Source organism: Actinomadura rupiterrae, from assembly GCF_024172125.1.
Lineage (GTDB): Bacteria > Actinomycetota > Actinomycetes > Streptosporangiales > Streptosporangiaceae > Spirillospora > Spirillospora rupiterrae.
In genome coordinates this window covers 56,727-114,397 of the sequence record NZ_JAMZEA010000016.1, presented here as the reverse complement: position 1 = coordinate 114,397, position 57,671 = coordinate 56,727, and the positions used below count along the sequence as shown (strand labels likewise).

46 protein-coding genes and 2 tRNA genes (2 of these 48 cut by a window edge) are annotated in these 57,671 nt (G+C 71.7%); 28 read left to right on the top strand and 20 right to left on the bottom strand.

Going from position 1 to position 57,671, the window contains the following annotated elements; genetic code table 11:
• The 7 genes from FHU30_RS40990 to FHU30_RS40960 all read right to left on the bottom strand — a co-directional run.
• A protein-coding gene (locus FHU30_RS40990; RefSeq protein ID WP_253883114.1) for a replication-relaxation family protein crosses the window boundary here: on the bottom strand, positions 1–613 show its 5' portion. Its footprint begins 353 nt before the window's first position; only the first 613 of its 966 coding nucleotides appear in the window; the start codon lies at positions 611–613; its stop codon lies beyond the left edge, outside the window.
• Positions 606–3,269, bottom strand: a complete 2,664-nt coding sequence (locus tag FHU30_RS40985; RefSeq protein ID WP_253883113.1) for a type IV secretion system DNA-binding domain-containing protein — start codon at positions 3,267–3,269, stop codon at positions 606–608. Before FHU30_RS40985 ends, FHU30_RS40990 begins: the two co-directional genes overlap by 8 nt.
• Complete coding sequence (locus tag FHU30_RS40980) at positions 3,269–5,116, bottom strand: VirB4 family type IV secretion system protein (protein ID WP_253883112.1); 1,848 nt, start codon at positions 5,114–5,116, stop codon at positions 3,269–3,271. Before FHU30_RS40980 ends, FHU30_RS40985 begins: the two co-directional genes overlap by 1 nt.
• Positions 5,117–5,148: 32 nt before the next feature.
• Positions 5,149–6,126: a PrgI family protein gene (locus tag FHU30_RS40975; RefSeq protein WP_253883111.1), complete on the bottom strand. Its 978-nt coding sequence runs from the start codon at positions 6,124–6,126 to the stop codon at positions 5,149–5,151.
• Between the two features lie 14 nt (positions 6,127–6,140).
• A complete protein-coding gene (locus FHU30_RS40970; RefSeq protein WP_253883110.1) occupies positions 6,141–8,033 on the bottom strand; it encodes a hypothetical protein in 1,893 nt (630 codons plus the stop codon).
• Complete coding sequence (locus tag FHU30_RS40965) at positions 8,030–8,566, bottom strand: pilin (protein ID WP_253883109.1); 537 nt, start codon at positions 8,564–8,566, stop codon at positions 8,030–8,032. Before FHU30_RS40965 ends, FHU30_RS40970 begins: the two co-directional genes overlap by 4 nt.
• A 202-nt stretch (positions 8,567–8,768) precedes the next feature.
• Entirely contained in the window at positions 8,769–9,587 is an 819-nt protein-coding gene (locus tag FHU30_RS40960; RefSeq protein WP_253883108.1) for a sigma-70 family RNA polymerase sigma factor, read from the bottom strand.
• A gap of 676 nt (positions 9,588–10,263) precedes the next feature.
• On the opposite strand from FHU30_RS40960, the gene FHU30_RS40955 reads away from it, so the two are divergent.
• The 7 genes from FHU30_RS40955 (at position 10,264) to FHU30_RS40925 (ending at position 17,189) form a co-directional block, all read left to right on the top strand.
• A complete protein-coding gene (locus FHU30_RS40955) occupies positions 10,264–11,127 on the top strand; it encodes a hypothetical protein (RefSeq protein WP_253883107.1) in 864 nt (287 codons plus the stop codon).
• Entirely contained in the window at positions 11,124–12,059 is a 936-nt protein-coding gene (locus FHU30_RS40950) for a TRM11 family SAM-dependent methyltransferase (protein WP_253883106.1), read from the top strand. Before FHU30_RS40955 ends, FHU30_RS40950 begins: the two co-directional genes overlap by 4 nt.
• A 669-nt stretch (positions 12,060–12,728) precedes the next feature.
• Positions 12,729–13,262 carry a recombinase family protein gene (locus tag FHU30_RS40945; protein ID WP_253883105.1) on the top strand — a complete coding sequence of 178 codons (534 nt, stop codon included), beginning with the start codon at positions 12,729–12,731 and terminating at the stop codon, positions 13,260–13,262.
• Positions 13,263–13,393: 131 nt separating this feature from the next.
• The gene (locus tag FHU30_RS40940) at positions 13,394–14,026 is read left to right on the top strand and encodes a serine integrase family protein (RefSeq protein ID WP_253883104.1); all 633 of its coding nucleotides are present in this window, start codon (positions 13,394–13,396) and stop codon (positions 14,024–14,026) included.
• Between the two features lie 88 nt (positions 14,027–14,114).
• Positions 14,115–14,642 carry a hypothetical protein gene (locus FHU30_RS40935; RefSeq protein ID WP_253883103.1) on the top strand — a complete coding sequence of 176 codons (528 nt, stop codon included), beginning with the start codon at positions 14,115–14,117 and terminating at the stop codon, positions 14,640–14,642.
• Positions 14,639–15,436, top strand: a complete 798-nt coding sequence (locus FHU30_RS40930) for a hypothetical protein (protein WP_253883102.1) — start codon at positions 14,639–14,641, stop codon at positions 15,434–15,436. The genes FHU30_RS40935 and FHU30_RS40930 overlap by 4 nt, the downstream gene beginning before the upstream one ends.
• Positions 15,437–15,530: 94 nt before the next feature.
• Positions 15,531–17,189: a recombinase family protein gene (locus tag FHU30_RS40925; protein ID WP_253883101.1), complete on the top strand. Its 1,659-nt coding sequence runs from the start codon at positions 15,531–15,533 to the stop codon at positions 17,187–17,189.
• Here FHU30_RS40925 and FHU30_RS40920 read toward each other — a convergent pair.
• A tRNA-Leu gene (locus FHU30_RS40920) sits at positions 17,171–17,256 on the bottom strand. The genes FHU30_RS40925 and FHU30_RS40920 overlap by 19 nt on opposite strands.
• A gap of 112 nt (positions 17,257–17,368) precedes the next feature.
• On the opposite strand from FHU30_RS40920, the gene FHU30_RS40915 reads away from it, so the two are divergent.
• The 3 genes from FHU30_RS40915 to FHU30_RS40905 all read left to right on the top strand — a co-directional run bounded on the left by FHU30_RS40915 (position 17,369) and on the right by FHU30_RS40905 (position 22,753).
• A complete protein-coding gene (locus FHU30_RS40915) occupies positions 17,369–18,691 on the top strand; it encodes a M20/M25/M40 family metallo-hydrolase (protein WP_253883100.1) in 1,323 nt (440 codons plus the stop codon).
• 142 nt (positions 18,692–18,833) lie between these two features.
• Positions 18,834–19,664 (top strand): hypothetical protein, encoded by an 831-nt coding sequence (locus FHU30_RS40910; protein WP_253883099.1) that lies wholly within the window; start codon positions 18,834–18,836, stop codon positions 19,662–19,664.
• Positions 19,665–20,263: 599 nt separating this feature from the next.
• Entirely contained in the window at positions 20,264–22,753 is a 2,490-nt protein-coding gene (locus tag FHU30_RS40905) for a chaplin family protein (RefSeq protein WP_253883098.1), read from the top strand.
• A 702-nt stretch (positions 22,754–23,455) separates the two neighbouring features.
• Here FHU30_RS40905 and FHU30_RS40900 read toward each other — a convergent pair.
• Positions 23,456–23,641: a DUF5703 family protein gene (locus FHU30_RS40900; protein WP_026414121.1), complete on the bottom strand. Its 186-nt coding sequence runs from the start codon at positions 23,639–23,641 to the stop codon at positions 23,456–23,458.
• Positions 23,642–23,853: 212 nt separating this feature from the next.
• Here FHU30_RS40900 and topA point away from each other — a divergent pair, with 212 nt between their 5' ends.
• From topA to FHU30_RS40885, 3 genes are all read left to right on the top strand, one after another.
• Entirely contained in the window at positions 23,854–26,646 is a 2,793-nt protein-coding gene (gene topA, locus FHU30_RS40895) for a type I DNA topoisomerase (RefSeq protein WP_504928394.1), read from the top strand.
• Between the two features lie 28 nt (positions 26,647–26,674).
• On the top strand, positions 26,675–28,960 hold the full coding sequence (gene tmk, locus FHU30_RS40890) for a dTMP kinase (protein ID WP_253883096.1): 2,286 nt from the start codon (positions 26,675–26,677) through the stop codon (positions 28,958–28,960).
• Between the two features lie 208 nt (positions 28,961–29,168).
• Positions 29,169–30,353, top strand: a complete 1,185-nt coding sequence (locus tag FHU30_RS40885) for a DNA polymerase III subunit delta' (protein WP_253883095.1) — start codon at positions 29,169–29,171, stop codon at positions 30,351–30,353.
• Positions 30,354–30,654: 301 nt separating this feature from the next.
• Here the strand turns inward: FHU30_RS40885 and FHU30_RS40880 are convergent, their stop codons facing one another.
• On the bottom strand, positions 30,655–31,206 hold the full coding sequence (locus FHU30_RS40880) for a YciI family protein (RefSeq protein ID WP_253883094.1): 552 nt from the start codon (positions 31,204–31,206) through the stop codon (positions 30,655–30,657).
• A 159-nt stretch (positions 31,207–31,365) separates the two neighbouring features.
• Here FHU30_RS40880 and FHU30_RS40875 point away from each other — a divergent pair, with 159 nt between their 5' ends.
• From FHU30_RS40875 to FHU30_RS40855, 5 genes are all read left to right on the top strand, one after another.
• Positions 31,366–31,860, top strand: coding sequence for a low molecular weight protein-tyrosine-phosphatase (locus FHU30_RS40875; protein ID WP_253883093.1), 495 nt, complete (start codon positions 31,366–31,368; stop codon positions 31,858–31,860).
• Complete coding sequence (locus tag FHU30_RS40870) at positions 31,844–32,695, top strand: fructosamine kinase family protein (protein WP_253883092.1); 852 nt, start codon at positions 31,844–31,846, stop codon at positions 32,693–32,695. Before FHU30_RS40875 ends, FHU30_RS40870 begins: the two co-directional genes overlap by 17 nt.
• 378 nt (positions 32,696–33,073) lie before the next feature.
• A complete protein-coding gene (locus FHU30_RS40865) occupies positions 33,074–34,081 on the top strand; it encodes a hypothetical protein (protein WP_253883091.1) in 1,008 nt (335 codons plus the stop codon).
• A 114-nt stretch (positions 34,082–34,195) separates the two neighbouring features.
• Positions 34,196–35,149, top strand: coding sequence for a PSP1 domain-containing protein (locus FHU30_RS40860; protein WP_253883245.1), 954 nt, complete (start codon positions 34,196–34,198; stop codon positions 35,147–35,149).
• A gap of 10 nt (positions 35,150–35,159) precedes the next feature.
• Complete coding sequence (locus FHU30_RS40855; protein WP_253883090.1) at positions 35,160–35,648, top strand: cupin domain-containing protein; 489 nt, start codon at positions 35,160–35,162, stop codon at positions 35,646–35,648.
• 76 nt (positions 35,649–35,724) lie between these two features.
• Here the strand turns inward: FHU30_RS40855 and FHU30_RS40850 are convergent, their stop codons facing one another.
• The 3 genes from FHU30_RS40850 to FHU30_RS40840 all read right to left on the bottom strand — a co-directional run bounded on the left by FHU30_RS40850 (position 35,725) and on the right by FHU30_RS40840 (position 38,870).
• On the bottom strand, positions 35,725–36,837 hold the full coding sequence (locus FHU30_RS40850) for a fatty acid desaturase family protein (RefSeq protein WP_253883089.1): 1,113 nt from the start codon (positions 36,835–36,837) through the stop codon (positions 35,725–35,727).
• Positions 36,838–36,854: 17 nt separating this feature from the next.
• A complete protein-coding gene (locus tag FHU30_RS40845) occupies positions 36,855–37,925 on the bottom strand; it encodes a ferredoxin reductase (RefSeq protein WP_253883088.1) in 1,071 nt (356 codons plus the stop codon).
• 231 nt (positions 37,926–38,156) lie between these two features.
• On the bottom strand, positions 38,157–38,870 hold the full coding sequence (locus tag FHU30_RS40840; protein WP_253883087.1) for a DUF427 domain-containing protein: 714 nt from the start codon (positions 38,868–38,870) through the stop codon (positions 38,157–38,159).
• A gap of 147 nt (positions 38,871–39,017) precedes the next feature.
• Between FHU30_RS40840 and FHU30_RS40835 the strand changes: the two genes are divergently transcribed.
• Positions 39,018–40,535 carry an alpha/beta hydrolase gene (locus tag FHU30_RS40835; RefSeq protein WP_253883086.1) on the top strand — a complete coding sequence of 506 codons (1,518 nt, stop codon included), beginning with the start codon at positions 39,018–39,020 and terminating at the stop codon, positions 40,533–40,535.
• A 43-nt stretch (positions 40,536–40,578) separates the two neighbouring features.
• Positions 40,579–40,654 (top strand) — tRNA-Thr (locus FHU30_RS40830).
• 49 nt (positions 40,655–40,703) lie between these two features.
• On the opposite strand, the gene FHU30_RS40825 is transcribed toward FHU30_RS40830, so the two are convergent.
• Together FHU30_RS40825 and FHU30_RS40820 are read right to left on the bottom strand one after the other, a co-directional pair.
• Positions 40,704–41,846, bottom strand: a complete 1,143-nt coding sequence (locus FHU30_RS40825; protein ID WP_253883085.1) for a tetratricopeptide repeat protein — start codon at positions 41,844–41,846, stop codon at positions 40,704–40,706.
• 65 nt (positions 41,847–41,911) lie between these two features.
• Positions 41,912–42,751 (bottom strand): LysR family transcriptional regulator, encoded by an 840-nt coding sequence (locus FHU30_RS40820; RefSeq protein WP_253883084.1) that lies wholly within the window; start codon positions 42,749–42,751, stop codon positions 41,912–41,914.
• Between the two features lie 87 nt (positions 42,752–42,838).
• On the opposite strand from FHU30_RS40820, the gene FHU30_RS40815 reads away from it, so the two are divergent.
• The 3 genes from FHU30_RS40815 to FHU30_RS40805 all read left to right on the top strand — a co-directional run bounded on the left by FHU30_RS40815 (position 42,839) and on the right by FHU30_RS40805 (position 45,212).
• On the top strand, positions 42,839–43,555 hold the full coding sequence (locus FHU30_RS40815) for an SDR family oxidoreductase (protein ID WP_372504050.1): 717 nt from the start codon (positions 42,839–42,841) through the stop codon (positions 43,553–43,555).
• A gap of 245 nt (positions 43,556–43,800) precedes the next feature.
• Complete coding sequence (locus FHU30_RS40810) at positions 43,801–44,958, top strand: hypothetical protein (RefSeq protein WP_253883082.1); 1,158 nt, start codon at positions 43,801–43,803, stop codon at positions 44,956–44,958.
• Entirely contained in the window at positions 44,955–45,212 is a 258-nt protein-coding gene (locus tag FHU30_RS40805; RefSeq protein WP_253883081.1) for a hypothetical protein, read from the top strand. Before FHU30_RS40810 ends, FHU30_RS40805 begins: the two co-directional genes overlap by 4 nt.
• 596 nt (positions 45,213–45,808) lie before the next feature.
• Here the strand turns inward: FHU30_RS40805 and FHU30_RS40800 are convergent.
• Positions 45,809–46,336, bottom strand: coding sequence for a hypothetical protein (locus tag FHU30_RS40800; RefSeq protein ID WP_253883080.1), 528 nt, complete (start codon positions 46,334–46,336; stop codon positions 45,809–45,811).
• Positions 46,337–46,409: 73 nt separating this feature from the next.
• Positions 46,410–46,907 (bottom strand): MarR family winged helix-turn-helix transcriptional regulator, encoded by a 498-nt coding sequence (locus FHU30_RS40795; protein ID WP_253883079.1) that lies wholly within the window; start codon positions 46,905–46,907, stop codon positions 46,410–46,412.
• A 101-nt stretch (positions 46,908–47,008) separates the two neighbouring features.
• Between FHU30_RS40795 and FHU30_RS40790 the strand changes: the two genes are divergently transcribed.
• Positions 47,009–48,478 carry an MFS transporter gene (locus FHU30_RS40790; RefSeq protein WP_253883078.1) on the top strand — a complete coding sequence of 490 codons (1,470 nt, stop codon included), beginning with the start codon at positions 47,009–47,011 and terminating at the stop codon, positions 48,476–48,478.
• A gap of 294 nt (positions 48,479–48,772) precedes the next feature.
• Here the strand turns inward: FHU30_RS40790 and FHU30_RS40785 are convergent, their stop codons facing one another.
• Positions 48,773–51,652, bottom strand: a complete 2,880-nt coding sequence (locus FHU30_RS40785) for a VIT domain-containing protein (protein ID WP_253883077.1) — start codon at positions 51,650–51,652, stop codon at positions 48,773–48,775.
• Complete coding sequence (locus FHU30_RS40780; protein WP_253883076.1) at positions 51,649–52,557, bottom strand: helix-turn-helix domain-containing protein; 909 nt, start codon at positions 52,555–52,557, stop codon at positions 51,649–51,651. The genes FHU30_RS40785 and FHU30_RS40780 overlap by 4 nt, the downstream gene beginning before the upstream one ends.
• Positions 52,558–52,763: 206 nt before the next feature.
• Here FHU30_RS40780 and FHU30_RS40775 point away from each other — a divergent pair, with 206 nt between their 5' ends.
• Positions 52,764–53,540 carry a nuclease-related domain-containing protein gene (locus FHU30_RS40775; RefSeq protein ID WP_253883075.1) on the top strand — a complete coding sequence of 259 codons (777 nt, stop codon included), beginning with the start codon at positions 52,764–52,766 and terminating at the stop codon, positions 53,538–53,540.
• On the opposite strand, the gene FHU30_RS40770 is transcribed toward FHU30_RS40775, so the two are convergent.
• Positions 53,533–54,372, bottom strand: coding sequence for a hypothetical protein (locus FHU30_RS40770; protein ID WP_253883074.1), 840 nt, complete (start codon positions 54,370–54,372; stop codon positions 53,533–53,535). The genes FHU30_RS40775 and FHU30_RS40770 overlap by 8 nt on opposite strands.
• A 932-nt stretch (positions 54,373–55,304) precedes the next feature.
• On the opposite strand from FHU30_RS40770, the gene FHU30_RS40765 reads away from it, so the two are divergent.
• The 3 genes from FHU30_RS40765 to FHU30_RS40755 form a co-directional block, all read left to right on the top strand.
• The gene (locus FHU30_RS40765) at positions 55,305–55,574 is read left to right on the top strand and encodes a hypothetical protein (protein WP_253883073.1); all 270 of its coding nucleotides are present in this window, start codon (positions 55,305–55,307) and stop codon (positions 55,572–55,574) included.
• A 96-nt stretch (positions 55,575–55,670) separates the two neighbouring features.
• Positions 55,671–56,432, top strand: a complete 762-nt coding sequence (locus FHU30_RS40760; protein WP_253883072.1) for a hypothetical protein — start codon at positions 55,671–55,673, stop codon at positions 56,430–56,432.
• Positions 56,433–56,818: 386 nt separating this feature from the next.
• A protein-coding gene (locus FHU30_RS40755; RefSeq protein WP_253883071.1) for a C40 family peptidase crosses the window boundary here: on the top strand, positions 56,819–57,671 show its 5' portion. It continues 212 nt past the right edge of the window; 853 of the gene's 1,065 nt are visible here — the first part of the coding sequence; the start codon lies at positions 56,819–56,821; its stop codon lies beyond the right edge, outside the window.

The window sequence follows — 57,671 nt, the reverse complement described above, 5'->3', positions numbered from 1 at the left end:
TGCTCAAGGGTTCGGTGCCGGTGTCGTGTTCGAGGAAGAACTCCACCGCCAAGGGCGGCTGGCCGGGTAGATGTTCGCTCCATCGGCCGAAGGCGTCCGGGCGGGCGTGCAGGCCCCAGGCGCGGTGGCAGCGATGTTCGGACCACCACTGCTCCAGCGCGGCGCGGGCTTCCGGATGTTGGGCATGCGCGTGCAGGCGGGTGAAGAACTCGTTCACGCCGAGTTGGTGCGGGACCGTCTGACACAGCAAGTAGGCGACGGTCTTGTCCTCCCGGTAGCCGAGTTCCTTAAGGGTGACCCCTCGCCGGGCGGCCAGCGCTGTGGCCCCGACGGGACCCAGGCCCCAGCGGAACTGGATGGGGCCCGTGCCGGGCGCGGGCCGCTGCCGGAGAATCGCCTTGAACCGGTGCAAGCGCAGCAGGCGACGGCGGGCCACCACCAGGCTGGAGAAGTGCAGGGCGGCGAGTTGCCCGGTGGTGAACACGCGGTGCTCCCACAGGTGCTCCAGGATGTCCAGGTCCCGCTCGGTGAGGCGTTCCAGCAGCGCACCGGCGGCGCGGAGACGGCGGCGGCGACGGCTCGGATTGGGCTTGGATGCGCGGAGTTCACTCATGGTCGTGGTCCTCCTGGCGGCGGGTGAGGTGTCCTTGGGAGCCTCGGCGGACGTCGCGTGCCGGGTTGGGCCGGTGTGGACGGGGAGGGTGGGCGTCGCAGTGGCCGGGGCAGGTGCAGGCGTCGCTTGATAGGGGGCTGTAGGCGGCTTGGGATGCGGCGCGGACCGCGTCGGCGCGGCCGGGGATCGGCTCGGGCAACGGACGCGAGCGGAAGGTGAAGGTCGCGACTGGAGCGGAGCCGTCCATGATGCGGGCGGCGGCTTGGTAGGCGCCCAGATGGATCAGGTCATGCTCGCCGAGCAGCGGAGCGGTGTGCCGGGTGAGGGCGTGGGCGTCTTCGGGTGAGACGGCGAAGTAGACCTTGTTGCGGGCGTCGGCCGACACCGCCTCGCGCAGGTCCTTGGGGAACTGCGATAGGTGCTGGTGGGCGATCACCAGGGAGAGGCGGTAGGCGCGGGCTTCGGCGAGGATGTCGGAGACCGAGCCGGGCAGGTTGAGGAAATTGTGGGCCTCGTCGATGTAGGCGGTGGCGTCCCGGCGGGCGTGTTCGGGCAGCGCCGCGCGAGGGGTGATGGCCTGCCAGGTGTGCGCGAGGACCAGGGAGCCGAGCAGGCGGGCGGCGTCCTCCCCGAGCACCCCCTTGGCGGCGCGGACCAGGATCAGCCCACCGTGGTCGAGGGTCTTGGCCAGGTCCACCGTGGAGCGTGCGCCTGACAGGGCTGCGCGGACGAACGGGCGCAGCAGCACCGCACGTAGCTTGTTCATCACCGGGCTGATCAGTTGCGCGCGGGCACCGGGCGTGAGCTCGTCATAGCCCTTCCAGAACTGGTCGAGCAACCCGGGCTGGAGTTGACCGGTGACACTCACCCGCAGCGCGTCTTGTTCAAGCAGGCGCGGCAGGTCGGCCAGGGTCGCCTTGGACTTGTTCACCTGGGTCAGGGTGAGGCATGCCGCGCGCATCAGGTCGTCCATGCGCGCCCCCCAGGAGGAGGCGAAGCAGCGACGGAAGGTGGTGACGATCGCCTCGGCGGCGAACGCCGGGTCAGGCCCGGCCAGCACATTCAGGCAGGGCGGCGGCCCGTCCTGGGCAGGGTCGAACACCACGGCCTTGCCGATGGCACGCTCGGGCAGCCGATGCAGGATGTCTTCGATCAGGTCGCCTTTGGGGTCGATGACCAGCGCACCGCGTCCCGCGTTTGCGTCGGCGAGGATCTGACCGGCCAGGAAGGTGGACTTGCCCACGCCGGTCTGCCCGACCACATGGACATGCTGCCGGGCCCCTGCGACGGTGAGCCCGACCGGGCGCGCTGGTCCGGCGTCGGCGTCACCCAGGATCCGCATCGATGTGCCTGAAGAGGCTCGGACACGGCCCGGGACGCGGGGTGACGGTGCGACGGGGCGGGCACCGGCGCGGGAGATGCCGGGCGCGTCGGCGGCGTACGGCAGGTGTGCCAGTGCGGCCAGCTCGTCGGCGCCCAGCAGCATGCCGCGCTGAAGCGTGCGGGCGGCCAGGTGGTAGGCGGGCCGCCAGAGCCGGCGACGACGCAGATGCTGGAACGGCGAGGCGTACTGGGCGAACGCGGCGGCGAGCTGGTGGGCGTGGCTCCGTAGCCAGCCCCGCATCCACTCCGGCCGCGCCCGAAGGTTCGCCTGTGGCCTTGCGGTGGATGAGGAGCCGGGCTCCTCGTCTCCGGTCGCGGCGGTCGTGGCGGGGATGTGGGCGGCGGCGTAGGTGATCTGGACGGCGAAGCGGGGCTGAGCGGCTTTGGTCAGGATCGCGCGTACCTGGGCGGCGCGTTCGGGATACATCTGCGTCAGTTCCCAGGAACGCATCGGCTGGTCCTGGCCGGGCGTGGCCAGGTCGAACAGGGCTGCTTGCGGTGCGCGGGAGCGGGCACCGCGTAGGTGCGCGGCTGCGCGGTAGGCGCACCGCAGGCGGCGGCCGGTGATGGGACGGGCCAGGATCTGCACGGCCAGGTGTTGGCCCGGGCCGAGTCCGGACATGGCCTCCAGCAGTCCGCGGATCGGATCGGTCTCGGCGTCGTGTTCGACGGCGAGGGGGAAGTGGTCGCGGTTGCCCAGCACGATCCGCCCTCCGCGCGCGATGGCGTCCGGCGGTACAAGCGGTTCGGCGGGACGGGTGGTGAGGGTGGCGCCGGGCCACGCGGCGCGGGTGATCTTCTCCACGGTCCCGGGCGGGATGGTCCCGGGGACCCAGATCTGGAAATGCACGCCGTCGGTGTCGGCGCGGTACTCAAACCCCAGGTGCGGCTGTCCGAACAGCAGCCGCCGGTAGGGGGAGGTGTGCAGTCCGGCCAGGTGCCGCCACCATGCGGTCGCGCTCTCGGCCGCTACGTGCGGCGGGACGGCGACCTCGATCAGGTAGGCGCCGCGGGCGTGGCGGCTGCAGCGCCAGCGCCACACCACCGCCTGCCCGGCGGTCTGGGCCGCCAGCAGGCAGAAGACGGCGGCCGCGAGGATCGGGCCGAGGTCGGCGAAAGCGTGAAGTAGCAGGCCGGGCAGCCGGGGCAGCAGGCCGAGGTGTTGTTGAAGCCAGTGCAGCAGCGGCATCGACGGCGGACGCAGCGACGGCAACGGCGAGAGCGGGGCGGGCGTGGACGGTGACGGAGTGGGCGGGTGGGTGTGGGCGATCATTACGGCACCTCCGGAGCATCGTCGGGTGTGGCGGTGGTCAGGGGGTGCGCGGTCACGCGTGGCTCTGTGGCCTCCAGTTGGGCGAGTTCAGCGGGGCTTGTGGTGGCCAGGGTGTGCTCGGCCGGGCTGGCGATGGCGCAGAAGGCGGCGCGGTCGCTGCCGCCGCCGGCCCCGAGCAGAAGTCCCTGGCCTTGCTCGGCGGACAGCAGGAACGCCTGCTCGCCGTCGGTGAGGTCGAACGCGTCGGCGACCTGCTCGATGACCTGGGGTGCTTGGCGGAGCAGGATCTGGGTGGCGGCGTTGGCGATGACTGCCTTGCCCAGGTCGCAAGACAGCAGGTCGGCGGCGTCCTGGGTGACGACCGCCAGCCCGGCCCAGTGCTTGCGGGAGGACTTGGCCAGCCGGTACAGGAACCGTGCGCCCGCGTCGGTCTGCATGAGCGTCCATGCCTCGTCGACCACGACCAGGCGGCGGCGCCGGTCGCCGGGGTCGGTGACGCGTCGCCAGATCGCGTCCAGGGCGAGCAGCATCGCCACCGGCCGGACCTCGTCAGGCAGATCCCGCAACGAGAACACCACGAGATGCCCGTCGGGTGGGGTGGTCGTCGGGCCGCACAGCAGACCGGAGTAGGAGCCGGAGGCATACGGTTCCAGGTGGGTGGCCAGGTCGGCGGCATGGGTGTTGCCGGTGTCGGCGGCCACCGACAGCTGCGCGACCAGGTCGGGCAGCAGCGGCGCGGGGCGTCTCCAGGTGCGCGGGTCGGCGGTGATCCCGGCGGCGGCGTAGGTGGCGATCACGGCGCGGTCCAGCGCGGCCCGCGCGGCGGGAGCCAGCGGCTGGGCGAGGATCGTCTCGACCAGCGTCTGAAGGAACAGGGCGCGGCGGGTGAGGGTGTCGGGTTCGCCGGTGTCGGGCAGGTCGAAGGGGTTGAGCCGCACCCCGGCGGCGCCGAGCGCCAGATGGGTGCCGCCGACCGCGCGTGCTAGGCGACGGTATTCGTCTTCGGGGTCGATGACCGCGACCTGCACCCCGCTGTACAGCAGCCGCAGCGCCTCCAGTTTGGTGAAGTAGGACTTCCCGGCGCCGGAGCGGGCGATGGTGACCGAGTTGTGGTTGTCGGCGGCGAACCGGTCCCAGGTCACCACACCGCAGGAGTGGGCGTTCAGCCCGTACAGCACCGGGGTGTCACCGAGGACGGCCTGGATGTCGGGCGAGGAGAACGGAAACGCCGCAGCGAGCGCGGCGGTGTCGAACGCCCGGCGAACGCCGATGTCGTCGGCGCCCAGCGGCAGTGTCGTCGTCCAGCCCTGCAGGGCGCGGAAGGTGGTGGGCTGGGCGTCCAGCAGCATCGAGGCGCACAGCGCCCGCACCCGCTGGAGGTGTTCGGCCAGCTCGTCCCGGTCGTTTGCGTGGACGGTCACATATAGCCCGACCTGAAACAGCCGCCCCTGCCCGCGGGCCAGGCACGCGGCCAGTTCCGCGGCGTCGTCGGCGGCGGTCTCGACACCGAAGTCGGCCAGTCGCCCGGCCGCCGCACCCGCGCGGGAGGAGGACTCCAGGCGGGCGAGCTGGCGGCGCAGCCGTTGCGCGGCGATCAGCGGCGGGACCGGTTCGATATGCAGCGCGACCTCCACCCGGCCGGGGTAGGTCAGCAGCGGCTCCAGCCAGCCCGCCTGGACCTGCCGCGGATATCCGGCGATCGCGAACGACGAGCACACCCCACCGGGCAACTCCACGATCCGGGCCTGCACCCGCAGCGCCGACGGCCCGAAACCGCCCTCGGCAGTGTCAGTGACCTGCGCCGTGCCAGCGTGAGTGGCGTCTCCGGTCAGGGGGAGGGAACCCAAGCGTCCGAGACGGTGGACAGCGAACGGGAACCTCATCGCGACTCCTCCAGACCGGTGATGACTTCGTCGGGACGGGCGAGGCCGGCGAGTGGGACCTGACCGGGCGACAGGGCCTCGGCGAGCATCTGGGCGCAGCCGTCGGCGTCCAGCACCCGCGCGGTGATCCCCAGCGCGCCCAGGGCGCGGACGGTCTCCTCGGCGCGACGCAGCACGACCGCCGCCCCGCGCTGCCGTGCCAGGTGCTGCTTTCTGTCGAGGACACGGGGAAGGCCGCCCGTGGCGGCGCCGGTGCCGTCGCGGATCACGATCAGTACTTGGCGGGCCAGCAGGTCGGCCGAGGCGTTCACCTGGTGCAGGTAGGCCGCGTGATCCAGCGCGGCTTCCTCCAATGCGGGATCCGGCAGACCCGGGGCGCCGTGGGTGATGTGCTCGGCCAGGCCCGACAGGTCCACAGGGCGGGTGTGCAGCAGGATCTGCACGGGCACCTCCAGCGAGTTCAGCCATCGCCCGAACGCGGTGACCAGCGCGGCCTGCTCGCTGGTGGTGCGTAGCCCGAACGAGACCGTTCCGGCCTGCACTACGGCCGCCACCCCGCCGCTTGCGGCCAACTCCAGGACGCCGTCCTGCCGGACGGCACGGACCGGCAGCCGTAGGGGCGCCGGGAGCTGCGCCCGCATCCGGCACCATCCAGGAGGCGCCAGGGCCGGGCCTTCGGCGCGGATGAGCTGCTTGGCGCCGCGGGCGTGCAGCAATGCAGCCAGGGCGAAGCGGTCCAGGCTCATCCCGTCCCGGCGCGCGAGCGTCAGCACGGCCCCGAACGCCAGCACTGGGAACAGCGCCGCGACCAGAACCGGCAAGGGGACCAGAGCGTGCAGCAGCGAGTACCCCAGAGCGCAGCCCATCCCTGTGCCCGCCAGGATCACCACCTGCCGAGCCGTCAGACCGTAAATGATCTTGTCGGGTTGGTTGACGTCGGCCGGGATCTGCGCGGTCAGCGGCTCGGCGTCCATTAGATGACGCGGCATCATGACCTCCTGCTGTTACGTCGGTATTCGACCCAGACCGGGAAGGGCCGCGGTGGCACCGGACGGGTCCGGGCTTGGGGCATCGGAAGCGGCCGGTATGGGCGCGCAGGCCTCGTTGTCGAGGTCGGGCGTGGGCCGGATCGGATGTTGACCGGCCGCGCAGGCTGCTGCGGCAGCGGGAACGACACGGGGTACGGGCGTCGCGGAAGCGGGTCCTGCGCCCCCTTGGCCGACCCTCCGGGCGGAGGTGTCTGCCCTGGCCCGGGCCGGGTCTGCGTCGACCCGGGCCGGGTCTGCGTCGCGGGTCGTGCTTGCGGCCCGGCTCCGGGGTTGTTCGGCGGCGGAGGTTGTCCGGGGACGGGCACCTGCTTGGGCTGAGCCGTCCAGTTCTGCTGTCGACGCCGCTTGGGTTTGGAGTTCGACTGAGGTTGTCCCGAGCCTCCGCCCGGGGATGACGGCGGCTGAGACGACGCCCGGCGGTGCTGGCCGCCGCGCGCCGAGGGGACGAAGTAGCGGGCAGCCCGGTACAGCACGAACGTCTTGAGGAAACCGTTGAGGCCGCGGGGCTGGGCCTGGTTCCAGATGGTCCGCGCCACCCAGAACGGGATCCGCAGCAGCACCCACATCAACGCGATGATCAGCAGCAGGTCGATGAAGTCCTGCCCGTTGGTGGGGATGGTGAAGAAGGTGTCGTTGCGCGGCCGTGCGGGGTCGAACGACAGCAGCACCTCCACCGCGGTGACGAACACCAGCGACTGGCAGACCTGGATCGCGAGCATCCCGGTGATCCCGCGCCACCACAGCACCGCCAGCCCTTGGGTGAAGGGCAGGGCGTGGAACATCAACGCGACCGGCGCGGCGGCGATCAAGGTGACCGTGATGGCCAGGCGGGTGACGTAGGTGAACGCCACGCATCCGGCGAGGATCACCGCGACCAGCGCGATGATGGTGACGAAACTGGAGGTGGACCTGGCGGCCGACTCCATCGTGCGGGCCAGCACCTCGGCGGCCTGGTGCACCTCGATGTGCCGGCCCCCAGCCTGCAGGAACGCATTGGCCAGTCCGTTGGCGAAGTCGATGCCGTAGCCGATCGCGGTCAGCGACAGGTTCGCCGCCAGGAAGCCCCACACGACGCGCGGCAGGACATCGCGGACACCGATCTCGTGCGGCAGCGACGTGCCGCTGATCAGCAGCACCCCGGCCGTGGTGATCAGAAGGACGAAGCAGGTGTTGGCGATCCACTGCGAGGTGTTCCACACCTGCCGGGCGCGGTCCATGGACGGCGCGTTCATGCTCGGGGTGGCGAACACCGTGGCCCCAAGGAAGGTGAAGGTCGGACCGATCGCCGACGACACCAGCCCGCCGAACCAGGCGGTCACCGCCCCGCGTACCTGACAGGGCAGATCGAACATCCCGCAGTGGTCCTGCTTGGAGTGATCGACATCCCAGTGGTCGGGGGCCGAGTCGTCGGGGTTGTCGATCTCGGTCTGGGTGACCGGCACCCACTTGCCCGGCGCGATCTCGCACAGGAACGGCTTAGATGCTCCCCACGGCGCGGTCTTGACCTTGCCCTCGCAGGTCCCCGGGCCGGGCACCGTTCCGGGGGCCGGGATCGGCTGCTCGGGCGTGACCGGCGCTCCCGGCTTCCCACCCGGAGCCTGAATCCAGGGCGGATGCGAAGGCATCGGGACCGGCGGCTTCGGCGAACTCGCCACGGTCAGGGCGTGCATCGGCGTCGATGCCACCGCGTCCTGCGGGGCGGCCCGCAGGCTGGTGCTCGCGACCGCGGGACCGGCTGAGATCGCGAGTGCGCCGAGTGCAGCGGCAACGGCCAGAAGCAGCCGGTGCCCCAACCCCGGGCGAGACCCGTAGCGCCGGGTAGGGCGGCTCACGCGCCCACCACCTGCTGGAGCAACTGCACCAGCAGCGGTGCGAGCACGGCAATGCAGTAGCCGATGGCGGCGTAGCGCAGGCAGCGCTTGGCGGCCTCGACCTCGCCGGGCTCGCCGGCGGCCAAGATGTAGCGGACTCCGCCGATGGTGGCGAACAGCGTCGCCAACCCCACCAGCAGCCCGACGATGACGGTCCGCAGGTTGCTGATGACCTGCCCCAGCGACGCCGCCTCGGCCAGGCTGGTGGCGGCATCGGCCACCCCGGGGACCATCAGGGCCGCGCCCAGGCATCCGGCCGTCCACAGCGCGGAGGCGGCCAACCGGCGCGCCAGGCTGGGCACCGCACGGTCTCCCCGACGGCCGAAGGCCTGGCGCGGGCTCCGGGACGATACGGACGCGCCGCTGCAACGGGCGGCGGTGTCGCGCGCCTGGTCGTCCTCGTCAGAAGCCGGGCGGGGGCCGGGGCGGGTATTGAGGTAGTCGGAACGGTTCGAGCAATGGCTGGTTCGGCGGTGTGGGTGGTGCTCGGACATATGGGATCTCCCGTGGCGGGACGCGGCTGGAGCTGACGGGTCGTGCGGGAGAGCGCGGCACGGGCCGGGGCCGGGGCTGCGGGTGTCCTCCTTCGAGGGACCGGCGTGACGGTGAAGTGCGGTGGGGACCGGGTGACCGTCCGCCCCTTGCGGTGGCCGTGTCCGGCCCGCGCATCGGCGCTCTCACCCTGTAGAAGGGGTCTCAGGACCCCTGATTCGCCACGCGGGCACCATCCGTTGCCGGAATTTGACCTTCGGTGATCGCGGCGCGTAGGAGTGCCTCGGCATGGTTGCGCCGCTTGTACAGGGTGTTGGACGTCACTCCCAGACGGCGGGCCAGCTCGCTCACGCGGGTGCGTCCAAGGCGGGTGACGGTGATCAGGTCGGCTTCGTGCCGGGTCAGGATGCCCAGGACGACCGCGTCGGCCAGCGCTGCGAACGGGTCAGCGTCGCGGTCCAGCCCGGTGTCGGCGCTGAGTGGGCCGACGAGGCGCGCCTGCTGGGGGTCCGTGAGGGTGTGCGGGTCGGTGGGCTCGTCGCGGGTGTGTCGCTTGCGGGCGTAGAGGGCGGCTTCGCGGGCCCGCCAGATCAGCCGGGACCCGACGTTGTGGTGCTCCAGATCGATCTGGTGGAGCGCCTCAAGGAACCGGGTCACCATCTCCGAAACGACGTCGTCGGCCGTGGCAGGGTCCAGGGTCCGCACCGCTTGGGCGGCGGTGCGCTTCAACCCCGGAAGCGCCACCCCGTAACAGGCGATGACCCAGGCTGGGTCGCCGGTACGCGCTCGACACACCAGCTCCCGCCAGATCACATCGCGGATCGCCGGGCTGGCGGTCGGGCCTTTGGCGTTGTCGTACATCCATCCCGCCGCCTCCGGCAGCGCGATCGGGCGGGCGGGCAGACCGCAGCCGAGCGCCGCGCCGTCGATGCTCAGCAGGGCAGGGCCAGTGATCAGGGCGGAGTAGGCGGACTCGACAGCGACCAGGGCGTCACCGGTGAACGAGAACGTGGGCGTGGACATGGCGTGCCTCCGAGCGGGCGAAGCCGAATGGGACGCCAATAGAGGTGGAGCACGCCGTGAGCGGAACCTGAGCGGAACCTGGGAAGAAGGCAAGAACTACCCGTTAGCTTGCCGTTCGCTCAAAGCCCCTGTGACCTGCGGAAACGCGCAGGTGGCGGCCAGTGAGCCAAAGCCGGCGCCAAGTGGCTCCACGGCGCGTTTCCCCTGGTCACGGCACTTGCGGCTCGGGAAGGAGATGGGAAGGGGTAAACGCTCGCTCAAACTACGTGTCGCGGGTCGTTCACCTTCAAGGGCAGGCCGTAACTCCGACAATTCACCCCTGACTCTGCGGCCGTGATCCTGGTCGGCAGAGTGCCTCCCGTGGCGATGTCGGAGCGGATCCTTGCGCGGCTCACAGCGAGCCCGAGAGGTTCCCACTCCTTTCCCTAGCCGCTCATGAACCGCTTATTTCCCTGTTGACCTGCGGAAACGTGCCTGCCGTCGGTGTCGGAGCGGATGGTGAGAAGAGTCTTTACCTTTCCACCTGGCGAATCAGGGGTGCGACGACCCCTTCTACATAGTGCACGGGGATCGGGTGGCCGCCTTGGGTCACCCAGCAATGAACAGCACACCACCCAACCCGCACGAGCGAGGCCGAGGCGGACGCGTCGGAACCCAGGCTCGCCGCCTGGTACCGATGACCGTCTGGCTCTGCTCCGACACCGACGATCCAGCCGATACGGCCAGAGGCAAGACCAACGAAACCCGTCCGGCCAACAGCGAGCTATGCATCGCGCACCAGCAGGCCGTCGGACACCAGCTCGCCCGCCATCTGATCACCAACTGCACCGAACCCAACGACCTGGTGGTGGAGGCGTTCACCAGCAGCGACGCAGTACTCAGCGCCGCCGTGGACGAGCGCCGATGGGGGGTGGCCCTGGTGCCGCACTTCCCGCTGGCCCAGCACATCGGGACCCGACTGCGCGCCCGCCACGCGCCCGACGCGCTGACGTGGGTCGAGATGCGGCCGACCAGGCCCGACCAGATGCACCTGGGCCTGGCCGACTCGGCAGGTGCCGCCGCCCTGGTCATAGCCGCACCGCCCGCCCACGAAGTCGGAGGACGTCGCCCCAAGGTCGTCGGGCAGCACGAATGCCCGGCATGCCGCGCGGACCTGTGGATGCTGGAGCGCCAGCAGCTCACCGGGTTCCTGTCCGGGGCGTGGCGGACCCTCAGGCCCGGCGGGACCTTGGCCATCATCACCGCTGCATGCCGTCGCGGCGACGGGCGGCTGCACGACCCGGCTCCCCAGATCATCGCCCGCGCGTCGCGGATGGGCTTTGTCTACACCCAGCACGTGATCGCGCTGCGCGTGCCGATCGAGGGCGATGCGCTGGCCGTGCAGTGCCATCCCGGCGAGGTCGGACAGCTCCGTGACACCGGCTCGGGCGCGTCACACCCACGCGTGAGCATCCACGCTGATCTCTGCCTGTTCACCAAGCCCGAGAGCACCACCGAACCGCACAAAAACGAAGGCGGCCAGGACGGTGACGGCCGATGAAGCGCCAGCCGACGGAGCAGAACCCTGTGCAGCAGCCGTACGCGTCGGTGGTGGCCACCGGGCAGCAGATGTCACGGGATCAGCGGCAGGGCCGCTACACCCCGGCGTCGATGCGGCATCCGGGCAAGATGCTACCCGCGATCGCTCGGCACGTCATCTCCGCCTATACCCGGGCCGGTGATGTGGTGGCCGATCCGATGTGCGGGATCGGCACGAGCCTGGTCGAGGCGATCCATCTGGGCCGTGACGCGATCGGCACCGAGGTCGAGGGCTCCTTCACCCAGCTCACGCGTGGGAACCTGTTGCTGGCCCGGTCGCAGGGCGCCACCGCTACCGGTCGCGTGGTCTGCGCGGACGGCCGCGCCATCGCCTCGATGTTCCCCGACCACCGGGGCCGGGTCGCGCTGGTCCTGACGTCCCCGCCTTACGGGGCATCGACCCATGGGCATGTGCGTCCCGACAGTCCCAACGTCGGCGGGAAGGTCGAGAAGTACCACTTCCGCTACACCCACGAGCGCCGCAGCCCCAACCTCGCCCGCCAACCCCTGCAAGGCCTGCTGGCCGGCTTCGGGGCCATCCTCGACGCGTCCGCCTCGATGCTGAAGCCGGGCGGGAGTGTTGCGGTCACCGTCCGTCCGTTCCGCAGCCAGGGCGCTCTGATCGATCTGCCCGGCCGGGTGATCGAGGTCGCCGAGGAACACGGGCTGGCCCTGATCGACCGGCGAGCCGTGCTGCTGGCTGCCCTCCGCGATGGGGGACTGGTCACCCGCGCCTCGTTCTTCCAGATCCTGGAGACCCGCCGCGCCCGCAGGCGCGGCCTCCCGGCCTGCACCCCAGCACATGAGGACCTCCTGATCTTCAGCCGCGCTACCGACCTGAGCCCTGCTGCGGGCAGCGCAGGCACGGTCGAGCAGGACGGGGACCGCCGATGAACCAGCGCCTGACCATTCCCATGCACAGCCGCCTACCTGTACAGGCCGGACTGGATCGAACGCTGGAACTGCTGGCTGAGCTGCAGGCGGGCCCCTGCAGCCAGTGCGGATGGGCCTGCTACCGCACCCGCCGACAGGCCCGCCGCGCCGCCCGAATCGCAGCGCCCGGAAGACGCCTGCGCGCTTACCGATGCGGAGATGCCTGGCACCTGACCAGCTACGTGCGCCCGCCATCGCCCGCAGCACCGATCACGGCCAGCCCGTCCCTTGGCACCGACAAGAGCCCAGCCCGGCCGCTGGCCACTCCGACAGAGTCGGCCACCTGCCGGGCCGGGCTTGCCCTTGATCGGGAAGCCGAGCGTGCATCCACCCGTGGTCACCACCAACCGCCGCGACACCCCGGACGGCCACCCGGTTCCACGCAGGATCCGGCCGCCGTCGTCGACCGCTGTCCCCACGCGCACGAGCGCGAGGGCGCGTACGCGTCCGGCCCCGACCGGGACGCCACGCCCAGCCCAGCGGGCTGTGCGGGCCGTAGGTGACCGAACCCGGCAGCAGGTTGCGCCTGGTCACGCCGGACGAGCCGCCTCGGCTCACCCCCGGCGCGGCCCGCGCCCTGCTGCGAATCCTGCGCCAGGCAGCCAACCCACCCTCACCAAGGAGTCTCGGATGCACGCCAGCCGACCCGATCCCGAACAGCCCGACCCGCCCGCCCGACAGTCCCGACACCGCCGGGACGAACTGATCGACGCCACCGACCCGAGCAGCCTCGCCCCGCTCAACACCGCCGGATCCGCGCCGGTGAAGGTCGCGTTCTACGGGGTCACCTACGAGCACCTGATCGACTTCGCGGGCATCGGGGCGCACAACCCGCAGCAGCATCTGGAGCAGCAGAAGACCAACGTGATGGACATGGTGCGCCGGAGCGGAGCGCACCTGGTGGCCGAGTTCACCGACACCCGCAAGGCCGCCGACATCCTCCGCCACCGTCCAGGGCTGACCTACCTGCTGCGGCACCTGGCCCCGACCGGCCTGATCGACGCGGTCGTGATCGACCTGGAGTCCGCGTCCTTCCGCCCCGGCGAAGTGGCCGAACTGACCAAGATCCTGCGCGGCCACGACATCGGCCTATGGGCCCCGCGCCTGGGGCCGATCGACCTCGCCAACCCGGTCCACGCCCTGTTCCTGCGCATCTGCTTTTGACCCGCACGCTGCCTCGGCCCGTCACGCGCAGCCCGCGCGCGAGGTGCCGCGCCGTTACCAGTGACCTGCCCAAGGAGGCGAAACCCGTGACCAAACAGCACAACCGCAGACGCTGTCTGACCCAGCCCGCCGTGCGAAGCGACGACCGCCCACACGGTCCCCGCGACACCGCCCGCAACACCGACCAGCCCGAGCAGGGCGTCCGGCCCAACTGGACGACCCGGCCCACGGCAGAGCCCGACAACTCCAACACCCCGCCGCGATTCGCCTTCTACGGCCGGGCCTACGGCAGCCCCGCCTTCGCCCCGGCGCGCAAGAGCCAGCAGCTCGCGGCCGCCCGCGATGTCGTCCGGTCGGTCGGCGGGCAGATCGTGGCCGAGTTCTTCGACAGCGGCCCGGCCGCCTGGGTGCATGGTGTCCCGCCGCTGTCCCGGTTGCCGTGGGGCAAGGGGCCGCAGGCGCGGGCGCTGATCGAGGCGCTGCGCCGGGACGAGTTCGACGCGGTGGTCGTGGGCGCCCTGGACGGCCGCACCTTCGGCGCCACGCACCTGTGGGAGGTGGTGGCGTTCCTGGACCACTACGGCAAGCGGCTGTGGATCCCCGACATCAACGGCCCCCTCGACCCGACCGATGAGGTCGATGCGCTGCTGATGCGGATCCTCATCGGCATCCCGCTCCCCGGCACCGCCCGCGAGCGGCCCCTCTCAGGCCCGGCCCGCCTCGCTGACCTGCAGCGGCTCCTGCGCCGCGACCGCGACGAGTAACCCCCGTCACCGCTCGCCCGGTCGCGCCGGAACGCCTCAACCACCGGCGCGGCCCGGGCCTCGGCCCCACATTCAAAGGAGCATCGGCATGACTGGCTCACATGGTTTCGACGCCCAGATGTCCGGCGACGGCCCCGCCTCGCAGGGGCTGCGGTTCGGGTTCTACCGCCCCGTCTCCTACCTGCGGCGGCAGATACCTGTCGATCACTGGAACGAACAGAACACCGCAGCCGTCGAGAAGATGATCGCCGCTGCGCACGGGAGGATGGTCGACACCTACCTGGAGGACATCAGCAGCGAGGACCATGCCAGGCCCGGCCCGTGGGGGCAGCGCCTGCTGGCCAAAAAGCTGCTGACCGACCTGGCCGCCGACACCCTCGACGCGGTCGCGGTCTGCACCGTCGCCCGTGGCGCGTTCGCCGCGACGCCGGTGTGGGATGTGGTGATGCTGCTGGCCTGCCAGGGCAAGCAGCTGTGGAGCGCCGACATCGGCGGCCCGCTCGACCCCCGCAACCCCGAACACATCCTGTGGCTGAAGGTCAAACTCGGCGTCCCCGAACCCAACCCCGCCCTCCTCACCACCCCCACGACGGCGATGAAGGGGGGCCGGGCGTGAACCGGAAGATCAACCGGAGCCGGTACCTGACCCCGCCCGCCGTGTGGGGCGACGACCGGCCGCTGGGCGCCCGCGAAGTGACCCGCCCGACCGACCAGGTGAACCTCGGCGACCTGATCGTGTTCCGCGACGATCACGGCAACGCCTACCGGGTCGGTGGCATCGACCGGCTGAACGAACACGCCGACCAGGACCTCAACCGCCGCGCCACCATCTGCTTCACCTGCGGCAACGGCACGAGCAGGACTTTCCCCAACCCGGCGGCGTTCCGGGAAGGCGACCCGGTCACCGTCCTGGAGATCCCGCACCTGACCTGGGACCGCAGCGGCGACATCGCACGGCTGTACGTGGACGGCACCTACGCCGGATTCCTCGCCCGCAACCAGGCCACGCCCGATCGGCTCTGGGAGGTGCACTACTGGGACGACTACCTGGAACGTCACTGCCACCTCGGCGAATGCCCCCAGCAGTGGCTCGCCGAACGACTCCTGACCGCGTTCGCCTTGGGCCTGAACCCCGACGACGACTACCGGGTCACGCTCCCGTCCGGCCGCACCGTCAACCTCACCGTCATCGACCGACCCACCCTGGACGCCCTGCCGACCCTCGCGGTCGGCGACCACGGTGACGAGCTCAAGGTCGACACCGGCCGGATCCAGGTCTGGATGGCGCATGGTCCCCGCTCGTGGGACCTGCCTGGACAGGACGAGTTCCAGCTCACCGACGCGATCTACATGCGCGAACGCCCCGACCAGAACATCGACCGCTGGGACACCACCTCGGTCTGGAAGTAGCCGCCGGACCACCGCACCCGCCCTCCGACCACGCCGAGGCTTCCATCCCGTCGGCGTGGTCGGAGGACCCACCAGCACAACGATAGGAGCGACCTTGACCACGAAGTTCGCGTTCTACGGCCGAGTATCAACAGAGGACAATCAGGACCCCAAGGCCTCCCGCGCATGGCAACTGCGCCAGGCGAACCGGCTGATCGAGCCGCGCGGGGGGAAGATCGTCGCCGAGTATTTCGACGTCGATAAATCCCGCTCGATCCCGTGGACGCGTCGGCCGCACGCCACAGCATTGCTCGACGAGCTGAGGGACAGTGCCCGAGGTTTCGACGCGGTGGTGATCGGGGAGCCGCATCGCGCTTTCTACGGTAACCAGTACGGCCTGACGATCCCGCTGTTCGAGCACTTCGGCGTGCCGTTGTGGGTGCCCGAGGTCGGTGGTCCGATCGACCCCGCCAACGAGGCCCACGACATGATCATGAGTGTCTTCGGCGGGCTGTCCAAGGGCGAGCGCAACCGGATCAAGGTCCGCGTCCGCGCGGCCATGGCTGCGATCGCCGCGACCGAGGGGCGCTATCTGGGAGGGCGGCCCCCGTACGGGTATGAGTTGGAGGATGTCGGCCCGCACCCCAATCCGGCCAAGGCCGCCGATGGCAAGCGGCTCAAGCGGCTTCGCCCGCATCCGGTCCATTCCCTGGTCGTGAAGTGGATCTTCGCCCAGTTCCTTCATGGCATGGGGATACACAGCATCGCCGAGGAGCTCACCCGCCAGGAAATCCTCTCCCCCTCGGCCAGCGACCCCCTGCGCAACAGCCACCGTCACCAGCGCGCCTGGTCCAAGTCGGCGGTCAGGACGATCCTCACCAACCCCCGCTATACCGGCCGTCAGGTGTGGAACAGGCAGCGCAAGGACGAGGTCCTCATCGACATCGAAGACGTCGCGCTCGGCACCATGACCAAGATGCGTTGGAACGACAAGGGCAGCTGGGTCTGGTCCGACCGGGGGGCACACGAACCACTGGTCAGCATCAGCGACTTCGAACGAGTGCAGGCCGAGTTCGCCAAACGGGCCCGCGGCAGCTACCAGCAGAAGCCGAAACAGACCCGTCGCCCCTACTGCTACCGCGGACGCCTGAAGTGCGGGTACTGCAACCGCAAGATGCAGGGCAACTGGAACAACGACCAGGCGTACTACCGCTGCCGCATCCGGGCTGAGTACGCGCTGGTCAACGAGATCGACCACCCCAAGGTCGTCTACCTCCGCGAGGCTGAGATCGCCCAGGAGGTCGACGGCTGGCTCGCCACCGTCTTCTCGCCGGCGCGAATCGAGACCACCATCGCGGCAATGGTGAGCGCCGTCAACGATTCGGGAGCCCACGCGGCCGCTGCGGTACGTAAGGACATCGCCGAATGTGATCGGAAACTCAAGACCTACCGCGCCGCCTTGGACGCCGGAGCCGACGCCGAAGAGGTCACGGCCTGGATCAACGAGACCAAAGCGAAACAGGCTCGGCTAGAGGGGCAACTCCGTGCAACGCCTCAGACCGGAAGCATCGAAAGGGAGGAGATCGCAACCCTGCTGGGACGCTGCGGAGACTTGGTACAGATGCTCGGCGAGGCTGAACCCGCCGACAAAGCCGACCTGTACAAGGAGCTCGGCCTCACGATGACGTACTACCCTCAAAAGCAACTAGTGGAGGCCCGGGTGATTCCCGAACCCCCACATGTGCGAGCGGTACGTGTCCGAGGGGGGACTTGAACCCCCATGCCCCGTAAAGGGCACTAGCACCTCAAGCTAGCGCGTCTGCCTATTCCGCCACCCGGACCGGTGCAGGGCCGCAGCTCGCGGCTGCGGCGGCGGGCTTCACTGTACCAAAGGTCGGGAGTCGCGGCGAAGTCGATCGACGCGGCACCATGGGCGGGTAGGCGCGAGGACGGATGGAGGTCGGTGTCGTGGGGTTGCAGGGCGCGGAGGACGAGGTCGTCCGGATCTGCCAGGAGCTGATCCGGATCGACACCAGCAATCCGGGTGATCACTCGGGGCCGGGGGAGCGGGTCGCGGCGGAGTACGTCGTCGGGCTGCTGGAGGAGGTCGGGCTGCGGCCCCAGGTGTTCGAGTCGCACCCGAAGCGGGCGAGCGTGGTGGCGCGGATCGAGGGCGAGGACCGGTCGCGGGACGCGCTGCTGCTGCACGGGCACCTGGACGTGGTCCCGGCGCGCGCGGAGGACTGGACGCACGACCCGTTCGGCGGGGAGATCGCGGACGGGTGCGTCTGGGGCCGCGGGGCCGTGGACATGAAGGACATGGACGCGATGATGCTCGCGGTCGTCCGGCAGCGGCTGCGGGAGGGGCGGCGGCCGCCGCGGGACGTGGTGCTGGCGTTCCTGGCAGACGAGGAGGCCGGCGGGACGTGGGGGGCCCAGTGGCTGGTCAAGGAGCACCCGGAGCTGTTCGCGGGGTGCACCGAGGCCGTGGGCGAGGTGGGCGGGTTCTCGCTGACCGTCCCCGGCGACAAGCGGATGTACCTGATCGAGACGGCGGAGAAGGGCATCGCGTGGATGCGGCTCACCGCCGAGGGGACGGCCGGGCACGGGTCGATGGTGCATCCGGACAACGCCGTGACGGCTCTGGCGGAGGCGGTCGGACGGCTCGGGCGGCACGAGTTCCCCATCCAGCTCACCAAGACCGTCCGGGCGTTCCTGGAGCGGGCGTGCCTGGCGTACGGGGTGGAGTTCGACCCGGAGAACCCGGAGGCGGCCCTGAAGGAGATCGGGCCGCTGGCGCGGATGATCGGCGCGACGCTGCGGCACACGCTGAACCCGACCCGGTTGGATGCCGGATATAAGACGAATGTCATTCCGCAGAGCGCGAGCGCTCAGGTGGACGGGCGGTTCCTGCCCGGCTATGAGGCGGACTTCTTCGACACCGTGGACGAATTGCTCGGACCGGACGTCCGCCGCGAATTCGTGCATCACGACCATGCCGTGGAGACCGAGTACGAGGGCGCGCTCGTCGCGGCCATGGAGGCCGCGCTGACCTCGGAGGACCCGGGCGCGCTGCCCGTCCCGTACTGCCTGAGCGGCGGGACGGACGCCAAGGCGTTCGCCCGGCTCGGCATGCGCTGCTTCGGGTTCGCGCCGCTCCAGCTCCCCCCGGAATTGGACTTTTCCGGAATGTTCCATGGGGTCGACGAGCGCGTTCCGGTGGACGGTCTGCGCTTCGGCGTGCGGGTCCTCGACGATTTCCTTGATCGCTCCTGAGAATTTCATTCGAAGGGCGCGGAATTGCTTCCGTCCGCGCGCTCCGTGGTGCTACGGTCACCATCCGTAGAGAACGGCTTGACCCGTTCTTGACGTCGCCCGCCGGTCCCGGCGGGCGAGGTGACTTCGGCAGGAGGAGCCCGTGGTGCACAGCCCGGCGCGGACGACGGCGGCCACCGCCGTCCCGTGCCGCGTGCTCGCACGGCGAGTGCCGGCGCACCGGGCGGTGCGGCGGCTGCTGGCGCATCGGGCGGTTCGCCGGCTCCTCGTCCTCGCCGGGCTCGTCGTCGCGGGCTGGCTGATCGGCGGAACCGCTCAGGCGTTCGCCGACACGGCCGTCCCCGCGGTCGCGGGCCCGGCGCATCCGGCCCTGCTGCCGGCGGGCGGAACGCCGCGCGGCATCGTCCGGGACACGTCGGCGGCGCTCGGGGAGCGGGCTCCGGTCCCCACCGCGTTCGCCGCGATGCCGCGCGGCGGGGCGCTCGTCCCGCTGCCCGGCCACCCCGTGCTGAACGTCCCGGTGCCGCGCCCGTCCGGTCCGCCGGACGCGCGCGGCGGCCAGACCACCCCCGGCGGCCCCGTGGCCGAGGGCGGTGCGCCGGTCACCTCCCGCCCGAACGCGGGCGTCTCTCCGGACCGTCCCGTCCGGACGGTCCGGAAGGGCGCTCGCGCCGCGCGGATCATCACGCACCGGGCGGGCCGCGCGTCCGCCGGGCATGCCGGACGCAACGTCGCCCGGACGGTCCGGCGCGCGCCGCACGCGCCCGTCGCACCGGCCCCGGCTCCCGCTCCGGCGCAGGCCGGGTCGCTGGCCCCCGTGCCCGGACCGGTCCTGTTCGGCGGGTTCGGCGGCGTGTTCCTGCGCCGCGTGTGGACGCCGCGCCGCCCGAAGGCCGTGCTCGTCCGCGCCGCGGGCGAAGCGCCCCCGGCCGTCCGGGGCGCGGCAGGCGAGCCGGCGGTCGCGCCCGACTGATCACCCTGCTCCGGCGCGGCACCCGAGCGGCTCGGGGCGCGCCGGGACGTGACCGCCCCAGGCGGCGCGTCATCCCCCGATCGAGCGATGCGTGCCCGGCGCGGGCGTGAGCCTGCCCGGAAACCGCCGCTCGGCAGATCCCCAGCGAGACCGAACGCTCGTCCGTCCGGACGGACGCTCCGCACCCCTGCCCACCTGGCAGGCGCGGACGCGGCCTCCTGGCAGGCGCGGACGCGTTCCGTCCCCCGGCCCCGTCCTCCCGGCGGGCTGCCGGACCCGATCGGCGACCCCGCCCGAACCCGCGAGCGGAACCAAGGACCGACGGCCAGACCGGACGGACGCGACACCCGGCCTCGCGAACAACACGGCACAGGGGTCGGAAAACGGCCGAGCAAGGCGCAGCGAAATGCCGAGAAGCGCGAATCGCGACGCGGTGAGAAGTGCAGATCGCGACGCGATGAGAAGCGCGGATCGCGCATGTCGAGGCGCCTGCGAAAGGTGCTGTTCATGCTGTGCGCCAGCGCAGCAGCAAGTCGACATTCCATCGAAATCGAGTTCCTCGAAAATCCCCCGAACGGAGCATCATGCGAACGTGGGCATTGGGTACGGCTCGTGCCGCCGCTCTCACCGCGAGTTTTGTGGCGCTGGGCGCCAGTGTGGTTCCGGCCTCGGCTTTCGCCGACACCACTGACGGCACCTCCGGGGTGCTCAGCGGCAACCAGGTCAACGCGCCGATCTCGGCGCCGATCAACCTCGGCGGCAACGCGGTCGCCGTGGCCGGCAAGGCGAAGGGCCGGCAGACCGGCGGCGGCGCGACCGTCGACAACGGCTCGGGCGGCGGCGGGCAGAAGACGTCCGGACGGTCCGGGGTGCTCTCCGGGAACCAGGTGAACGCGCCGGTCTCCGCCCCCGTCAACGCCTGCGGCAACGCTGTGGCGATCCTCGGCACCGCCCAGGCGGGCTGCAGGGGCGGCGCGACGGTGAGCAACGGGTCGGGCGGCGGCGGGCAGACCACGTCCGGGAAGTACGGGGTCGGGTCCGGCAACCAGCTGAACGCGCCGATCTCGGCGCCCGTCGACGCCTGCGGCAACGCCATCGCGATCTTCGGGAAGGCGGACGCGGGCTGCCGCGGCGGCGCGTCGGTCACCAACAAGGGGTCAGGCGGGCAGAAGACCAGCGGCGAGAGCGGCGTCCTCGCCGGGAACCAGGCGCACGCGCCGGTGTCCGCGCCGGTCGACGTCTGCGGCAACGCCGCGGGCGCGTTCGGCGACGCCGTGGCCGGCTGCAAGGGCGGCGCGGTCGTGAAGAACGGCGGCCACACGGGCGCCGGGCAGAAGACGTCCGGGACGTCCAGCGTCGGCGGCGGCAACCAGGTGGACGCCCCGATCAGCGCCCCGGTCAGCGTGTGCGGCAACGGCGCCGTGGCCGAATGCGACGGCGGCGCGTCCGTGCGGAACGGCGGCCACGGGTCCGGCGGGCAGACCACGGACGGCGACTACGGCGTCCTCAGCGGGAACCAGGTGAACGCGCCGGTCAGCGCCCCGGTCAGCGTGTGCGGCAACGCCGTGGCGGTGCTCGGCAAGGCGGCCGCGTCCTGCGCGGGTGGCGCGCACGTGCGCAGCAGCTCCGGCGGTGACCAGCACACGTCCGGCAAGTCCGGCGTGCTGGCGGGCAACCAGGTGAACGCGCCGGTCACCGCGCCCGTGAGCGTCTGCGGCAACGCGGTGGCGGTCCTGGGCGAGGCGGCCGCCGGCTGCCACGGCACGCTGAAGGCCTTCGGCTCGAACGGCTCGGGCGCGCGCACCCAGGGTGGCAACCAGGCGAACGCCCCGGTCAAGGCGCCCGTGGAGGTCTGCGGCAACGACGCCGCGGTCGCGGGCCACCCGCAGCCGCAGTGCAAGGACGGGACGGGCGGCGGCTACACGCCGTACGGCCGGGAGAACAGCGACGCGAGCGGGCGCGAGAAGGCCGCGCTGCCCGGTCCGGCGCCGGAGAAGCTGCTCGGCATCCGGGACCGCGTGGCCAAGCTGCCGACGAGCCCCGGCGCGGCGCTGCCCGCGCTGCCGAAGCTCCCGGCCGCGTCCGGGCTCCCGGCCGGGCTGCCGTCCGGGCTCCCGTCCAATCCGGACGCTCCCGGTCTCCCCGCCCTTCCGGACACTTCCGGTGTGCGGACCCTCCCGGCCACCGCCGGTCTGCCGCCGGTCCCGGGCACCTCGGGGCTGCCCACCGTTCCGTCCACCTCGGGCCTGCCGGTCTCCCCGGGGGCTGCGGGCCTGCCGTCCGCTTCGGGGCTGCCGACGGTGCCGGGCGCGGACGGTGTCACGAGCCTCGCGGGCGGCGCGCCGCGGCTGCCCGCCTCCCCGGCCGCGCTCGGCACGCCGATGTCCGAGAGCCGCGTTCCGGGCGGGACGGGCTCGGGCGTTCCGGTCGGCCAGCTCCCCGTCGGCCAGCTCCCGGTCGGCCAGCTGCCGATCGGTCAGCTGCCGATCGGCCAGCTCCCCGTGGGCCAGCTGCCTGTCGGCCAGCTGCCGGCGGGGCAGCTCCCCGTCGGTAAGGGGAAGCTGCCCGTCAAGACAGGGCAGCTGCTGAACCGCCTTCCGGTCGGCAAGGGCCAGCTGCCCGCGCAGCTGCCGCTGGGCGCCGCGCGGATGCCGTACGCGCCGTCCGGGACGGCCGTCCCGCAGGTCGGTTCGCTGACCCGCACGCTGCCGGTCGTCCCGCAGGTGGGCGCGCTGACCCGCACCCTGCCCGCCGTGCCGGGCCTGACGGGCGCGACCACCGCGCTCGCGCCGTCCACCGACCGGACGCACGTGGACAGCGGCACCGTCTCCAAGCTGACCGGGATGAAGCTGCCCGGTCTGGACGCCCTGCCCGTGTCCGGAAACCTCAACGTCCCGCAGGTCGGCGGCGTGACCGACAAGGCGCCCGTGAAGGACCTCGCGCACGCCAAGCCGATGTCGGCCGAGGAGACGCTGACCGGCGGCAAGCACGCGGACTCGACCTGGGTCCTGGGCGCGGCCGCGCTGCTGACGGCGCTGTCCGGCGCCCTGACGCTGGGCCGCCGCGTCCGGCTGTTCCGCCGCTCCTGACCTCGCTCCGGGCGGAGTACCTGCCGCCCGGACCGACGGGGTCGGGAACGCGACGGCCCGGAACGCGGAAGCCCTGAATCCAGGGTTCCCGGCAATCCGGAAAGTCCGAAGAATCAGGAACCGGACGGACCGCAACCGAGGTTACGCGCCTCATATCGCGGCCCGAATCCGGCCGCACAGACGCTTTGCCCGTCCCGGAGGCGCGGTCCGGGGCGGGCAAAGCCCTGTTCAAGGAACGTCCAAAGGAGCGTCCCGTTGAAAACGGCGTCCGACCTCGCGGAACGCCCCCGGAACGCTCCCGGAACGCCCCCGGTGCGGCCGGGGCCTGTGCGCCCGTTTGGTGTGTGAGGTCACGCACGGGCGGTTTTGTCCCCCCGATGTTCGGACACACGTCCGGGTAGGACGACGCGAGCGAAGGAAGGACGGAGAATATGATTACCGGGCGTCAAAGGATTCGTACTTAGTGCTACGCTCCGGACGGAGTGCGCAGAGGGAGTCAAAAGGGTGTGGCGTCCTGGGACGGCTCTCCCGGCGGGCCTGACCGGCCTTCCGGCGGATCCGTCCGGCCTTCCGGCGGCGGTCCGGCCCGCTCTCCCGGCGGGCCCGGCAGCCCGCGGGGCCGATCCGTCGGAAGCCGAACCTTCGGAGGCAGATCCTTCGGAGGCAGATCCTTCGGAGGCAGATCCTTCGGAAGCGGATCCTTCAGAAAGTGCGGACCTGGCGGATGATTTTGCGGCGCAGTTGGATCCGGCGGCTACCGTCGGGGTAGAGGCGCAGCCGATCGAGCTCCCAGCCGCCGTGTTCGGCGTGCTCGGTCAGGATCTGCCGGGCGGTGTCACGGGTGGTGCCGCGCGGCAGCCGCAGCACGAGGTAGGTGTACTCCACCATCGCCCTCCATTATGGCCCGCCGGTGTACGGCGGGCGGCGTGACGGTGGCGGCCCCGTCCGCGGCTCCGGCGGCGACGTGTCATCCTGTGGGAGTTTCACGGCGGCCGAGGGGCGGCGGGGCACCTCGGGCATGAAAGCGTCGTCGGGACACGTTGTAGCGGAACCGCCGGTCCGGCGGTGAGTAGAGACCAGACAGCGAGGTTGGAGCGACTGTGCCAGCCAAGAACGGCACTGCGAGGGGTGGCCGGTCCGGGGCCGATGGTGGCACCCGCCTGGTGATCGTCGAGTCGCCTGCGAAGGCGAAGACGATCGCCGGGTACCTGGGCCGTGGCTACGTCGTGGAGTCCAGTATCGGCCATATCCGGGACCTGCCGGGGAGCGCCGGCGAGGTCCCGGCCAAGTACAAGGGCGAGCCGTGGGCCAAGCTCGGCGTGAACGTCGAGCACGACTTCGAGCCGCTGTACGTGGTCAACGCCGACAAGCGGGCGCAGGTCGCCAAGCTGAAGAAGCTCCTTGAGGAGGCCGACGAGCTCTTCCTCGCGACGGACGAGGACCGGGAGGGCGAGGCGATCGCCTGGCACCTCCAGGAGGTGCTCAAGCCGAAGGTGCCCGTGCACCGGATGACCTTCAACGAGATCACCCGGGACGCGATCCGGCAGGCCGCCGCCAACCCGCGCGAGCTGAACCTGCGCCTGGTGGACGCCCAGGAGACCCGGCGCATCCTCGACCGGCTGTACGGCTACGAGGTCAGCCCGGTGCTGTGGAAGAAGGTCATGCCGAAGCTGTCGGCGGGCCGGGTGCAGTCCGTGGCGACGCGGCTGGTCGTGGAGCGGGAGCGGGAGCGCATCGCGTTCGTCCCCGCGCACTACTGGGACATCCAGGCCGAGTTCGACACCGGCCGCGGCGACGAGCCGCGCGCGTTCAAGGCCGGGCTGGTCGGGGTGGACGGCAAGCGCGTCGCGCAGGGCCGCGACTTCGCGTCCGACGGCACGCTGAAGACCCGCGACGTCCTGCACCTGGACGAGGAGGGCGCGCGCGGCCTGGCCGGACGGCTCACCGGACGGCCCTTCGAGGTCAAGTCGGTCGAGTCGAAGCCGTACACGCGCAAGCCGTACCCGCCGTTCCGGACGACCACGCTGCAGCAGGAGGCCAGCCGCAAGCTGGGCTTCTCCGCCAAGTACACGATGTCGGTCGCTCAGAAGCTGTACGAGAACGGCTTCATCACCTATATGCGTACCGACTCGATCACGCTGTCGGAGACCGCGATCGGCGCCGCGCGGCGGCAGGCCGCGACGCTGTTCGGCGGCGAGTACGTCCCGGACCGTCCGCGCGTCTACACCTCCAAGGTGAAGAACGCGCAGGAGGCGCACGAGGCGATCCGCCCGGCCGGCGACAGCTTCCGCACACCGGGCGAGACGGGCCTTTCGGGCGACCAGTTCCGGCTGTACGAGCTGATCTGGAAGCGCACGATCGCGTCCCAGATGAAGGACGCCGCGGGCCAGTCCGTCTCGATCCGCGTGCTCGGCACGTCCACCGCGAACGAGGCCGCCGAGTTCGGCGCGACCGGCAAGACGATCACCTTCCACGGCTTCCTGAAGGCGTACGTCGAGGGCGCGGACGACCCGTCCACCGACCGCGACGACCAGGAGCGGCGGCTGCCGACGCTCGCCCAGGGCGACCCGCTGTCCGCGCTCGCCATGGACGCCGAGGGCCACTCGACCCGGCCGCCCGCGCGCTACACCGAGGCGTCGCTGGTCAAGGAGCTGGAGGACCGCGAGATCGGGCGGCCGTCCACCTACGCCTCGATCATCGGGACGATCCTCGACCGCGGCTACGTGTTCAAGAAGGGCACCGCGCTGGTGCCGTCCTTCCTGGCGTTCGCCGTGGTCAACCTGCTGGAGCAGCACTTCGGCAACCTGGTCGACTACGATTTCACCGCGCACATGGAGGACGGCCTCGACGAGATCGCGCGCGGCGAGGCCGAGCGCGTCCGCTGGCTGACCCGGTTCTACTTCGGCGACGGCGAGGGCGACGGCAACGGCGGGCAGGCCAGCGAGGGCCTCAAGGAGCTGGTCGGCGACATCGGCGACATCGACGCCAAGGGCATCTCGTCGTTCCCGATCCGCGGCACCGACATCATGATCCGCGTCGGCCGGTACGGCCCGTACCTCGACCGCGACGGCGAGCGCGTCAATATCCCCGAGGACATCGCGCCCGACGAGCTGACCGCGGAGAAGGCCGAGGAGCTGTTCGCGCAGCCGTCCGGCGACCGCGAGCTCGGCCCCGACCCGGACACCGGCCACACGATCGTCGCCAAGTCGGGGCGGTTCGGGCCGTACGTCACCGAGGTCATCCCCGAGGAGGCCCCCGCCCCCGAGGGCGAGAAGAAGAAGCGCACGAAGAAGGCGGACGCGCCGAAGCCGCGCACGTCGTCCCTCTTCAAGAACATGTCGCTCGACACGATCACGCTCGACGACGCGCTGAAGCTGCTGTCGCTCCCTCGCACCCTCGGCGAGCTGGACGGCGAGCCCGTCACCGCGCAGAACGGCCGTTTTGGTCCCTACATCAAGAAGGGCACCGACAGCCGGTCGCTCGGCTCGGAGGACGAGCTCTTCACCGTCACGCTGGAGCAGGCCAAGGAGCTGTTCGCCCAGCCCAAGCAGCGCGGGCGCGGGCGGGCCGCGGCCGCCGCGCCGCTCCGCGAGCTCGGCGACGACCCGGCCAGCGGCAAGCCCGTGGTGGTCAAGGAGGGCCGTTTCGGTCCGTACGTGACCGACGGCGAGACCAACGCGTCGCTGCGCAAGGGCGACGAGGTCGAGTCGATCACGATCCAGCGCGCGGCCGAGCTGCTCGCCGAGCGGCGGGAGAAGGTCGCCGCGGGCGGCGGTCCCAAGAAGAAGGCACCGGCCAAGAAGGCGACCGCGAAGAAGGCCGCCGCGAAGAAGGCGCCGACGAAGAAGGCCGCCGCGACGGGCAAGCGTTCGTCGGCCAAGTCGAGCTCCTAGGAGCAGGCGCGCCGATACCCTGACCGCTATGACCAGTTCGCGCGTTCCCCGGTCGTCTGATGCCGCCTCGTCGACGCGGTCGGGGGCCGCTCCGTCAGGCCGTCCGGCAGGGGTTCCGACCAGCGCCTCCGCGCCTGGCGGCACCCCGCCCGCGGCCTTCCGCCGGCTCCGGACGGCCCTCGGGCTGTCCGGGCTCGGCCACTGGCTGACCCTGCCCGCGCTCACCGCGATGGGCTTCGCCGCCGCCACCGACGCCACGTTCACCGCTCGTGCGCGCGCGGTGGAGGTCGTCCTGCTCCTGTGGCTGCTGCCCGTGCTGCTCCTGCCGGGCGCGGCGGCGGCACTGGCGAGCCGCCTCGACCGGCGCTCGACGCTGCTTTTCGCGGACGCACTGCGCGCCGTTTTGGTCCTGTCCGTACCTATGGCGGACGTTCTGATCTCGTCGCCTCGTCCTCTGGTCTGGACGGCGGCTGCAACGTTCCTGGTGTCGTCGCTGGGCGTCCTGTGGTCGGCCGCCGCCTCGTCCTCGGCGCGAGCCCTCGCTTGGCCGGGCGCCGCCGAGGGGCAGGCCGCCGACGGACAGCCCGGTGGCGGCCGTGCGCAGGGCGGAAACGGGCAAAGTGGCACGACCCGCTCGCAGAGCACGGGCTCTCCGGCGAACGGTGCTACGCGTGCCTACGAGGCCACGCGTGCCTACGAGATCGCGCGGACTGATCTTCACGTCCCGGACGCGGCGGACGCGGACGTCGCGGCGCGCCGCTTGGCCCGGGCCGTGTTCGGCGTCGCGCCCGCCGCCGCGCTCGTGTTCGTCCTGACCTCGCTCATCGCGGACGAGCTGCTGAAGGCGTCCGACCGCGTGCACCTCGCGCTGTACGTCGCGGCCGTGGTCTTCGCGCTGTCGGCGATCATCACGTCCGTCGTCGGCGGGCTGCCCGGCAAGGACGGCCCCGCACCGGACGCTCCGGTCGCGCTGTTCCGGCGGCTCGGACCGTCCGGAATCCGCGGCCTGCGGTTCGCCGTCGCCGCGTCCGCGCTGCCCGTGGGCGCGGTGCTCGCCGTCGCGCGCGTGCACACCGCGGCCCTGCACGGCGGCGACCCCGGCTACGGGATGATCCTCTTCGCGCTCGCCGTCGGGCTGGCGTCCGGCCTGTTCGCGGGCCCGCGCCTGCTCCGCCCGTTCAGCCGCCGGCGCCTCCTCGGGCTCTCCTCGATCGCGTCCGCGCTGCTCCTCATCGTGATCGCCGTCGCGCTGAACCTCGTCGTCGTCGTGTTCGTCGCCGGGTTCCTCGGTGCCGCCGCCGGTGTCGCCTGGTCGTCCGCCGAGGCCGTCGTCACCGACAACCCGCTGCGGGTCCGCACCGGCGCCGCGCTGGCCCTGGTCATCGCCGCGATCGCGGCCCCGCTCGGCGCGTCCGCGATCGGCGTCCGGCACGCCGGGCGCGACTTCCCCGGCTCGTCCGCCGTGCTGCTGATCACCGCCGCCGTCGCGCTGGTAGCGGGCCTGATCGCGTACCGCCTGCTGGACGAGCGGACCGGCATCCCGCTCGTCCCGGACCTCGCGGCCGCGCTCCGCGGCGAGGTCTACGTGCCGCCGTCCGCCGCCCCCGCTTCTCCTGCCGCGGCCTCCCGGCGCGCGCACGAGCGCGGCGTCTTCATCGTCTTCGAGGGCGGCGAGGGCGCGGGCAAGACCACCCAGTCCCGGCTCGCCGCGATCTGGCTCCGCGAACACGGCTACGAGGTCGTCACCACCCGCGAGCCCGGCGCCACCAAGACCGGCATGCGGCTGCGCGCCCTCCTGCTCGACAAGGAGTCGACCGGCCTCTCCGCCCGCGCCGAGACCCTCCTCTACGCCGCCGACCGCGCCGACCACGTCGCCAACGTCGTCCGCCCGGCCCTGGACCGCGGCGCCATCGTCGTCAGCGACCGCTACGTCGACTCCGCCCTCGCCTACCAGGGCTATGGCCGGCAGCAGTCCGTCGAGGAGATCGCCGCCCTGAACGCCTGGGGCACCGGCGGCCTCGTCCCCGACCTGACCGTCCTGCTCGAACTCCCCCCGGAAAAGGGCCTGAACCGCCTCACCGGGCCCGCCGACCGCATCGAGTCCGAGCCCCGCGAGTTCCACGAGCGCGTCCTGTCCGGCTTCCGCGCCCTCGCCGAAGCCGACCCCGACCGCTACCTCGTCCTCAACGCCGGCCGTCCCGAATCCGAGATCCGCCGCGAGATCCAGGACCGCATCCGCGACATCCTGCCCGACCCCATCCCCGCCTCCGCCGAGGACGCCACCAGCACCTTCCCCGCCATCACCGACGCCTGACCGCACCTGCGCCCTCAGCCCCGCACGCCGACCGCCTGCGGGGCTGAGGCGCCTCCGGACCGTGTTCGGCGGGGGTTATCCACAACTGGCGGGTAACGTCGCGGCGCTTCTGGCCGGCGGACAGGCTTGGTCTCGGAGGCCCGGGGCGGGCTGGTCAGGTCTGGTGGGACGGCACCGGGAACGGAGGTGAGGCCGTAGCCTTCTCTGCATGAGCGTGTGGGACGACCTGGTGGGGCAGGATCCGGTGATCGCGCAGCTGCGGTCGGCCGTGGAGGCGTCCGCGGGTTCGTCGTCCGACGCCGGACGGGCGGCGCCGGGTGGCGGGAAGATGGCGCACGCCTGGCTCTTCACGGGCCCTCCGGGCTCGGGGAGGTCCGCCGCCGCGCGGGCGTTCGCGGCCGCGTTGCAGTGCGCCGAGACGCCGCGCGGATGCGGGCACTGCGCGTCCTGCCACCAGGTGCTGCAGGGGACGCACGCCGACGTCGAGGTGATCCGCCCGTCCGGGCTCTCCTACGGCGTGAAGGAGACGCGCGAGCTGGTGCTGCGGGCGTCCTCGTCCCCGAGCGTGGGCCGCTGGCAGGTCGTCCTGTTCGAGGACGCCGACCGCGCGACCGAGGCCGCCGCGAACGCGCTGCTCAAGGCGATCGAGGAACCCCCGCCGCGGACGGTGTGGCTGCTGTGCACGCCGTCCCCGGAGGACATGCTCATGACCATCAGGTCGCGCTGCCGCGTGGTCACCCTCAGAACGCCGCCGGTGGCCGCCGTGACGGACGTCCTGGTCCGCCGGGACGGCATCGACCCCACGACGGCCGAGATCGCCGCACGCGCGGCGCAGGGCCACATCAGCCGCGCGCGCCGGCTGGCCACCGACCCCGACGCCCGCAAGCGCCGGGCGGAGGTCCTGGCGATCCCGCGCCGCCTGACGGGTGTGGGCCCCGCGGTGATGGCCGCCGAGGCCCTGGTCAAGGCCGCCGAGGCCGAAGCGAAGGCGACCACGGAAGAGCTGAACGAGGCCGAGACCTCGGCGCTGCGCCAGGCCCTGGGCGAGAGCGCCAAGGGCCGCATGCCCCGGGGCACCGCCGGCGCCCTGAAGGAACTAGAAGACAAGCAGAAGTCCCGAGCCACCCGGGTCAAGCGCGACTCCCTGGACCGAGCCCTCCTGGACCTGGCCTCCTACTACCGCGACGTCCTCACCCTCCAGCTGGGCGCGTCCAGCGACCTCGTCAACACCGAACTCGACCCGGAACTCCGCGCCACGGCCGCCAACGCCACCCCCGAAAGCACCCTCCGCCGCCTCGACGCGATCATGGCCTGCCGCGAAAGCCTCGACGCCAACGTCAACCCCCTCCTAGCCGTCGAATCCCTAACCCTCGCCCTCCGCACCACCCCCTGACCCAGCCACGCCCCCGGAACCCGGCGTGCAGCCTTGGTCTGGCGTGAGCGTCAGCCTGGTGCGCGGCCAGCGCCTTGCGTGCACCCTCAGCCTGGTACGCAGCCGGAGCCCGGCGTCCACCCTCAGCCCGGCGTGCCCCTCCGCCCGGCGTGCAGCCTCCGCCGGGCGTGCGGCTTGCCGCGCGCTCTCTGCCCGGCGAACGACCCCAGCCAGGCCGCAGCTGGAGTCGGTCTCCGACGTCAAGGCTGCGCCCGACGCCTGGCGCGGGCTCTCTGTGCGCCCGCGCTAGGCGTGGTGTGGGTCAGCGGCGTCCGCCGAAGGTCCAGGGGTGGACTTCCACTTCGGCGTAGTGGGATTCGGTGAGGATGGCGCAGGCCGTGTCGCGGTCGGGGGCTCGGAGGAGGGCGGCGGTGCCCACCCAGGTGGTGTCGTCGTCGGAGTACAGAGGGCCGTAGGCGACCAGATCGTCCTGGACGGGCGGGAGGTCGAGGTCGGCGGGCTCGCCCTTGCCGAGGCCCAGGACCATGAAGTAGGTGCTGCCGTCCCGGAAGCCGGGGAAGTCCCACATGCTGCGGCCGAGCAGGTTGTGCCAGCGGCGGATGAGGACGTCGCGGTAGGCGCCCGACTGGTAGCAGGGCTCCTCGAAGGCGAAGGCGCGCGCGGCGGCGGCGTTCGGGAGGTCCACGATGTGGACGCTGCCCAGGAGGGTCTCGTCCTCGTCGGTGTCGAAGACGGGACCGCGGGCGATCAGCTCCTTCTCGAAGCCGTCCATGTAGGCCCAGTGCTCTTCGACCATGGCCTCGCGGAGAGCCGTTGAGCCGTGCCGGTCGCGGTGGTAGCAGAAGAATTCCATGACTCCCCGATCTTCATCAGTGCTTCGTCCCGCAGAGTAGACGCGTCCGGGTGATGGCGATCGAAAATTTTCCGCGTGCCGAGGTGCCGGCCGGGCTTCGTGAGGGGCTTGGTGGGGTGGATCGGGTGGTCGCTTTCTAGGGTCGGGCAGGATGGGGGGATGTCGTATCGCGTCACGTTCGTCTGCACTGGGAACATCTGCCGCTCCCCGATGGCCGAGTCGGTGTTCCGGCACCATGCGGAGGAGGAGGGGCTGGACGTCGAGGTCGACAGCTCCGGGACGGGCGGCTGGCACGCGGGCGACGGCGCCGACTCGCGGACCGTCGCGGCGCTCCGCCGGGCCGGATATCGGTCCGCCCACGTCGCGCGGCAGTTCGAGCCGGAATGGTTCGACCGGTACGACCTGATCCTTGCCCTGGACGAGGGGCATCTTGCGGAGCTGCGCGGTATGGCCCCGGATGGGGAGGCCGCCGCGAAGGTCCGGCTGCTGCGTGAATTCGACCCGTCCGCAGGGGCGGATCTGGACGTCCCAGATCCCTATTACGGCGGGCGGGGCGACTTCGACCAGGTGCTCGGGATGGTCGAGGCCGCGATGCCCGGCCTGCTGGACGAGGTCCGCGCCGCGCTGGAGGCCCGGGATGCGCGAACACCTTGAGGAGCTGCTCGGGGAGCCGGTCGGGCGCGTCCACGATCTTGGCGCGAGCCATGCGTGGACGCTGCACCGGGCCGAGCTGCGGGACGGGCGCGAGGTGTTCGTCAAGGCGCTCCCGCGCGGGACGTCGAGCGGGGTGTTCGCGGCGGAGGTCGCCGGTTTGCGGTGGCTCGGCGAGGCCGGACCCGGGGCGCCCCTCCCGGACGTTCTAGCGGCGGACGAGCGGATGCTAGTCCTTCCCTGGCTGCCGTCCGAGCCGCCTTCGGTGGCCGCCGCCGGGCGCTTCGGCCGCGCTCTCGCCGAGCTGCACGCGGACTCGCCCGGCGCGTTCGGCGCTCCGTGGGACGGGTACATCGCCGACCTTCCGCTCGATAACACCCTGGACGAGGGGCCCTGGGCGCGCTGGTACGCCGAACGCCGCCTGGCTCCCTTCCTGCGCCAGGCGTCCGAGCACCTGAGCCGTTCGGACGTCCGGCTCGTCGAGCGGGTCATCGACAAGATCGAGGAACTTGCCGGTCCAGCGGAAAAGCCTGCGCGCATCCACGGCGACCTGTGGTCAGGAAACGTCCAATGGACGGGCGGCGCCGCGACGCTGATCGACCCAGCCGCCCATGGCGGGCACCGGGAGACCGACCTGGCGATGCTGGCCCTTTTCGGCTGCCCGCATCTCGACCGCATCCTCGCTGCCTACAACGAATCCCACCCGCTCTCCGAGGGCTGGCGCGCGCGGGTGCCGCTCCACCAACTGCACCCTCTTCTGGTGCATGTCTGCCTTTTCGGCGCCTCCTACCGCTCCCAAACCGTCCAGGCCGCCGAAGCGGCCCTGGCTCTCCGATAACCGCGCTCTTCGCGTCCGTTGGCCGGGGCTGTTGGTCCGGGCTGTGCGGCGCGGTTTGAGCGCGTCTGGTTGCCGATTCGCGGCTCGGTGTGGTCGTTCGCGGGGCTGATGCGAGGGGCGGATGGGGGTGATGTGGCCGGATGGGGCGGGTGGGCTCGGTGGTTGGAGCGTTCCCCGCCCATGGATCGGCGGTTTGTAGGCTGGGGGCGGACGTTTCCTTGGTCATGGGGCGGTGCGGCGTTCAGGAAGCGTTCAGTGTCGCGCGAATCCGTCAAATCCGTAATCATGGCCGTTTGTCGCAGGATAGAAGTGTTGTCGACGATGCTGCGGAAGGCGGCGGGCGGAGTTCGCATGGCTGGCGGGAAGACGGAGACGCGGGTGGGTGCTGCCTGGCGGAACGCGGTCCCGATCGGTGTGGCCGTGGTCGCCGCCCTGGCGATCGGGGCCGGGGTCGACACCGTCCACCGGCATCCGTGGTCGCACAAGTCCGCTCCGACGGTCGCCAAGCCCGCGTCGACGACGACGGAGAAGGGCGGCAAGCCTCGGTTCGTGGTCGGGGTGCGGCGCGACGGGGACGCCCTGGTCGTCCGGGACGTCCGGAACGGGCATGACGTCGGCCTGCCGGTCGCCGCTCCGGCGGGACGGCGGTTCCAGCGCATCGCGGCGGGGCCGTCGGACTCCTACATCGTCGCCTCCTACGCCTCTCGCAAGATCATGTTCCACCGGTTCGTCCTCGGCAAGGACGGTGAGCCCTCGGCGCTGACGGACATCCCGCGCGCGACGGTGCCCGGCGTGTCCACCACGTCGTCGGACATGGCGGTCACACCGGACGGCGCGAGCATCGCCTACGTCACCTACCGGAGCGGCGGCGCGGGCAGCGTGGACGTCGTCTCCACCCGCACCGGGACGCGCAAGACCTGGACGGCGAAGTCCCCGGCCCGGATCAGCAGTCTGTCATGGGCCGGTGACACTCTGTCCTTCCTCTGGAGTCCGCAGCCCCGCGCGGGCGCCCGCGGCGAGCTGGTCGCGGCGGTGCCTCCGCAGTTCAGGATGCTCAACACGGCCGGTCCGGCCGGAGATCTGAAGCTCAGCAAGCCCGTGCTGAAGCTGCCCGCGGGCACCGAGGCCGCCGTCCTCAGCCCGGACGGCCGGACGGTCGTGGCCGGGCTCGAATCGTCCTCGCACGTGGCGATCCAGCAGTACTCCACCGAGACGGGACGTCCCGGACGCGTGCTGTGGACGCAGAAGGGCCGGCCCGGCGTCCGCCGCCTCGACGCGGACAGCTCCGGCGGCCACCTGCTGCTGTCCGGCGACGACGGCCGGCTCTACGGCCCCGAGGAGCGGACGCCCGTCCTGGCGGACGACCTTTCCGACGTCGCCTGGTGACCGAAACCCCGCGCCCCCGGTAAGCATCGCTGGTGATTCCGCTCACACCGGACGGTCTCCGGACGACATAGGGTATGGGTCACGGAACCGGGCGAACGGAGCGAAACCGTGGGCATGGTGATGGCCGTCAGCTTCACCAGATACGGACGCCTCTATTACCTTGATCCCGGTTCGCACGAGCCCAAGGTGGGCGACCGCGTGCTCGTCCCGACCGACACCGGCCCCGAGGTCGCCGAGTGCGTGTGGGCGCCGCAGTGGGTGTCGGAGGACATCGGCGGGCTGCCCGTCTGCGCCGGGATCGCCGGCGACGAGCACCTCGCGCGGGACGAGGCGAACCGCCGCCGCCGGGCCGAGGGCCGCGTGATCGCCAAGCGGCTGATCCGCAAGCACGAGCTGCCGATGAAGGTGATCGGCGTCGACTACCTCGACTCCGAGAACGTCTTCAAGGTCTACTTCTCCGCGCCGCACCGGGTGGACTTCCGGGCGCTGGTCCGCGACCTGGCCCGCAACATCCGGGCCCGGGTGGAGCTGCGCCAGGTCGGCCCGCGCGACGAGGCGCGGCTCCAGGGCGGCATCGGGCCCTGCGGGCGCGACCTGTGCTGTGCGACGTTCCTCAAGGACTTCGAGCCCGTGTCCGTCCGGATGGCCAAGGAGCAGGACCTTCCGGTCAACCCGCTCCGGATCGCCGGAGCCTGCGGACGCCTTATGTGCTGCCTGAAATACGAGCACCCGCTCTACGTCCAGGCGCACGAGCGCATGCCGAGGCTCGGCTCGCGCGTCGAGACGCCGGAGGGGAACGGGCAGGTCGTCGGGCGGAACGTGCCGTCCGACACGGTCACCGTCCGGCTCACCAGCGGCGGTCGCTGCTCCTGCCCGTCCGCCTCGGTATGCTCCCCACGCCGCCAGCATGACGAGGCTTACGGCACGGCCGAAACCGCCGCCGACCCGACGCTGCTCGCCGAGCCGCAGAACGCCCCCGCTCCGCTCGCGGGGCCGCAGTCCACGCCGCCCACCAAGCCCGACGACGCCGGACCGAGCGCGGAATCGGACGCGGCGGACGGCGCATGAGGAGGATCCGATGACGTTCGTCCCGGAGCACCAGCCGGTCGTTGTGCGCGCGGGGGAGGCCGAGGCGATCGGGCACCCGCCGTCGTCCGGACGCCTGATCGTGGACGCCGACGCGACCGGCGGCGCGCTCAGCAGCCAGCGGATCATCCTCGCGGACGGCGCGAACGGCGCGACCCCGCACCACCACAAGACCGCGAGCGAGTTCTTCCACGTCCTCGGCGGTGCAGTGCAGATTCTCTGCGGTGACGAAATCCTCACTGCAGAGGAAGGGGACACGGTCGTCGTCCCGCCGCGGACCGCGCACGCGTTCGGCGCGATGCCGGGCCGGGACGCCGACCTCCTGATCATCATCACACCGGGTGTGCAGCGGTTCGACTACTTCCGCCTGCTCGACCGGCTCGCCGGCGGCGAGGACGTCCTCCAGGAGCTGATCGACTCCCAGGAGCGCTTCGACAACCACTTCCTCGACAGCCCCGCCTGGAAGGCCGCCCGCGACTGACCCGCCCGCGACTGACCCGCCGCGACTGACCCGCCCGCCCGAGCCGAGGCTGCGCGCGACTGACCCCGCGCGCGTTCTACGCGGCGGCGGGTTCCGGGACGGACGGCGTGGACGAGGGCGACGGAGCCGACCGGCGCGGCCCCGGCAGCGCGTACCGGAAGATCTTCTTCCACGTGCTCGTGACCTGCTGGGACAGCGATCCGGAGTGGTACGGCAGGTCGTACTTCTCGCACAGCGCGCGGACGCGCGGCGCGATCTCGGCGTACCGGTTGCTCGGCAGGTCGGGGAACAGGTGGTGCTCGATCTGGTGGCTGAGGTTGCCGGTCATCAGGTGGAAGAGGCGTCCGCCGGAGATGTTCGCCGAGCCCAGGAGCTGCCGGACGTACCACTCGCCCTTGGTCTCGCCCTCCAGCCGCTCCTCCTCGAAGACCTCCACGTCGCCGGGGAAGTGCCCGCAGAAGATGATCGTGTGCGCCCAGACGTTGCGGACGGCGTTGGCGGTGAAGTTCGCCGCGAGCGTCGAAACGAACTGGGGACCGGACAGTAGCGGGAAGGCCAGGTAGTCCTTACCCCACTGCCGCCGGATCTTCCGCCCGATCTCGCGCAGCTTCGCGCGCGTCTCCTCCGGGTCGTTCGTGCCCTCGCGGATCTTGTCGATCTCCAGGTCGTGCAGCGCCACGCCGTACTCGAAGAACATCGCGAGCACCGCGTTGACCAGCGGCTGCGGCAGGTAGGCCCAGTGCCACGGCTGCTCCGGCGAGACCCGCAGGATGCCGTAGCCGACGTCGTTGTCCTTGCCGATCACGTTCGTGTAGGTGTGGTGGACGAAGTTGTGCGAGTGCTTCCACTGCTCGGCGGGCGAGACGTTGTCCCACTCCCAGGTGGTGGAGTGGATCTTCGGGTCGCGCATCCAGTCCCACTGGCCGTGCATGACGTTGTGCCCGATCTCCATGTTCTCCAGGATCTTGGCGACCGACAGCGTCGCCGTCCCGGCCAGCCAGGCGGGCGGCAGCGACGAGGCCATCAGCAGGGCCCGTCCGCCGATCTCCAGCCCGCGCTGCCAGCGGATCACCCGGTGGATGTAGGCGGCGTCGCGGTCGCCGCGGTCGGCGACGATCTCCTCGCGCAAGGCGTCCAGCTCGCGCTCGATCGCCTCGTAGTCGGCTCGGGTCAGGTGGTCGGTGCTCATCGCTCCGCTCCTCTCGCTCAAAGGTCGATCTCGACGGGACCGGCCGCCGCCGACACGCAGGTCTGGATGAGGTGCCCCTCCTCGCCGTGCACCTCGCCGGTGCGCAGGTCGCGGACGCGCCCGGACGCCAGGCGGCCGACGCAGGAGTAGCAGATGCCCATGCGGCAGCCGCTCGGCAGCAGCGCGCCCGCGTCCTCACCCGCGGTGAGCAGGGGCGTCGCGCCGTCGGCGTCCGTCTCGACGCCGCTCGCGGTGAACCGGACGCGCCCGCCCTCGCCGCCCGCGGCCAGGACGGGCGGCTTGAAGCGCTCGACGCGCAACCGGTCGGAGGCCCCGGCGTCCCGCCAGTGCGCCTCGATGTCGTCCAGCATTTCGGACGGCCCGCAAGCCCAGGTGTCGCGTTCCCGCCAGTCCGGGCAGAGCTCGTCCAGCTCGGCGAGCTTGAACCGCCCGGACGCGGCGGTGTGCCGTTCGTGCAGCGTGACGGGCAGCTCGCGCAGCTCCGTCCCGAAGATGACGTCGCGTGGCGTGCGCGCCGAGTGGACGTGCACGACGTCGCCGTCGACGCCGTCCCGGAGCATCGCCATCACGGGCGTGATCCCGCTGCCCGCGGTGAGGAACAGCAGCCGTTCCGGGACGCGCTCGGGCAGTGTGAAGTCGCCCTCCGCCGCCGACAGCCGGACGATCGTGCCGGGCAGGACGTCGCGCACGAGGTGCCGCGAGACGACCCCGTCCGGGGTGGCCTTGACGGTGATCGTGATCAGCCCGTCCCGCCGCGGCGGCGAGGACAGCGAGAACGTCCGCCAGTGCCGGACGCCGCCGACGTCCACGCCGATCTTCACCCACTGGCCGGGCCGGTGCCCGCGCCAGTCGGGTCCCGGCCGGATCTCCACGGTCGCCGCGCCGGGCGCCTCGTGCCGGACGGCCTCGACCCGTCCGCGCGGGTCGTCCGCCGACCACAGCGGGTTCACGAGCGCGAGGTAGTCCTCGGGCAGCAGCGGGGTGGTCAGCCACCGCGCGGCGGCCAGCATCCGGCGGACGCGGGTGCCGGCGCCGGACGGCGGTGCGAGGGATGTGGGCGTGGTCACGTCAGGGGCCTCCCGGGCTCGTCGGGACGTAACCTACGCTTACGTAACCGTAGGGAAGTGGACAAGTCCCGGTGCCCAAAAGGGACGGGCATCACACCATCGCACGATGTTCCATTCGATGGTGTGATGCCCGTTGATAAACCGCGCACCGCAACGTGCGCTCAACTTCAGGTCGCCGCCGCGACGCCGCGCCCGGCCCGCGTTAGGGACGTTCCTGGAGGACGGCCCGGGTTAAGGACGTTCCTGGAGGACGCCGTCCACGTAGATGTCCACGCGCTCGTTGTAGAACGACACCAGGCCCGCGATGTCCCGGCTCTCGGGGAGCGGCGTCGGGTACGACCAGGCGAAGTCCTTGTGGACCTCGTCGCCGATCCGGACCGACCAGTACTCGGCCGCCCCCTTGTACGGGCAGCCGGTCGCGGAGTCGGTGTGCTCCAGCAGGTCCATCCGGACATGCGTCTTCGGGAGGTAGTACCGGACCGGAAGTCCCGTCTCGAACAGCAGCCGCGGGCTGCCGGACTCCGCGACGGTCACCCCGTCCACCTCGACGCGGACCTGCCGCGAGCTCGGCAGGATGTCGACCCGGTGGTACGGGCTGCGCGGATGGACGAAGACCTCCTCGTCCTCCTCGAACCACGCGTCCATCGCGTCCCAGTCCAGCCGGACCAGGCCGCGCAGCTCCCCGACCGGGGAGTCGGGGTAGCGGAGCGCCGCGTCCTTGGCCTCGACGTCCCCGACCTTCACCGTGTAGGAGGTGGATTCGCCCCGGCTCGGCGACCGCCGGCCCGGCCCGTTCTCCACCAGTTCGGCGCGGACATCCTCAATTGGGATGTAGTACGCCAGATAGTGCGTCCCCTCCCAGACCAGCACCGGGCGGAGGGTGTCCGCCACGACCTGCCCGCCCAGAAACGCCCGCACCCGCCTGTTGCCCTGCTCGACGCGCACCCGCGTCCGTTGCGTGCCTTCTGCACTCATAGTCCGGGCAACAGCGGGCGGCCGTCCGCTATTTCGCGCGGTGTCGCTGGCCCAACCGCCGTCCGTGCCCGTAGCGTGGGCGGCGGTGCACGAGCCGCTACATCGGACGGAGAACACGTGCGGACAGCGAGGTGGACGAGCGCGATCGCCGCGCTGACGCTGATGGTCGCGACCGGATGCGACGGCGGCGGGAGCAGCGGCAACGACGCGTCCGCCTCCCCGCGCAAGGCCCCGCCCGGCCTGGAGACCTTCTACGGGCAGAAACCGAACTGGAAGTCCTGCGGCAGCGGCATGGAGTGCGCCGACATCAAGGTGCCGCTCAACTACTCCGAGCCGTCCCGCGGGGAGATCAGTCTCGCCGCGATCCGGCTGCCCGCCGAGGACAAGTCCCAGCGCATCGGCTCGCTCCTCACCAACCCCGGCGGACCGGGCGGTTCGGGCGTCGACTTCGTCCGGCAGACCGGCCGCGCCTTCGACGACAAGCTCCGCCAGCGCTTCGACATCGTCGGCTTCGACCCGCGCGGCGTCGGCAAGAGCGCGCCCGTCCGCTGCATGACCGGCCCCGAGCTCGACCGCTTCTTCGGCACCGACACGTCCCCGGACGACCAGCGGGAGGTCGACACCCTCGCGTCCGAGAGCAGGCAGTACGCCCAGGCCTGCAAGACCAAGGCCTCGAACGAGCTGCCCTACGTCGGCACCGCCAGCGCCGCCCGCGACATGGACGTCCTGCGCGCCGCCCTCGGCGACCAGAAGCTCACTTACTACGGCGCGTCCTACGGCACCTACCTCGGCGCCACCTACGCGGACGAGTTCCCCACGAACATCCGCGCCCTCGTCCTGGACGGCGCGATCGACCCGCGCACCTCGTCCACCGACATGCTGATCGAGCAGGCCAAGGGCTTCGAGACCGCGCTCCGCGCGTTCGCCGCCGACTGCGCCAAGCAGGGCGACTGCCCCCTCGGCACCGACCCGGACGCCGGCGTCGCCAAGATCGGCGCCCTCCTGAAGCAGACCGACAGGACCCCGCTCCGCAACAGCCGCGACTCCCGCCAGGTCACCGAGTCCTGGACGGCCATGGGCATCGCGACGGCCCTCTACGCCAAGGAGACCTGGCCCTTCCTGCGCCAGGCCCTGTCCTCCGCCTTCACCCGCGGCGACGGCACCCTCCTGATGACGCTCGCCGACCAGATGGTCGAGCGCAAACCGGACGGCACCTACAGCAACCAGACCGACGCCAACATGGCCGTCAACTGCGTCGACAAGCCCAACCCCGCGGACGTCGCCACCTACAAGAAGTCCGCCGACCAGGCCGCCCAGTCCTCCCCGCGCTTCGGCCCCTTCGTCGTCTGGGGCGGCCTTCCCTGCGTCTACTGGCCCGTCCAGACCAAGCAGCAGCCCAGGCCCGTCAACGCCAAGGGCGCCCCGCCCATCCTGGTCATCGGCACCCTCCGCGACCCCGCCACCCCCTACAAGTGGGCCCAGGGCCTCGCCTCCCAGCTCTCCTCCGGCCGCCTCCTCACCCTCGACGGCGACGGCCACACCGCCTACCTCCAGGGCAACCCCTGCATCACCGCCGCGACCGACGACTATCTGGTCAAGGGCACCCCGCCCAAGAAGGACACCGTCTGCCGCTGATTCCCACACACCCCCGAGAAGGCGCTAGACTCCTCTACGGCACGCCGCCTTAGCTCAGTCGGCAGAGCGATTCACTCGTAATGAATAGGTCATCGGTTCGATTCCGATAGGCGGCTCCACCTCAGAGGCCCCCTTCCGATCTTCGGAAGGGGGCCTTTTGCTGTGCGGTCAGGGTTTGGGGTGGCGGGGGCCTACTACTCGGCGGAGTAGGGCGAAGAAGATGATGGCGCCCAGGGCGACGACGGTCATGGTGAGGGCGCGTTGCTCGAAGGTCTTGGCTTTGATGATCACTGTGCCGGAGCCGATGAGGAAGCCGAGGAGGGTGACGAAGAGGCCTAGGACCTCGACCATCTTGAGGAGGCCCTCGGAGACGAGTTCCTGGGCGACGGCGACGCGTCCGGTGAGCTGGCGGGAGGCTTCCTCGATGCGTTGCTCCAGGGCGGAGGCGGCTTCGGTGACGCGGGCGTCGACGCGTTCGGAGAGTTCGGCGCCCAGGGTGTCGCGGACGCTTTCGGCCTGGCGGCGCAGGTCGCGGGCGTCGATGATGGCGCGGCGTTCCTGGGCGTACTGCTCGTGGACGAGGAGGTTGCCGACGCCGAAGAGGTCGATGGCGAGGTCGATCTCGGTGAGGGCCTCGTCGTAGCGGGCGAGGCGGCGGAGGGCGGTGGCGCGGCGGTAGTGCACGTTCGGGTTGTCCTCGCCGCGCGCCATCATGGTTTCGGACAGGCTGAGCAGCATTTCGGCGGAGCCGTCGAGGTGTTCGGCGAACCAGATGGCCGTCAGGGCGAGGTTGCGGCTCTTGTCGTCGGCGTCCGGGGCGTCGATGGCGCGCTGGTAGAGGTCGAGGCCGTTCGAGGCGCGGGAGCCCAGGGCGGCGAAGGCGGCGAGGCTGAGGACGAGGGCGTCGTCGTGGAACTCGCCGAGCCACTGGTTGCAGCGCGTCCGCAGTTCCGCGAAGCGGTAGTCGAAGCGGAGGCGCTGGCCGTGGACGTAGGCGAGGACGAGTCGTTGCGTCCGCGATCCGGAGCGGGCGAGGGTCCAGTCGCGGTCGTCCGGGCAGCGCTGCTCGGCGAGGCGGGCGAGCCAGGCGAGGTCGGTGCAGGCGCGGCGGAGCTGCGGCAGGTCCAGGCCGGGGTCCTCGGCGATGTGCGCCAGCTCGGTGATCCAGGCGAGTGAGTCGCCCGACGTCTCGGGTTTCAGGTACTCGACCAGCGTCGCGGCGCGCTCGGAGGCGGGAGCGGCGTCCAGCAGTTCCTCGACCGCCTCTGCCGCAGGACGTCGGGCCTGCGGGGGGACGGGGCTCTGCTCCATGCTGCTCCTCGTGTCGCGGGGGCGGTCCGGGCAAGTCTCGAACGTCGAGGGGGCGAGCGTCCAGATCAGAGGCGGACGGCGGTTCGGATCAGGGCGGCCAAGGGGCGGGAGCGGGATTGGGGCGGCCAGGCGATGACGGTGGTGACCTGCGGAGCGTCCAGGACGGGGACGGCGGTCACGGACGAGTTCAGTAGGGGGATGCAGGATTCGGGGAGGACGGCCATCGCGCGGCCCAGTTCGATCAGCTGGATGAGTTGGGTGTGGTCGCGGACGGCGGGGCCCGGGCCGTCCGGGTAGGTGCCGTCCGAGTTTGGCCAGCGGGGGAGGGGGAGGTCGGCGAGGCTGCTGATTTCGGACATGCGCAGGTGGGGTTCTGTAGCCATCGCGTGGCCTGCGGGGAGGACGGCGACCTGGTTCTCGGTGCGGAGCACTTCGGCGTCCAGGCCGGATGTCGAGTCGTACGGCATGTGCAGGAGGGCGACGTCGGCGCGGCCGTCGCGGAGGTGGCGCTCCTGCTCGCCGACACCGCAGAGCTGGACGTCCACGGTGATCGCGTCGGGTTCGGCGGCGTAGGCGGCGAGGAGTTTCGCCAGCAGTTCGCCTGATGCGCCCGCTTTCGTGACGAGGACGAGCGAGGGGCTGGTGGTCGCGGCGCGGCGGGTCCGGCGGTCGGCGGCGGCGACCGCGTCGAGCGCGGCCCGGCCCTCGCGCAGGAGGACGGCGCCGGCCTCGGTCAGCGAGACCGCGCGGTGCGAGCGGTGCAGGAGGTTCACGCCGAGGCGGCGTTCGAGCTGCTGGATCGCGCGGGACAGGGGCGGCTGGGCGATGCCGAGGCGTTCGGCGGCGCGTCCGAAATGCAGTTCCTCGGCGACCGCTACGAAGTAGCGCAGTTCACGCGTCTCCATGCCGACCACGGTAGGCGCTTGCGATACCCCCTGGGTATCGCAGAGCACCCAGACGGTGTTGGAGGTGCGGCGGGGAGCGGGCGCAGGATGGCGGGCATGAGCGAGAAGACGATCGCGCTGGTCACCGGCGCGAACAAGGGGATCGGATACGAGATCGCGGCCGGGCTGGGCGCGCTGGGCTGGCGCGTGGGGGTCGGTGCGCGGGACGAGCGGCGCGGTGAGGTCGCGGTCGAGAAGCTGCGCGCGGCCGGCGTCGACGCGTTCGGCGTGCGGCTGGACGTGACGGACGACGCGTCGGTCGCGGCCGCCGCCGAGGCGCTGGACGGCCTCGATGTGCTGGTCAACAACGCGGGCGTGGTCGGCGGCATGGGACAGCAGCCGACGGCGGCCGATCTCGACGCCGTCCGGACGGCCGTGGAGACCAACGTCATCGGCGTCATCCGCGTCACCAACGCGATGCTGCCGCTGCTGCGCCGCTCGCGGTCGCCGCGGATCGTGAACATGTCGAGCAGCGTCGGTTCCCTCACGCGGCAGGCCGCGGGCGACATGGGGCCGATCTCCGTCGCCTACGCGCCGTCCAAGACCTTCCTCAACGCCGTGACCCTGCAGTACGCCAAGGAGCTCCACGACACGAACATCCTGGTCAACGCCGCGTGTCCCGGTTACTGCGCGACCGATCTGAACGGGTTCCGCGGGGTGCGGACGCCCGAGCAGGGTGCGGCGATCGCGATCCGCCTGGCCACCCTGCCGGACGACGGGCCCACCGGGTCCTTCTTCGATGACGCCGGAGTCGTCCCGTGGTGACCGTTACCAGGCGGCGGTGGTGGGGGTGAGGTCGCGGGCCGGGTAGATCACCGCTCGGATCCTGTTCAGCGCGGTCATCGTGGAGGTCCCGTAGTGATCACGTTGCGGATGACTCTAGTGATCACGTCCGACAGCCCGTGTCGACGCTGTGCGGGAACGTTCGTGGGCCGTGAGGGTGTGCGTTCGTGGGGTGGTGCGGGAGCGTCCCTGGGCGAGTCGGGTGCGGGGGTCGATAGCCTCGTCCGATGATCGGGTTGCGGGACGAGGCCGAGGCGGTGCTCCGGGGCTGGCACGCGTACGAGGTGGCGCGCGGGGCGGCGGAGATCATCGACTTCGACTGCGCGCCGTCCGCCGCGGTCGTCGAACCGGTCGACGATCGGATCGCGGTTCGGCGGCGGCTGGTCGAGCTGCGCGGGCGGGCGTCGGGGTGGCTCGCCTCGCGGCTGGACGCCGATATCGCCTTTGCCGGGGCCTTGCTGGGCGAACGGCCGCCGCTCCGGGAGTACGTCCGGGCCACGCAGGGCTGCGACGCGCTCGGTTGGACGGACGAGTACCTCGCCCACAGGCGCGATCTCGCGCGGGACGCCCTGGACGCGGTCGGGGTTTCGTGGGGTCCGGGCAGCGCGCGCGAGTTGCGGAACGTCGAGGGCCGCCTCCCGAACGAGGACGCGCCGGACGCGATCCGCGCCGCGGCCGACGAGTTCGAGCAGACCGTCCGCGGACTCGCCGGGACGACCGCGCCGTTCTCGCTCGCCATCGAGAGCGCCGACGTGGACGCCTACTGGGCGTACTGGCTGGACGGCGCGGGCAGCCGCGTCCGGCTGCGGCTCAACCTGCGGAACATCACGTTCAGCGAGGTCGCGGCCAGGCAGTTCGCGCTGCACGAGGTGCTCGGGCACGGGCTGCAGAGCGCGAGCTGGTCGGCGCACGCCGCGGCGGAGGACGTCCCGTGGGCGCGGCTGATGTCGGTACATGCCCCGCATCAGGTGCTTCTGGAGGGGCTCGCGCAGGCGCTGCCGCTGTTCGCCGCGCCGGACGACCCGATGCTGCGGACGCGTGTCCGGTTCGACCATTACAACCAGCTTGTCCGGGGGCGGCTGCATCTGGCGCTGAACGCCGGCGCCCCGGTCGAAGACCTCGTCGACCAGGCGAGGCGCGACCTGCCCTGGGCTCCGGACGATGCGATCGCCGACGTGCTGACCGACCGCGGCGTGGATCCCCGGCTGCGCTCGTACCTGTGGGCGTATCCGGCGGGTGTCGACTGGTTCGTCAGCCTTGCGGAGGCCGGTGATCCGGAGCTGAGCCGGACCGTCCTGCGGGCCGCGTACCGGGATCCGCTCACGCCGTCCGATCTCGCCGCGCTGTGGCCGGAAGGACCCGCCATCGGGGGTGGTGACCGGTGAACTACGTCCTCGCCGCCGCCTTCGCGGCCCTCGCGATCGCCGTTCTGGTCGTGCTCGGAACCGGGCTTTGGACGTTCCGTAAGGGCGACCCGCTCGAAAGCCGCGTCGTCGGGATCGGCGTCGCCGTCGCCCTTGCCGGATGCGCCCTGATGAGCCTCGACGTCCGGTGGGCGTTCTGGCTGACGCCGGTCGCCGTGATCGCCATGCTGGCCGTCATCATCCGCCGCACCGTCCGAGACCGCCGCCGCGGCTAGAGACCGTCCGAACCCGCAAGCCCTGGACGAGCGGATCCGCAGACGCGCGGACGCGAAGCCGCAAGCGCGGGCGCGGGGGCGCGGATCCGCGAGCGCAGACGCGGGGACGCGAAGCCGCGAGCGCAGACGCGGGGACGCAAAGCCGCGAGCGCGGGGGGTGGCGAAGCCGCGAGCGCGGGCGCGGGGCCGTGGAGCCGCGAGCGCAGGTGCGGGGCGTGGATCCGCGGGCGTGGTGCGGGGACGCGAAGTCGCGAGCGTGGGTACGGGGCCGTGGAGCCGCGAGCGCAGACGCGGGGACGCGGATCCGCGGGCGCGATTGCGGGACGCGAAGCCGGAGGCGTGGGTGCGGGGACGTGGATCGGCGGGCGCGGGTGCGGAGCCGCGGAGCCGTGGGTGCTGGTGCGGGACGCGAAGCCGGAGGCGTGGGTGCGGGGACGCCGAGCCGCAGGTGCGGGCGCGGGGACGTGGGCGGGGGCGGGGGGCTGCGGGTGCTGGTGCGGGACGCGAAGTTGCGGGTGCGGGTGTGGCGGGTGTTCTGGCGCGACGTGCAGGGGCGGTGCTCGAAGGGTGAGATCCAGCTTTGGGGCCGGGGCGGGTTACGGGGTGGCGGTTGCGGCTTCGCGGAGGGATGCGGCGCTGACGTGGAGGGATCCGTCGCGGGCGGCGATCGCGTCGGCCAGGGCGAGGAGCTGGGCGGACGGGAGGGGGCGGTTCCGGGAGTCGAGCAGGCGCACGCGGTAGGTGCGTTTCGGTCCCGGTTCGCGGATGTCCATCGCGATGATTCCGGTCTGCGGGCCGGACGGGTCGTCCTGCGCCTCGGCCCAGCGGATCAGGACGTCCGCGCGGGCGAGGTCCAGGCGCCGCACCTGGAAGGCGTGCTGGATGGCGAGGACATGGCCCTCAAGCCACGTCCGGTAGCGGAAGATCCGGATGGCACCCGTGATCAGCAGCGCTGAGACCGTGACGAACACGACAGTCCCGATCGTCGCTCCGGGAGCGCCGTAACCCCGTCCGAGGCCGATCGCGAGCCAGCCGAAAGGCGGCATCAGGACGACCGGAAGCAGCACCGCCTGGACCTTCGACCACCGCGTCACGCCGATGTCGAGCAGGACCGACTCGTCCACCACGGGCCCCCTCTGAACGATCACCGCCGGGCACAGTCAACCACGGCCGGACCGGGCTGCCGAGGGGGCCGTTCTAGGCCAGGAGTTCGACCTGGTCAGGGGTGCTTTCCTGTCCCGTCGCAGCTGCCTGCGCCTCCGGCGACGTCTGAGCCTGCGGCGACGCCTGGGACTTCGCCGTCGCGGGTGCCTGCTCGGTCGTCGGCGTCAGGTGCTCGGCGAGGATCGCGCGGTGCGTGACGAGCGCGGCCGCGTGGCGCTCCCGGCCCTCGTCGGTGAGGGCGACGAAGACGCCGCGGCGGTCGGACTCGCACATGCCGCGCTCGACCAGCCCGCCCTTCTCCAGCCGGGCGATCGTCCGGGAGAGGGCGCTCTGGCTGAGGTACATGTCGGAGGCGATCTCCTGGACGCGGCGCTTGTCGCAGCCGGCCTCGACGAGGCGGTCCAGGGTCTCGAACTCGCTCATGGTCAGACCGTGGGCGTCGTGGAGCGCGCGGTCGAGCGCGCAGGCGACCGCGTTGTAGCAGGTCACCAGCGACCGCCACTGGTCTACCAGGCCGGGGTGGGGTGCCATGGCCGCATCCTACCCCGCGAGCGCATCAGATGCACGCGAATTAAATTCGGACGAAATTAATGCTTGGACATTGAATGCATGTGCATGTATCGTCCTCCGACGTGACCATCACCGAAACCTCCCAGGCGTCCCCGACCGGAGCGCCGGCGTCCACCGAGGCGCCGGCCGAGCAGAGCTGGACCCCCAGGCTGTGGGGTGTGCTCGCGGTGCTGTGCGCCGTCCTGTTCCTCGACGGGCTGGACGTGTCGATGGTGGGCGTGGCGCTGCCTTCCATCGGTACCGAGCTCGGCCTGTCCACCACCTCGCTGCAGTGGATCGTCAACGGCTACGTCCTCGGCTACGGCGGCCTGCTGCTCCTCGGCGGCCGCACCGCCGACCTGCTCGGGCGCCGCCGCGTGTTCCTGATCGCGCTCGGCGTCTTCGCCGTCGCCTCCCTCATCGGAGGGCTCGTCAACGACGGGACGCTGCTGATCGCGACGCGCTTCGTCAAGGGACTGGCCGCCGCGTTCACCGCGCCGACCGCCCTGTCCATCCTCACCACCACCTTCCACGAGGGGCCGGCCCGCAACCGGGCGCTGTCGGTCTTCTCGGTGTTCGGCGCGAGCGGCTACTCCTCCGGGCTGATCCTCGGCGGGCTGCTCACCAGCGTCGGCTGGCGCTGGACGTTCCTGACCCCGGTCCCGCTGGCGCTGCTGGCCCTGGTCGTCGGCATCGCGCTGATCCCGAAGGACAAGCCCGCCGCCGAGGGCGGCCACGACCTGGTCGGCGCGATCACCCTCACCACCGGGATGCTGCTGGCCGTCTACACCGTCGTCACCGCGCCCGACCGCGGCTGGCTCGACCCGCTCACCATCGGCTCGATCGTCGTCGCCGCGGCCCTGCTCGCCGGTTTCGTGATCACCGAGCAGAAGGTGCGGCACCCGCTGATCCGGCTCGGCATCCTGCGGGTCGGGACGATCGTCCGCGCGAACGTCAGCATCATCGCCCTGTTCGGGTCCTACATGAGCTTCCAGTTCATGATGACCCTCTACCTGCAGGACGTGCTGCACTGGTCGCCGCTGCGGATGGCGTTCGCGCTGCTCCCCGCCGGGATCATCGTCGCGGTCGGCTCGCCCTTCGTCGGCCGCCTGATCACCCGCTGGGGCACCTCGCGCCTGATCATCAGCTCGATGGTGTCGCTCGCGCTCGGCTACGTCTGGTTCCTCAGCACGGCCGGGAACACCCCGAACTACGCGTTCACCATCTTCCCGACCATGATCCTCCTGGGCGGCGGCTTCGCCTTCGGCTTCTCGTCGATCATGGCGCAGGCCACCGACGGCATCGAGGACTCCGAGCAGGGCCTGGCCTCCGGCCTGGTCCAGACGTCCGGCCAGGTCGGCGCCGCGCTCGTGCTGGCGGCCGTCACCGCGCTCGTCGCCACCGACTCCAACGCGGGCGGCGGCTTCGCCCCCTTCCAGCCCGGCCTCAACCTGGTCACCGGCGTCGCCATCGTCGGCCTGCTCTTCAACATCGTTCCTCTCCTCGCTCTGAACCGCTCCCGGGCGGCCGCCGCCGACCCCATCGAGCCCTGACCCACCCGGTCGGCCCGGCACTCCCCGGCCCGACCCACCCAGGCACGACCCGCCCCGGGCCGCAGCTCCGCACCAGCGGACCTGCGGCCCGACGCACATCCACCCACCCCCACCCGCCGTCTGCCACTGACACAGCCGCCAGCAACAGCCCGGCGCGTCCGCGAGCCGAACCGGCGCGCTGCTTCTCCGCGGCCCGCGCGGCGTGGTCTTCGGCCCGTGCCGCGCGGCCCTTGCGCACGCAGGCCGTGGCCAGTGCGGCGTGCCCTTTGCGTGGGGCGCGCCGCTTGGTGGCTGTTACGTGGGGCGCTTCCAGAAGGGGGTGCGGGGGGTGGTCGGGGGCTGGGTGGGTTCTTGGGGCGTGTTGGGAGCGGGGGTGTTCGGGGCTTCGGGGGCTGGGGGGAGGGGGATGTGGGTGCGGATGCAGGCTTCGAGGGTGGTGGTCAGGGTCGTCCACAGCTTCGTGGTGACCTCGGCGAGGCTGGTCTCAGAGGGGGCGAGGGTGCGGTAGTTCTCGATGTCCTTGTGCAGCTTGGTGATGGACGCGCTGACCTGCGGGCTCACGGGCCTGCCGCCGGACAGCAGGTCACTCAGGAACGGCAGCGAGTGGTCGAGCAGGTAGGCGGCGCGATCGGATTCGACGACCGCCTTCATGCGGTCGAGTTCCTCCCGGAGGACGTTCACGGGCCAGGGGAGGTCGGCGGCATTGGGGAGGGGCGGGACGACGGCGGGCTCGGCCGCTGTGTCAGCCGGCTTGGCCGCGAAGGGGTCGGTGAGCTCCTCTTCCCGCTTCGGGTCCTGGGGGTTGGGGCCGGTCGGGCGTGGGCCGGGCTTGGGGGTTGCGGGGGTGCCTCCGAATCCCGGTGAGCCTGCGGGGCGGTCGGAGCGGCGGGCGGGCGGGACGTCGCTCGGTCCGGTGCGGCGGCGGGCCCTGCGTGGCGCGGGCGGGCGTGGCGCGGGCGGGCTCGGAGGGGGCGTGGTGTCGCCTTTCAGGAAGTCCGGGACGTCGACCTCGTCGTCGACCAGGTAGGCGTCGCCGTCCATGTCGTCTTCGACCAGGCCGCGGTAGAGGCTGCCGCGATAGGGGCCCGCAGGCCGGGCGGGCATGGCCCTCGGGGCGGCAGGGGCGCTGTAGGCGCTCGGAGCGGGCGGGACGGGCGGGCCGCCAGGGGCCATGGGGGCGGAGCCGGCGGCTGGCATGCTTGCCGCGGCGACGGGCATGCCGTAGCCGGCGGACTGGTCCCAGCCGTCGGGCAGCTCGACCGGCTGGGTGACGCGGTGCGGGGTGCTGCCATCGGTGGCGACGCGGGTGTCGACCGCGACGAACGCGGTGAAGCGGCACAGGACGCCGAAGCGCAGGGACGTGGCGACGATGCGCTGCTCCAGGTCGTCCGAAGCGTGCGCGGCGTAGCGGTCTTCCAGGTCGCGCAGGTGAGCGCGCGCCCAGAGCGCGGCGGACATCGGGGCGTCGGTGCGGACGCCCTGAGCGCGGTGTTCGCGCGGCGAGCCGTCCGGAGCGCGGCCGTGCAGGACGACCGTTCCGGACGGTTCGCCCCGGTAGCGGCCGGTCACGACCAGGGGGACGCCGGGGAAGATCGCGCCCAGGCGCTGCGGGGCGATCGTGTCGGTGAGCAGCTCCAGGCCGTCCGGGCGCAGGGCGAGGTCGGTGGCCAGGGGCGTGCCCACCCGGTGGTGGACGCGTTCCATCGCCTCGTCGAGCCGGTCTTCGGACTCGACCAGCTCGCAGTGGCCGCCGCCGACGGACGCGAGCCGGTTCAGGAAACCGGCATTCACGGCGCGGTCGATGCCCACCGTGTGCACGCGGACATCGCGGAGGACGGGCGTGAGGCGGCCGAGGATCTGGTCTTCGTTGCCGACCTGGCCGTCCGTCACCAGGACCAGGACGCGGTCGCGGCCGGGAGCGGAGGCGCCTAGAAGGGTGGCCGCGCGGGACAGCGGTTCGAGCATCTCGGTGCCGCCGCGGGCGTTGACGGTCGCCAGGTGCTCGACGGCGCGGAAGCGGTTGCGGTCGGTGCCGGGTGAGAGGGATGAGCCGAGTTCCGGCGGGAACTCGACGGTGTTGTCGAACGACATGACGGTGAAGCGGTCGTCGGGCGTGAAGGTGTCGACGATGCGCGCGGCGGCGCGGCGCGCGGCGACCATCTTCCAGCCGTGCATGCTGTACGAGCGGTCGAGGGCGAGCACCACGTCGCGCGGGCGCGCGGGAGCCGCCTCGGCGGACGGCAGGACGGTCAGGGTGAAAGTGCCCTCGTCGCCCTCCGCGTCCGGCGCGAGCGTGAGCGAGGCGTCGCCCTCGGCGGGCGCGGCGTACACCAGGCGCAGGATGAAATCGCGGTTCAGCCGTTCGCCGGGATGCAGGCGCACGGTCGTGCGTCCGCCCGCGGAGTCGTCGCCGGACTCCTCGGCGACGACGTGCAGCGCCGAGCGGATCTCGGTGAGCGGCAGCGCGCCCGGATCGATATCGACCGCGAGCGAGAGCGCCACCGGGTTTGGGAAGCCGGGCAGCAGGACCGGCGGGGTGATGCGGGACGCGTCCGGCACGGCATCGGTGTCGGAGGCGTATCCCGTGCCCGCCGCGTCGTCGTCCAGGGCTGCGCCGGGGATGTAGCGCGGCGGCACCACCAGCGGGAACCGGAACGTCGCTTCGCCTGATGTGGTCGCCTCGCCGGTCTCGCCCGTGGTGTCGACGTCGCCCGTGGAGGCGGCCTCGAAAGGCAGCGGCTGGTTGAGGACGAGGTGTACGGTCACCCGCTCGCCGGGCAGGATGTTGCCCGCGCGCATGGTGAAGACGTCCGGACGGTCCGCTTCGGCGATGGCGGCACGGCGGCCCGAGGCGATCGCGGTGTCGTACTCCTGGCGGGCCTGGCCGCGCTCCTTCAGGACGCCTTCGACCACGCGGTCGGCGGCCTCCATGCGCAGCGACGTGACGGCCGCGCGGTCGGGCAGCGGGAAGACGTAGGTGGCCTCCAGCGGCACGTCGAAGGGGTTGCGGAAGCCCTGCACGACGGTGACGGACGCGGCCAGGCCGGTCACGGCCGCGTGCACGTCGACCGAGTCGAGCGGCAGGTTGCCCTTCTCGGTGCTGAGCGCGCCCAGCCCCCCGTCCGGGACCGGAGGGGCGGCGGGTTCGGGGAGCGGGGTGATGCGCACGGTCACTGGTGCCTCCCGGGCGAGTGTCGGTAGGAGCCGTCGCGGTCGGAGGGGTCGAGCAGTCCGCGACGGCGGAGGGTGTCGAGCAGTGGTGCGGCCGATTCCGCGATGGCGGCGAGGTCGTCCTCGCCCAGGTGCCGCGTTTCGACGACGAGGGTGACGCCGGGCACGAGCCGGACTCCCTGCACGAGGGCGGGCACGTCGACCGGAGCCGGGCGCGGCGCTACTCCCGGAGCCGGGCGCGGTGCTACCTCCGGCCGTGGAGCGCCTTCCGGAACCGAGCGCGGCGCGGTGCCCGGATGGAACCGCGAGTCGGGCCGGACGGTCCAGAAGGCGTCCCGCCGGTGAGCGATGTCGATGTCGCTTCGGACGCTGTCCGCGACGCCGCCGGCGCCCTCGATCGCCTCGCCCCCGTCGTCACTGTCACTGTCATCGGCGACGGCGAGTGCGTCCGCTGGTTCGACGGGGACGGCGCCGACCGGTTCGTCGAACGGGCTACCCGCCCGTTCGCCAGGCGTGGTGCCCGCCCGTTCGACGGACGTGGCGCCCGCCGGTTCGGAGGGAGCGGCACCCGCCGGTTCGGCAGCGGGCTCGCCGGGGGCGGGCAGGGCGATGCGGCGTAGGACGGAGTCGGGCGCGCCGGCCAGCTCGATCTGGATCTCGGCGATCGAGCGACCGGCGGCCTGGCGCCGCTTGACGGCGAGCAGCTGGAGCAGGTGCCGGGGGCCGTAGAGGGCGGTGCGGCCCCGGCGGCCGAGCGGCGGGTCGAGCAGGCCGATGCTGGTGTACCAGCGGACGAGCCGCTCGTTCGGAAGGTCGCGGACGCGCCCGTTGACCCGCGGGACGCCGTCGGCGGCCAGGGCGGCCGCCGCGCGCTCCGCCAGTTCGCTGATCGTCCAGGTCTCGTCCACGCTCCGATGGTGACACTGTCATCGTGACACTGTCAAACCAGGAGCGCGAGAAACTCAAACTCCTTGCCCGGACCGCCTCGCTGTCGCACGCTGGCAGCGCGGGCCGGTGGCCGGACGGGCCGGCCGGACCGCCCCACCTGACCTGCCGGGATCGGCCGGTCGGGCCTGTACGTCGAGCGGGCTGGACGGACGAGAGGGGCCAGGCGTTGGGCAACAACCAGGCCGAGTCGTCCGAAAGCGGGCAGGCCGAGCCGCCCGAAGCGGGAGCTTCCGCCCGATCGCGCCACCGGGCTCTCGCCGCCGAGTTCCGGTTCGAGCGGACGGCCGTCGGGGTCGTCCTCGCCACCGCGGTCGGCGTCATGGTCGCCGGAATCGCGGTCTGGTGGGTCGGCGCGGCGGCCGCCGGAGCCGTCTTCGCCGGGCATGCCGTTTACGTTTGGGTTCGTCCGGGGCCGTTGGCCGATTGGAGGCGCGGGGCGCGCGCGGAACGCCGAACGGGACGCCGCCTGTCCGAACTCGTACCGGCTTCTGGATTTCGCATCCTGCACGACCGGAGGCTCCCGGGCGCGCGAGGCAGGAACCTCGACCACCTCGTCATCGGCCTCACAGGTGTGTATGTGATCGTCAGCCGCGGATGGCGTCCCGGTGTAGCGGTACGTGAGGAGCAGGGACGTTTGCTCGTCGGCCGCCGTCCGCTGAACGAGCCCATTGGGGTGGCGGTGAAGGCGGCCGGCATCGTTGGCGAGTTGCTGGCGGACGGCCTCGGAGCGCCCGTGGAGGTCGGATCGATAGTGGCGGTCCATCGCGCGCGCGTGCCACGCGATGGCATCCGGTTGCAGGGTGTGTTGGTGCTGTCCGCGCGCGAGCTGGCACGCGTGCTCTCGGGTCGTCCGGTGATTTACACGACCGCTCAGGTGGACGCCATTGCGGCCGTTGCCGAACGCTCACTTCCGCCCATGCGGCGCCAATTATCGCTTAAATAGTCCCAGGTGAAGTGCGCTCCCAGTGTTCTAACGCAGAGTGTTCGAAGCGATGCCGCCTGCGAGACGGCGCAGGCAGCGACCGGGCAGTGTCAAAGCTGTCAAACGCGGACAAGGTGACCATAGAGGGCAATTCAACGATCAGCGAACAATTGCCGTCGAGTGCGACCGGCGATGACCGCCGAATCTTTGAAATTGCGGGTAAAAGGCGGATGGACCCTTTACCTTTCTGCTCATGGACGACCAACTCCTGGTCGAAGCGCTGCGCGCGCGGGACCCGGGTGCACCCGCCGCCGTCTACGACACCTACGCCGAACCGCTCTACGCCTACTGCTGGATGCGCCTGCGCGAGCAGGACGCCGCACGCGCCGCCGTCCGGGACGCGTTCGTGGTGGCCGAGGCGCAGATCGAGCGGTTGGGTGACCCCGGGCTCCTCGCGCCCTGGCTCTACGCCATCACCAGGCTGGAATGCGATCGCCGCGGGGCGGACCAGGAACGCGCCCCGGATCTCCCCGTCGCCAGCCACGACCAGGACGACGTCGATGAGCGCGTGCTGGCATGGCGGGCCGTGGCCGCCCTGCCGCCGAGCCATCGCGAATTGCTGGACCTGCACGTCCGGCACGAACTCACGACCGATGCCATCGCGCGCGTGACGAGGACGCTGCCCAGGCAGGTCGAAGAGGAACTGGAATTCGCGGCTCTCGAACTGGAGACCGCCCTGACCGCGGAGATCCTTGCGGACCAAGGCCCGTTCGGTTGTCCGGAACGCGCAACGCTCCTGCGCGCGCGCCGCGGAGACCTCACACCCCTGCTCCGGGAAGAACTCGCTCTCCACGCGGGCCAGTGCGAGGAATGCGCTGCGTTCAAGCCGCGCACCGTGTCCGCGGCGAAGGTCTTCAGGCTCCTGCCCTGGGCTCCGCTACCGGACGACCTGCGCGAGCGCGTGCTCGACAGCTTTCTCGATGCCGAGCTGGTCGGCTACCGGCTGTTCATCGCTACACGGATCACGGACTACACAGCGGAGGGATTTCCCATATGGCCCCAGCGTTCCGCGCTCGCGCGCAGGGTGACGTGGCGTCGCCGCACGTCCCATAGCGCGTCCTTGCCGCCCGACGCGGACGAGACCAAAACAGACGAACTGGCAGTTTTGGAAACGGACGAGGACCACGCCGCTAAGAGCAACAAGGCACGTCCTGAGTGGCGGTCGCTGAAGTTCATGGCGGCTGCCGTAGCGGCTCTGGTGCTGCTCTTCGGGGCGAGCCTGGCCGCTTTCCTGGCCCTGACCGGGCGGGTCGACGGAACGCACGGCATCGCGGGCGGAGCGGGGGCCCGCCCGACGATGCAGCCTTCCAACGGCCTGAACGGCGCAGGTGCGCTGGACGACACCGGGCACAACGACGCGACCCCGGTCTCGGCCACGTACCCACTCGGTGCCACGGGATCGGCCGCTCCGCCCACGGCGTTGCCGTCGCCTCCTGCGCCCGCGAGGGAGTACCAGCCCGGTGGGGACCAGAGCCCCGACGGACCCAATTCCGCCCTGTCCGCGTCCCCGCTCTACCTTGACCTGGCGGACGGCTCGGACGGACAGATCCAGCTGTACGCGGGCAACGAGCCCGTCTCGTGGCGCGCGCGGGTGAACGGTCCTGTGCGCCTCTCCGCGTCGTCGGGGAACCTTGCGCCAGGGCAGAGCACCACGATCGACGTTCACGTCTCCCGCGCGCCCAGCGACCAGGGCGAAGCCGTCATCGAGTTCGTCCCAGGTGGGCCGTGCGTCCACGTCACTTGGCGCAGCGCCCCTTCATCACCGCCCGGCCAAGGGCAGGGGCCTGGAACGCCGCCCACCGGCCCGCCGCCTACGGGACCCGGCTCTTCCACCCCGCCATCCACCCCGCCATCCTCTCCGCCGTCTACGCCGCCATCCGAACCGCCGTCTACGACGACGCCTCCACCATCGACGTCCACCCCGCCGACTACGCCACCGTCGAGCCCGCCACCGTCCTCGCCCTCGCCGCCGCCCTCGTCCCCCTCGACGAGTAGCGAACCGCCGCCGCCGCAGACGTCGTCCTCCCGCAGCATCCCGGCCGAGACGGATTCCAGTTCGCCGCCTGTCACGGGCCGTTGAGGACGGGTGCCATGGGCGAGACCGTGCTGGCGTTCCGACCGGAAGCCCGCGTGAACCCGCAGCCGGTTCCGGAGGAACTCGCGCGCCTGGTGAGGGAGGTCCAGCGCGTCCCCTGGCCGCTGTGGACCGAGCCGGCCACCAGAACGCGCCGCGAGGTCGCCGAGCTTTGCCGCCTGCAAACGGCCCGCGGCCTGACCGTCCTCGCGCTGCTCGCCCTGGGCGGGCGCGAGGGGCCGGGAAACCACCCACCTGCTACGGACACGCCGCGAACCGCCGAGACACGCCGAGTTCAGGTCGATCCGGACGTTGCGGAGGCCGGTGATCACCTGTGGCGCTGGCTGACGGCGACGAACCGCCTCGCCGGGCCACGCCAGCAGTGGATGTACGGCGTCGTGGACCGCATGCCCGGCGCCGTCCGGGAACTCGCCGTGGCCAACTGGACGTGGGCGTTGGGGACGTCCCACGGCGGCCAGGTCACGTCCGCGTTCCTTGCGGGCGGAGCCTATCCGGACGACGGCTACTCCGCCGCACACGCGACCGTTGCGCTGCTGAGGTTGTGGGAGCGGCGACCTGAGAGCCGTCCGCAGATCGCCGCCGCGTGGGCCGCGACTCGTACGCCCGCGGACTGGTGCAAGGCCGCCGAACTGAGCGCGGCCTACGGCGCACCGGTCCCGATCTTCAGCTACCCGCGTGGAGCGCTGCCCGACCGCACGTCCGTCCGCCCTTGGGCGGCCCGTCTGTTCGGCCTGGAGGGCCCGCACCGCTGCGCCTGATGAGTGGATGCGCGCCGGGGCCAGCGAGGGGCCGGATCGCTGCGCCTGATGGGGAGGGCGATACGGCGGTGACGGAAGTTCATATCGAGCCCGAAGGCAATTACTGTAAGTAGCTGCTCTTCGCTCAGTGTGAATTCCGCCAGGGGAGGACCGTGTTTCCCTCGATGTGTACCCTGACGCCCCGACGATGCGCGAGTCCCGCGACGTCCAGTAGCACGTCGGTCTCCCGCGAGGCGGCACTGCGGTTCGCCGCCCTCTCCACCGGAATCGCGATCGGCACCGGAATCGCGGTCGGCCTCACCGCGGCCCCTGCGTCGGCCTATGCCGCCCCTGTGTCCGCCCAGTTCGCGCGTACCGTCCATAAGCCGCCCCCTGGTCCCCGCGACATGGCGAAGAGCAAGGAAGACGTCCAGAAGAGGGCCGAAGCGGTCGGACGCGCCAAAGCGCAGCTCGCGCAGGCGGACGGCGAGCTGGAGCGTCTGGCCGTGGCCGCCGAGGCGGCCGTGGAGCGCTACAACGGCGAACGGGTCAAGCTGGAGCGTTCGCAGCAGGAGTACCAGGCGGCGCAGAAGCGCATGGCCGACGCCCAGCAGCGCTATACCGACACGCAACGGCAACTGGCGTCCTTCGCCGCCGACGCGTACCGGCAGAACACAGGCTCCTCGCCATGGGCCGCCGTCATCGCGGGTGAGGGCGGACCGCAGGGCTTTCTGGACCGGGCCGGCATGGTCGAGGTCCTCGCGCGCGAGCGCACCGAGGTCATCAAGCGGGTCGAGGCGTCCAGGAACGTCGCGGACGTGTTCCGGCGCGAGGCCAAGCGGGCGTTCCAGGACCAGCAGACCGCTACCAAGCAGGCCGAGCAGGCGAAGGGCGACGCGCAGCGGATCCTGGAGCAGCAGAAGGCCGTCGTCGTGCGCATCAACGCCCAGAAGCAGCGGCTAGAGCAGAGCCTAGGCGTGGCTCGTGCGCGCGCGTCCGAACTCGCTCAGACGGCCGAAGAGGCCAAAGAGCGCCAGGGCTACTCCGGCCTCGCGGCCGGATCCGGGCTAGGGGCCCGCGTCGTACGCGCCGCGCTCAAGTGGGTGGGGACGCCCTACTCGTGGGGTGGGGGAAGCTTCAGCGGCCCCAGCTACGGCATCGAGCAGGGGACCAACACGTTCGGTTTCGACTGCTCGGGACTGGCGCTCTATGCGTGGGATAAGGCGGGCGTCCGCCTGGACCACTGGACGGGCACCCAGT

Bases quoted from the DNA above. Each gene is read 5' to 3' on its own strand.
- FHU30_RS40985 (WP_253883113.1), bottom strand. From the start codon at position 3,269: ATGATCGCCCACACCCACCCGCCCACTCCGTCACCGTCCACGCCCGCC.
- FHU30_RS40975 (WP_253883111.1), bottom strand. From the start codon at position 6,126: ATGGACGCCGAGCCGCTGACCGCGCAGATCCCGGCCGACGTCAACCAA.
- FHU30_RS40965 (WP_253883109.1), bottom strand. From the start codon at position 8,566: ATGTCCGAGCACCACCCACACCGCCGAACCAGCCATTGCTCGAACCGT.
- FHU30_RS40960 (WP_253883108.1), bottom strand. From the start codon at position 9,587: ATGTCCACGCCCACGTTCTCGTTCACCGGTGACGCCCTGGTCGCTGTC.
- FHU30_RS40955 (WP_253883107.1), top strand. From the start codon at position 10,264: ATGACCGTCTGGCTCTGCTCCGACACCGACGATCCAGCCGATACGGCC.
- FHU30_RS40950 (WP_253883106.1), top strand. From the start codon at position 11,124: ATGAAGCGCCAGCCGACGGAGCAGAACCCTGTGCAGCAGCCGTACGCG.
- FHU30_RS40945 (WP_253883105.1), top strand. From the start codon at position 12,729: ATGCACGCCAGCCGACCCGATCCCGAACAGCCCGACCCGCCCGCCCGA.
- FHU30_RS40935 (WP_253883103.1), top strand. From the start codon at position 14,115: ATGACTGGCTCACATGGTTTCGACGCCCAGATGTCCGGCGACGGCCCC.
- FHU30_RS40915 (WP_253883100.1), top strand. From the start codon at position 17,369: ATGGAGGTCGGTGTCGTGGGGTTGCAGGGCGCGGAGGACGAGGTCGTC.
- FHU30_RS40900 (WP_026414121.1), bottom strand. From the start codon at position 23,641: ATGGTGGAGTACACCTACCTCGTGCTGCGGCTGCCGCGCGGCACCACC.
- tmk (WP_253883096.1), top strand. From the start codon at position 26,675: ATGACCAGTTCGCGCGTTCCCCGGTCGTCTGATGCCGCCTCGTCGACG.
- FHU30_RS40885 (WP_253883095.1), top strand. From the start codon at position 29,169: ATGAGCGTGTGGGACGACCTGGTGGGGCAGGATCCGGTGATCGCGCAG.
- FHU30_RS40880 (WP_253883094.1), bottom strand. From the start codon at position 31,206: ATGGAATTCTTCTGCTACCACCGCGACCGGCACGGCTCAACGGCTCTC.
- FHU30_RS40875 (WP_253883093.1), top strand. From the start codon at position 31,366: ATGTCGTATCGCGTCACGTTCGTCTGCACTGGGAACATCTGCCGCTCC.
- FHU30_RS40870 (WP_253883092.1), top strand. From the start codon at position 31,844: ATGCGCGAACACCTTGAGGAGCTGCTCGGGGAGCCGGTCGGGCGCGTC.
- FHU30_RS40860 (WP_253883245.1), top strand. From the start codon at position 34,196: ATGGTGATGGCCGTCAGCTTCACCAGATACGGACGCCTCTATTACCTT.
- FHU30_RS40855 (WP_253883090.1), top strand. From the start codon at position 35,160: ATGACGTTCGTCCCGGAGCACCAGCCGGTCGTTGTGCGCGCGGGGGAG.
- FHU30_RS40850 (WP_253883089.1), bottom strand. From the start codon at position 36,837: ATGAGCACCGACCACCTGACCCGAGCCGACTACGAGGCGATCGAGCGC.
- FHU30_RS40825 (WP_253883085.1), bottom strand. From the start codon at position 41,846: ATGGAGCAGAGCCCCGTCCCCCCGCAGGCCCGACGTCCTGCGGCAGAG.
- FHU30_RS40820 (WP_253883084.1), bottom strand. From the start codon at position 42,751: ATGGAGACGCGTGAACTGCGCTACTTCGTAGCGGTCGCCGAGGAACTG.
- FHU30_RS40815 (WP_372504050.1), top strand. From the start codon at position 42,839: ATGGCGGGCATGAGCGAGAAGACGATCGCGCTGGTCACCGGCGCGAAC.
- FHU30_RS40810 (WP_253883082.1), top strand. From the start codon at position 43,801: ATGATCGGGTTGCGGGACGAGGCCGAGGCGGTGCTCCGGGGCTGGCAC.
- FHU30_RS40795 (WP_253883079.1), bottom strand. From the start codon at position 46,907: ATGGCACCCCACCCCGGCCTGGTAGACCAGTGGCGGTCGCTGGTGACC.
- FHU30_RS40760 (WP_253883072.1), top strand. From the start codon at position 55,671: ATGGGCGAGACCGTGCTGGCGTTCCGACCGGAAGCCCGCGTGAACCCG.